The organism is Bacillus daqingensis, from assembly GCF_042654445.1.
In the GTDB taxonomy this organism is placed as follows: domain Bacteria; phylum Bacillota; class Bacilli; order Bacillales; family Salisediminibacteriaceae; genus Alkalicoccus; species Alkalicoccus luteus.
In genome coordinates this window covers 57,672-115,342 of record NZ_JBHSGK010000005.1, presented here as the reverse complement: position 1 = coordinate 115,342, position 57,671 = coordinate 57,672, and the positions used below count along the sequence as shown (strand labels likewise).

Below are 57,671 nucleotides of genomic sequence, written 5' to 3'. Positions count from 1 at the left end.
CGCTATTCTAAGTTTGCATGCCGGTCTTTCCAAGTCTGATGATCTTCATTTGCTGTTTTGGACGTCAAATAAATGATGAAGGCATCCAATATGATATGAAGACTCTGGTCAAATTGGTTTCCGAGAGGTTGAATCGTCTCCGGTTCCTCTTTTCTCCTGTATTTTGTAGCAGCCGGCACCCTTACTGTAACGTGACTAAGATTCGCTATTTCAGAATCAGCATTTGTTGTAAACGACACAATTTTAGCATTTGATTTTGACGTTGTTTTCGCCATTTCTGTTAAACTTTTCGTGGTGCCTGATCCTGAAAGGACGATCAATAAATCATTCTCGGTAATACTCGGTGTGATTGTTTCACCTGTTACGTAGACATGATAGCCAGCATGCATGAAACGCATAGCAATCATTTTGCCTACAAGCCCTGACCTCCCTTCTCCAGCTATAAATAACCTTTCTGCAGAAGATACGAATTCAACAAGCTCATCGAAATCATTGAGCTCCAAGGTTTTTTCAGTGACTGAAGTAATCTCAGAAAGAATTCTCTCCGTTATGTTATTCACTCTGCATCGCCTCCTTCACTGCCTTTGCAGCTTCAGCCGGGTTATTTGCACCGGTGATAGCACTGCCGACTATCAAAATGGAAGGTTCATAAACCTTTATATCTGCAATCGTATCCGCGTTCAATCCCCCGGCAACAGCTACTTTTATGGCTGGGAATGGTTTTATTTTGTCAAAATCCTTTTTACCAAGCTTCTGATTTTCCTGCTGGTCTTTACCGATATGCAGGGACACAAGCTTTACACCCAGTTCATGCAATTCCTGAATTCTGGATTCAGGCGTATTCAGCAAATCAAGCATTATTTCTCCATTTATTTCCTCAGCGGCTTCTAAAGCCTGACGAATGCTTGCATCGTCACTGAATGCCATTACCGTCGTGATATCTGCTCCCGCTTTAAGCGCCTGCTTCGTCTCATGTGCTGCAGCGTCACATGTCTTCATATCAGCTAATAGCTTTTTGTTCGGATAATTGGCCCGAATTTCTCGTACAATAGACATACCGTACTCTTTAATGACACCAGTTCCGACCTCAATTATATCGACCGAATCCTGCGTTTCTTCTAACACCTGTAAACACTTTTCCCTAGTCAGTCGATCCAGAGCCAGCTGCAGCTTCACTTTTTTGCCTCCTAACGTTCAACCTTTTGCTCTCCATTTATAACTCGTTCTACTTCAGATAGATATGGCAGACCTTCATTGTCACCAGATACAGCTACCACCATGCTTCCGATCTGATTTGCAAACCGAAGAGTTTCTTTTAATGAATAATTTCGAACCATGCCGTACATATACCCAGCATTAAATCCATCGCCGGCACCTACTGTATCTACGACACTGTCAGCTTTTACTGCGGGTAAATGAAGGAAAGAATGTATGTCGTCGAACCCGACCGCTCCTTCTTCACCAAGCTTTAATGCCCCTTTTTGAATGCCTAACGATTGGAATGATTGGATATGCTCTTTTGTTGACTGGTTACCAAATAGCAAATCCGCTTCTTCCTTTCCACTTAAAATGACATCAGCAGCGGACATCAGCTCAATTAAGGAACTTCTTGCTTCTTCTGCCTTCCAAAGTTTCAAACGAATATTCGGGTCCATTACTACAGTTACATTGTTCTCTTTCGCCAGCTTCATCGCTTTCAGCACCAGCTCAACATTTTTTTTGCGCAAGGAAGGAAAAACGCCGCTAACATAAAGAATTTTTGCTTGTGGAATGATTGATTGTGAAATAGATTCTTCGTTAATCGTTTCCGTTGGGGAGGGGAAACGATAATAATATGTGCTACCTGATCCATTTTCCCGAATCTCTTTGAAATTGACCGGCGTGTTGTACTCGTCTTCCATGACGACATTTGTTGTATCTACGCCTTCTCCTCGCATGAAGTTAAGAATGTATTGTCCGAATTCGTCATTGCCGACTCTGCTGATCCAGCCAGTTGATAATCCGAGCCTGGCTGCTCCCAGCATAACGTTTAACTCTGCTCCGCCAACCTTTCGCTCAAAGGTATGTGAGAATCTCATCGGCCCCTTCTGAACCGGATTCATCGTTATCATGGCATCTCCGATTGTCACTACATCACGCAAAATGGTCACCTCAATCATGATTGTGTTTCTTCATTAATAGTCCCTGGCAAGCGGGCGGCTGCCCGAACACTTAAATATTAAACAAGTTCGGCAGCCACATGAAATACTGTGGTACAAATGCAATAAGCAAAATAACCAGCAGAATAATTAAAATGTATGGAATCGTAGCGTAAAACGATTTACCAATTGGCAAATCAGCAATTTTACTAGCCAATAGCAGGCAGAGTCCATACGGTGGGGTTACTAAACCGACAGCCAGACATACCATGATCAGTACCCCAAAGTGAATAGGGTCTAATCCAAGTGTCATTGCTGAAGGCAGCACAATTGGAACGAAAAGAATGATAGATGGAACGGTATCCATAAACATTCCGACAAATAGAAATAGCAGGATAACTGCTACAATGAACATCCAGTCAAATGGCAGAGCGTTATCAAAGAAGCCGGCGATCACTGCCGGAACGTTATAGTAGCTGATAAGTCTGCCTAGTGAAGTGGCGGTAGCCAGCGCAAACAGCGTTAATGAACTCAGCTTAAGCGTGTCATAAATAATATCCGGCATATCTTTAAGACGGATTGTTTTATAAATAAAGAACGATAAAACAAAAGCGTAGATACAGGCGATCACAGCAGCTTCAGTCGGGGTAACGATACCACCTACAATTCCACCGAGAATGATCAATGGCGTCAAAAGCGGCGGCAGACTTTTCAGCCCCTGCATCGCAATTTCTTTCAGCTTTAACCGTTCATGTCTCGGGTATTGATGACGGTGCGAAATAACTCCAACCAGCGCCATCAGGGCTATTCCGATTGTCAGACCTGGGATTACTCCGCCCATAAACATTTGACCTACTGAAACCCCGGCAATGCTTCCGTAAATGACCATGGGTATGCTGGGGGGAATAATCATTCCCATGGTTGAGGAAGAAGCCGTCACGGCTACTGCGGTCCCCGGACTGTACTTTTCCTTTATCATACTCGGAATCAGTATTTTCCCGACCCCTGCTGTGTCCGCTGTAGAAGCTCCAGAGATTCCTCCAAAGAACATGGATACAACAATGTTCGCCTGAGCAAGACCGCCACGAATATGCCCAACAAGTGAAACAGCAAAGCGAATCAGCTTCTCAGAGATCTGTCCTTGATTCATAATATTTGCCGCTAAAATAAAAAGCGGAACGGCTAAAAGAATGAACGACTCTAACCCGGAAAACATTTGCTGCACGACAGCCTGTAACGGAATCGCATCCAATATGAAGAAACCGACATAGCTGACAATTCCAATGACAAACGCAATAGGAACACCGATTATCATCAGAAACAGAAATAGAAAAACTAGAAATAATCCAGTCATGCTGTTTCCTCCTTCGTGCTGGTCTTCAGCGTCCAGAAGTCTTCCCACCAGTTTTGAATGGCAAACAAGATCATTGCTGCACCCGATACTGGAATGGCCATCCATGTGTAGCCTTGCCTGATTTGAGGCAGGTTATTCAACGTCCATTCCCAGAACTGTATCGTTAATCCATATCCGTCATAGATCATGACAGCCCCAAAAATGATGATCAGCATATGGGTCAGAGACTGTACAAGAAACAAAGGCAGCCCCTTTATATTGTCAATTACCAATCCCACCGTGAAATGCCCCTTTTCCCGAACCATAATAGCTGCACCAAGAAAGACCATCCAAATAAACGCATAGGTGGCCAGTTCACCGGCCCAGAGTATACGCAGTCCCGGCACATACCTGGAGGCTACCTGCAGAATCACACAAACGATAAAAATCAGGAAAAACAGCGCTGCTGCTTTTAAAAATAAGGAGCCAATAAAGTCGATGGCTTTTTTCACTGCTACCCACCTCTATTCTTCAGAGCTGTAAAGAAAAAAGGGCTATAACAGCCCTTTATTCTTCTTCTCTCATCGCTTCAACTGTTTCAAATTCATCAACCATGTTTAATGATTCGGCAGCATCCTGACGCACATCTTCCGTCATTTCTACAAATGGGGTCTGATCCACTTCATTAATTTCGACGCCACTATCCTCAATCGCCTGTCGTGATTCGTCAGCAAGATCTCTGTCAGATTCTCTTGCCGCATTTGTCGCCTCTTCTGCGGCAGTATCAAATGCTGCCTGCTGCTCTTCAGATAAGCTGCTGTAAATTTCGTCTGACGTAAAGAAGAATCGTGTCGTATAGTCATGTTCAGTCAGCGAAATATAGTCTGTTACTTCGTGATGGCTCGCTTGATAAATATTGGTGAAATCATTCTCTGATGCGTCGACCACTCTGTTTTGAAGGGCCTGATACATTTCATCCCAAGCCACACTCGTCGGATTTGCTCCAAGTGCCTCCCACGTATTCGTTACCACAGGGGAATCCTGTGTGCGAATTTGCACGTTCTGCAGATCATCCGGTGTTTCAATCGGCTCAAAACCGTAGTAATTTCGAACTCCAGCTGACCAGTAGCCAAGTATCTTAAAGTTGGAGTTATCCTCCACTTGTGAAGCGACAGATTCTCCAACCTCTCCATCAACAACCGCTTCCCAGTGCTCGTTGCTTTCGAAAAGATAAGGCATCGCAAAGAAGTCAACTTGATTGGCAGCCTGGGCCATGAAGCCTGGTGATGCGACAACAAGGTCTACCGATCCTGTCTCCATATTTTGTACAAGCTCATCTTCATTTCCTCCAAGTGCTCCATCCGTGTGAATTTCAACCGTGATCGAACCTCCACTTTCTTCTTCAATGACCTCTTTAAACGTCTCGAATCCAACTGCGAATGGACTTTCTGCATCCAGCTGCGTCGCCGCAATCAGGTTGATGCTTTCTCCATCAGCACCTGCATTGGCTTCTGCATTTTCCTCAGCTTCTCCGTTATTCTCTGCAGGATTGCCTTCGTTTCCTTCGTTATTTCCATCGTTCCCGCATCCGACTAGCACAGCAGCTCCAGCAACAATACTCAATGGTGTCATCCAATATTTTTTCACGTTAATCTCTCCCTCTTTTTAGTGATGATTCACGAATATTAAGCTTGCCTTGAAACCCAAAGTAATAATCATCCAAGTGTTGCAGTCCATCATGATCAATTTGATCAATTAGCAGTTCAGCTGCTTTCGTTCCCATTTCAAACGCTGGCTGCTCGACCGTTGTAATACTCGGCTGAAAGAATTCAGCGTATTCTACTTCATCGAACGTCAGGATTGACAAATGCTCCGGCACTCCCTTGAAAGTCTTTTTTAAATAATCCAAAACGGGTACCAGTGATCGGTCGTTGCTTGATAAGATGGCGTCTGGAAAATGACCTGGTGAGAATATTTTCTTTAAAAAGCTTGTTGAATCGGAAAGTTTGTCCGTATAAATCAAATCCTGCTGGATCGTTAATCCGTGTCGTTTCATCGACGATAAAAATCCGTCATACCGTTCTGTTCGCGGGCTGATTGTTAAGGGGGAGCTGATATAGGCGATGCTTTCATTGCCTTGATTTTTAAGGTGTTCAATCGCCCAGTCCATTGCTTCTTCATTTCGTAAGGTCAGCGTCGGAATAGACAGCGCTTTCACTTTTCTGTCTAAAAAAACGACGGGATATTTTTCATCCAGCAATGATTTATACATCTCTTCGTTCGAAGCTGTGGGATAAATAATAAATCCATCTACCTGTTTTGCTTTCAGCATCTCGATATACTGTTTCTCTTTCTCAGAGTCGTCATCTGCGTTACAGAGAATAACGTGGTAGCCTTTAGCGTGACAAAAGTCTTCGATCGCTCGAGAAGTCTGGGTAGAAACACGGTGCAGAATGTTTGCCATAATAACACCAATCGTCGTCGTTTTCTTTTGTTTTAAGCTTCTTGCAATAGCATTTGGCTGATATTGAAGAGTCCGGATCGATTCCTCAATCCTTCGCTTCGTCTGTTCTCCCATATACGTATACCGGCCGTTCAAATACTGGGAGACGGTACTTTTAGAAACAGCAGCATGATCAGCCACATCCTGTAAGGTTACCTTTTTCATTTAAGACCCCCAAATTGGATAAATCGATTTAGTAAACCGGTTTATTAAATTCGATTATAGTTGAAAGCGGATACATTTTTCAACCCTTTTTTCAAATTAGTTGCGATATTCGCTAAATTTAGCAGCCAATTCTTTGACTTCATCGAACTTCCCTTTTGCTGCAGGCTTGTTAAGGGCACTCCCAATTCCAACTGCTGCAGCCCCCGCTTGAAACCAGTCATCCATGTTCTCGAGGTCTACCCCGCCGGTTGGCATGATCTGCAAGTGAGGAGCGGGATCACGAACTGCTTTAATAAATCCTGGTCCGAAATGATTCCCAGGGAATAACTTAATAATCGAAGCTCCATTTTTAGTGGCGTGAATCATTTCGTTAATCGTCATGCAGCCGGGGAAGTACGGAATTTCTTCAGCTATCGTTAAAGCTGCAATCTCCTCATCAAAATTAGGGCCTACGATATATTCTGCGCCAGCTTGGATCGCTCTCTCAGCTTCCTCTTTTGATAAGATGGAGCCTGCACCGACCATGATAGATGGATCGCTGTTTGCTTGCAGACTGCGAATAATGCTTGCCGCTCCAGGTGTCGTAAACGTTATTTCGAGCGAAGTTAGTCCGCCTGCTGCACATGCTTCCGCTGTCTTCAATCCTGTCTTTTCGTCTTCTGATCTGACCACCGCTGTCACCAGGGTCTGTAAAAAGCGGGCCGTTTCCTGTTCTCTTTTCGCCATGTGCTCATCACTCCTTTTTAAACTTTTCTCATTCTTACGTGTTTATATGCAGAAGTCAAGCTGATGAAAAAGAGTATGCCCGAATGACATACTCTTGATCGTGTGATTATTCGTATTTCAGGAAAACGATAATTCGGTGCAGATAGTACGATACGAAGAGCATTCGATCCAATAAATACAGGTGTGCCGGATACGTTTGAAAATTTGTTTCTCTGGCCGAATCCTGCAGCTCTTTCAGCATCAATTCAATTTCACGCATATAAGATTCAGACTCAAATTCCTCTTCATCGGAGCCGATCAAATGGTCATATACTCCATCTGGTGTTTCAATCAGTTCCGCATGTATAACACCTTCATTTTCCACTTTCTGAACGTTTTTTGTTGATAACTCAATTAATGCTTCTGAACAAAGCAACTCCTGACAATCGGCGATGGACTGATTTAGTTGTAAAATATCTGTTAAAAAGTCGGCTCCGTATGTAGTATCTGAGCTAAATGAAATAAGCACTTCTGAAATATCTGCGTGCAATTCCAGCGTTCGTTTCGTTTCTTCTCTCCATGCTGCTAGCAGCTGTTCTCTCGCCATTTGTTGTTCAGCGGACAAGCATCCTTCAAACGCATGGATACACGAAGTAAGCGCTCCACGAAACGCTTCCGCCTGGCTGGTTACCTGCTTTTGCAGTGATGCTTCTTTTAGTAGCTCACCGGGTTGAAAGGCGTGTTTAAACACTGCTGCAAAGATGTTCACCACTTCTTCATCGTTTGAATAATACGTATGAGCTAAGGGGCTGGTCTTACCGATTTCTGGATACTGCTCTTTTCTTTCAAAATAGACGATATGCTCTGTCACAATCAGGGTTTGAAACTTCAGTTTCCCTGTCTCAAGCTCCTGATACCGATGAAGTTGATCTATAAAAGCATTGTTATTCCTGTCAATATCTGAGGCTACATAAATGTGCACGGTCTTTTTACGACTCGCCTCAATAAGTAAGTTTTGAAAATGGTTTAACTGCATTACACAGGAAGCGTCTGATAAATAGCATTGCATCGTATCACAGTTTAATAATGCCTGTTTCAGCTGCTCTTCCGGATAGTTTACCGGTTCGCTAGCAATTGAAAAGGCAACCTGGCTTTCCTGAACCATCCGATCACTTCCTTCATCACACTAACGCAGGAAAAGCGTTAACACTTTGATAAAATCTGTCTGCTGCATAGTATCCAGCAGACAGAGGTTACGTAAATATGCTAAGCAAGTAGCTAATAGTTGAGCTACAGCTCATTTTTTACCCGTTCTGAAATTTATAATTCTGTATTCCATAAGTCTGTGCAGCCGACAGAAGTTGCTAATGCCCCTGCCTCCAGACAGTTCATGACTTCCTGCTTTGTTTCCAGAAGTCCTCCCGTAATAATTGGGATGTCATTCTGTTTTGCAATCCGATCAACCACCTTTGGAATAATGCCAGGCAGGATTTCAATTGCATCCGGCTTCGAATTATCAATCATCTGAAGCCCTTTTTGAAAAGCTGTCGTATCAAGAATAAACAGCCGCTGAATCGTAATGAGGTTCATGCTTTTCGCTATTTTCACAAGAAACGGCTTCGTTGTAATAATTCCTTCCGGCTTAATATTTTGAGCAATGAATTCCACTGCTTTTTTGTCACTTTTTAAGCCCTCAATCAAATCCAAATGGATGAATACAGACATCCCTCCATTTTGCAGTCTGCGAACGACATCTTTCATGCCGCAAATATCTCCGGTCAGCAGAAAAGCCATGTTGCATTTGCTTTGAATAGCGTGCTCAATTTGATCCGGTTTGCTGATAGCTGCAATGACTTGTGATTCAACCATGTCTACAATGTGGTCAGATTTTTCAGTTTTCAATTTCAAAACCAGCCTCTCTTGAATTAGTTACAATTATCAAGACTAGTTAGCTCTGATAGCGCTGTCAATACAGTATTTGGTTTATAGGTAGTTTTATCGTGAATCTCAGAGTAGTCAGATACTCCAGTCAAGACTAAAATACCGTGCATGTCGAACTGATTTGCCATGCGAATATCTGTGTCCAGTCTGTCACCAATAACAAAACAGTCATGATTTGGCAGTTTCAGGTGCTGTAAGATCTGTTTTGCTGTGATTTCAGACGGTTTGCCAATAATAGTTATATTATCCTGTGGTTTCATCATACTTTTTAAGGCAGCTGCCCAAGCTCCTGTATCAGGGATCAATCCTGTTCCGATTGGACAAGTTACATCAGGATTTACCGCATACATTTCAGCTCCTGCTAAATAAGCTTGCAGCAAACGTGTCAGTTTGTCGTGTGAAAATGAAGGGCCTCCTCCAAAAATGGCTGCCTCTGCTTGTTCCGGTGATTCAGCGAGGATAAGGCCGGCTTCTGTCAGTACTTCAAATAAAGCCGGCTCTCCTTCCACCCAAATTTTGCTTGAGACAGGCAAATGATTTTTTAGATAATTGCCTGCTATTAGAGGTGCTGTCAGAATATCTTTTTCTTCTACATCCAGCCCCATGCTTCTCAGCTTAACCACATAACTTGCTGTTGTTTTTGTTGCATTATTGGTCAGGTAACAGATATGGTGCCCCTGTTTTTTTAAGTTATTTAACGCCGCTACAGCTCCGGGAATCGGCGTGTCCTGCCAGTAGACGGTACCATCAAGATCTACAATCAATCCTTTTGCTGGCATACTTTAGTACAAAGAATTCTTCGTCATTTTATTTGCCAAACTTTGCAGGATAATAACAAGTGCAATAATCAGCATCGCCATTGCAGAAGCTGTATATACTTCACCACGGAGCAAATTCTGGAAAACCATTAAACTCATCGGCGCCCAGTCGGATGGAGCCATCAGAACGGTGATACTAGTTTCTTTAATTACGGTAACGAAGACGAGAATGGATCCTGCCGCAATCCCAGGAAGCATCAGCGGTCCGACTACTGTAATAATGGCCACCAGCTTTGAAGCTCCTAAATTGACGGCTGCTTCCTCAATATCTGATTTTATCGCCATCATCGTCCCCATTGTAGAGCGGATCATATAAGGCATGCGACGAATCGCATACGCTACAATCAGCAGAAATGCAGTACCTGTCAACTGAAGCGGGGCAGTGTTAAATGTTTGGATATACGCGATACCAAGAGCAATACCCGGCACAATCAGCGGAATCGAAGACATGAAATCCAGCTTTGATGTATTCTCGCGTACAACAAAATAAGAAACCAATGTAGCTACAATCACACTAATAATTAAAGCTCCGCCTGCGAGCAAGAGGCTGTTCATGATGTTATCGCCAGAGCGCGTAAACACCGTTGTGTAGTGATCCATTGTGAATCCTCTAGGAAGCAGACCAGTTCCCCACGTCGTTGCAAATGACTGAATCATGACGGAGAAGATAGCCAGCAGCGGCAATACAAGTACGATGCACGTATAAACGAACAGGGAACGGGTCACGACTTTGCTGTCGTTTAATTTTGTTCCTTTCGGTTTTCCTGACAATGTTCCGTAATCCATGTTCCGGGTAATGAAGCGCTGAAGCCAGAAAAAAATAGCTGCAACTGCTACCATCACAATGGTCAAAATGGAAGCGCCGGCCCAGTTAAAGAACCCGGATATTTCACGATAAGCTTCTACCACAATCAGGTTGAGTCCGTCCGGTGCTAAAATAATTGGCGTTCCGAAATCGGAGAAGCTGACTGTGAAAATAAGCAGCGCGGCAGAGATAATACCGGGAATCGCTAATGGGAACGTAATGAACACCATCGTGCTCCAGTTTTTAGCCCCCATGTTGTTTGATGCTTCTTCCAAGGAAATATCAGCAATTTTAAACGCTGCTACCATTGGCCACAAAGCAAAAGGGAAGAAAAAGAATACTTGAATCAGCACGATCGAGGTCATCGAATAGGCATTGATAAGCAGACCGTCGAACCCAAGTGATTGATACAGCGTATTGACCCATCCGGTTCGTCCAAACATGATAATAAACCCAGCTGCGGAAATAAAAGTTGGAACAATAAGCGGAATGGTGCATAAAGCAGCGAGCGTTTTTTTAAACGGCATAGTTGTTCTTGCAAATGCATACGCCAGCGGGATACACATGATAATGACTAGAATAGAAACCCCGATAGCTAAAGTAAGACTGTTTTGTAAGGCAGAAAAATAAGTACCCCCGCCTAATAAACTTGCGTAATGCTCCAACGAAGCATTGCTTAAACGTTCAATATTCGTTGCCATAATGTCCGGATTAACTAAAGATCCTAATAAGTTTACTGGTTGTCCAGTGAAACTAACTAGAAAAACTGAAATTAATGGAAGTACCAAAAACAAAAAGAAAAACAGATAGACAACCCACTTCATTATTTTTAGGCTGTCAATCGATAATAGCCAGTTTTTGAGCCTGGACTGCTTTGGTGATTGCTCTGCTCCTTTACTCATATCAGCAACACCCTTTCAGCAGGCAGGAAAACCTTAATGACATCCCCTTCTTTGAAGAGCGTAGTATTAGGCTGGAATTCCTCTTCTACCATCACTTCCATTCCTGCCAATTCAATATCATAGCGAATGGTTGGTCCAAGGTAGGTACTTATCTTAACAGTCGCTTCCAGTACATTGTGGTCTTCCGTTCTGCCGTTCTTTAATATTTCGATACCTTCAGGTCTAACCAGCACTTCTACATGGTCTTTATCTGTTTGCGTAGTGGATTCCAGCACCGTTTGATCGTTAATTTTGACGATCGAATCCCCATTCTCTTTTCGGTCTACTACTTTACCTTGATAAATATTGGACGAGCCAACGAAATCGGCTACAAACGGATCTTTTGGATTACTGTACAGTTCTGTCGGAGTCGCCATCTGCACAATTTCTCCATCCCGCATTACGGCTACATGGTCGGCCATGCTCATGGCTTCTTCCTGATCGTGTGTCACGAAAATCGTTGTGATCTTTAAGTCCTGCTGAATCTTTCGAATTGTTGTTCTCATCGTATTTCGGAGCTTCTTATCCAGGTTTGATAATGGCTCATCCATCAGCAGAACAGAGGGCTCCATTACGAGCGCTCTGGCTAAGGCAACCCGCTGCTGCTGTCCCCCAGACAGTTCATTAACCCCGCGATCTGCTAAATGATCCAGCTCCACGTATTTTAGGGCATCATGTACTTTTTCCTGAATCTCCTTGGACGGTTTACCCAGCTTTTTATGTATTAATCGAGCAAATGTCTTCGCTCGTTGACCAAATGAACCGTTGTATAAATCCCGTATAGTCAAGCTGTAGGCCACATTTTCAAATACATTGTAGTGGGGAAATAGAGCATAGCTCTGAAAAACCATGCCGCAGTTTCTGCGGTTGGCAGGTACATTATTCACTACTTTTTCCCCGATCAGCACTTCTCCGGATGTAGGGCTTTCAAATCCTGCTATGCAACGCATAGTCGTTGTTTTCCCACAGCCGGAAGGACCCAGGAGGGCATAAAATTCGCCCTCCTTGATATCGAGATCAACGCCTTTTAGTGCAGTTGCTTTATCATATTTCTTCACTAGATTTTTCACTTTGACAGATCCCATACGGATACCCTCCTAGAATTAATATTGTCGATTTACTGGTAACGCTCTCTCCATTCATTACGCACATCGTCATAGTTGTCTACGACCCAGTCTATATCCAGATCCATAGCGTTGTCCTGAAGTTCTTCCATCGTGAGCGGAGATTGAGATTCTACATTCGGATCAAGAGGGATGTGCTTCCAGTCTGCTTTGATTTCCTGTCCTCGTTCAGAAAGCATAAAATCGATGAACTTCTTTCCATTTTCAGGGTTAGGTCCATTTTCTACCAGTGATACCGGATTCACGAGAATCGGAGTGTCCTCTGGCACGTGAAACTCAACAGACTCGCCTCGCTCCTGCATCTGGTACGCCATGAAATCAAAGCCGATGCCAATTTGTGCTTCTCCTGTTCCAGCTGCCTGAGACGGTGCGCCGCCGGAGTCAGGCATCGCGTTCATCTGCTCATACAACTGATCAAAATATGCCCAGCCTTCTTCTTCGCCTTTTTCCATCAACTGGCTTAAAACAAGCAGCGTAGCCGTACCGGATGCTGCTGGATTTGGCATTTGCAATTCATCTGTCCAACGCTCGTCAAGCAGATCATCCCAAGTTTCCGGAAGCTCGTCTTCATCTACAAGCTCTGTATTATAAACTAGGCCGAGTACGAAAACCTCTACACCAGTCCACATCCAGTCTTCGTGACGCACTTTAATATCATTCTCATATGCATCCCAGTCTTCTACTGCTTCAGGAGTGTAAGGTTCAATAAATCCTTGCTCAATAGCTGACTCAAACGGTAAAATACCGCCGCCTCCATACCATACATCTGCCTGCGGGTTATCCATTTCAGCGATCATCTGATTTACAAGATTGTTTGTTCCCGCATAGCTGACGTTCACTTCTATTCCTGTTTCTTCTTCAAATGCTTGAGCCAGGTCCTCTGTCATTTCCGGAGTTTCTGGAGAATACACCGTTACGCTGCCGGCATCTCCATTCCCTTCTGCTCCATCACTGTTTCCACCACAAGCCGCCAAAACACTTACCGTTAATGCACCAACCACTACTGTAGCCTTTTTCATGCTAAATCCCTCCGTTTATGTATGCGGTTTCAAAAAGCACAAAAAAGAGACAACCCGTTTTCGCACAGACTTCTATCTTTTGATAGAAGCTGCACGAGAGGGTTGTCTCTTCATCTCTTCCCAATCACGCATCAGAATTTGTATAAAGTGAGTATAGAACAGAAAAATAAATAAAACAACCCAAATGTTAATAATTTATGAACATTGTTAATGAATGATGAATAATTATGCCATTTTGACTAGTTTAACAGCCTTTCATATATCAAAATGCTCTGTCTGTGCTATGATAAGTTTAATTCTTTTTTAGGAGACTTCTTCCATGGATGAACTGATTATTGAAACGGGACCGTTCCAGGAGCGTGCGGTGAACGGGATTGAATCGGAGCATTTGACGAACTACCCGATCGTCTATATTTTGCATAACAATCGCAAAAAGCCGGCTGCCTACATCGGGCAGACGGTGCAGGCGGCGCGAAGGCTGCGGCAGCATCTGGCAGACGACCGCCGCAGCAAGCTCGACCAGCAGATTTTAATCGGCCACCGCCGTCTGAATCAGTCGGCGACGTATAACATTGAGTCGAGGCTGATTAATTTATTTATCGCCGACAGCCGCTATGAGCTGCAAAATGTGAGCCAGACGGCGTCACGGCAAATGCATAATTATTACGACAAAGTGTATTACAACGACACGCTGTTCCGCGATATTTGGGAGCGGCTCCGCAACGAAGATATTGTCGAAGGAACGATTGATGCGCTTGAGAACAAAGACGTCTACAAGCTCTCCCCTTATAAAGAGCTGACGCCGGGGCAGCTGGATGTAAAGGAGCGCGTGCTGGACTTCTGCCGGAAGCACGCGCAGACGGACGGGCATCGCGTGTTTATCGTCGAAGGCGATGCCGGTACGGGAAAAAGTGTCTTGCTAAGCTCCTTGTTTAACACGATTCAAGATGCTGCAAATGAACCTTCCTCCCCTCTGCATCAAACGGAAAACCGGCTGCTCGTCAATCACGGGGAAATGCTGAAAACCTATAAAAGCATGACCGGGAGCCTGCCGAATTTGAAGAAAAAGCACTTCGACAAGCCGACGTCATTTATTAACAAGATGGACAAGCACCACACGAATGCTGACATTGTGCTCGTTGACGAGGCGCATCTGCTGCTGTCAAAGCCCGACGCCTACAACAATTTTCACTACGACAATCAGCTGCAGGAAATCATCAAACGGAGCCGCGTCACGATCGTCATTTTTGACCGGATGCAGGTGCTGAAGCTGAAAAGCTACTGGAACGACCGGCTGATGGAGGAAATTACGGGCACATACCGGGCAGAGCGAATGCGGCTGACCGATCAGATGCGCATGAACATTGACGCTCCCGCTAAAGCATGGATCGACGCCTTTGTCGCGAAAGAACTGAAGCCGATTCCCGATCGCGCTGATAGCTCCTTTCAGCTGCAGGTATTCGCCGAACCGGATGCGTTTCGCAAGGAGATCGAAGCGCACAATGAGGCATATGGCCTGGCGCGTATCGTCTCGACGTTTGACTACTTGCATAAAAAAGACGGAGCAGATTATCTCGTCGATGAAACCGGACTTAACATGCCGTGGAACCGCACGCAGGACGACGTAACGTGGGCCGAACAGCCGGAGACGATTTATGAAGTAGGCTCTATTTACACGGTGCAGGGCTTTGATTTGAACTACACGGGGGTCGTGCTCGGACCGTCGATCCGCTATGATAAAGAAAACGACCGCATCCGCATCGACACGAGCGCCTACCGGGATACCGGGGCCTTTCAGTCGAGAAACGACATGACGCAGGAGGAGATCGCGCAGGTGAAGGAGCAGATCATTTTGAACTCCCTAAACGTGCTCATGAAGCGAGGCATTCATGGTCTCTGCATCTATCCGACCGATCCATGTCTGCGCGAACGTATGCTGGAACTACAGGAGGAGCGACAATGAAGGATTGGCAGCAGTTAATCAATCAGATCAACGACTTCCGCGATGCCCGCGGCTGGAGACAGTACCACAACCCAAAGGACCTTGCCGTGTCCCTCTCGATTGAGGCAGCTGAGCTGCTGGAGGATTTTCAGTGGCTTTCAAGCGAGGACGCTGTAACAAAAAACATCGACAACATCCGCGATGAAATTGCCGACGTCATGATCTACGCCCTAATGATGTGCGACGAGCTCGAGCTCGACGTGCAGGAGATCATTCAGGACAAAATTCAGAAAAACGGCAAGAAGTATCCGGAACAGAGCTGACTGCGCCGGCTCCCCGACTCCGCCGAACGACCGCTTTTCTATTTGTCACCTGGTCTGTATCCATAACATACAGTCCGTCACATAAAACGACCGGCCTGCTTCATGCAGAACCGGTCGTTTTTATTATCCGCCAAACAAGTTAGCGAGTGAGCCAATCAGAATTCCGATGACACCGAAGTCGGAGTCGCCGAACGTGGTGTTTTCAATGCCCAGTCCGCCAAGAACCGGGAGCAGGAAGGCCGGGATGAAGCTGATAAGAATCCCGTTTGTGAATCCGCCTGCCGCGGCTCCGACGCGTCCGCCGACAGCGTTTCCGAAGACACCGGCTCCGGCACCTGTGAAGAAGTGCGGCACGAGTCCTGGAATGATGAGCGCCAGCGAGAAGATGCCGAGCATCGCCATGCCGATCAGTCCGCCGATGAAGCTGGAGATGAAGCCGATGATAACAGCTGTCGGCGCGTAGTTGAAAATGATTGGTACATCAAGGGCCGGTTTCGCACCGGGAACAAGCTTTTCAGCGATCCCTTTAAACGCTGGTACGATTTCTGTCAGGATCATGCGTACCCCGTACATGATGATGCTGAAGCCTGCTGCGAACGTGATCCCCTGCATCAGTCCGAACATGATATAGTTCTGGTCGCCTGCATACGTGCCGACAACCTCAGGACCGGCAATGAGAACAAGAATCAGGAACATGACAACCATCGTGAGTGCCGTTGAAATGAGGGAGTCCCGCAAAAAGGACCACTGCTCTGGAATTTTTATGTCCTCTGTCGTCTTCTTCTCGTTGCCGACTGCTTTTGCGACAAGCCCTGCAGAAACGTAGCCGATCGTGCCAAAGTGACCCATCGCGATTTCGTCGCCGCCGGTTACTTTACGCATAAACGGCTGCGCAAGTGCTGGCATCAGTACCATCACCCCGCCGAGAATCAGTGACCCGGTCGTCACAAGCGTAATCCCGCTCATGCCGGCTGTTCCGAGCACCGCGGATAACAGTGCCGCCATGAAAAACGTATGGTGACCAGTCAGGAAAATATACTTCAGCGGTGTAAATCGCGCGAACAAAATGTTAGCAAGGAAACCAAAGCCCATAATCAGCGCCGTTTCCGTTCCGAGCGTCTGCTGGGCAATCGCGACGATCGCCTCGTTGTTCGGAATAACCCCTTGAATATTAAACCGGTCCTGAATGATGCCGCCGAGCGAATCGAGCGAGCCGATTACGACGCCGGCACCAGCACCAAGAATCAGGAAGCCGATGATGCTTTTCGTTGTACCTGCGAATACCTTCGAGAAGTCTGCCTTCTGCAGAAGGAGCCCGGTCATGACGATCAGACCGACCAGCACTTCCGGCAGGCTCAAAATCTCATTCATCAAAAATTCAAAGAACCCCATCCTCGATCATGCCCCCTTAAAGCCTATTTGTTCAAAAACTCCTCAATCGCACTTTCTACTTCCTGCTCGCTTGCCATGTTGACAATCGCTTTTACAAACGCCTGGCCGCCCTGCAGCTGGGATGCAAATTCATTGTTCGTCAAAATCAAGTCCGCCGTAACGCTCTGCGCCGTTCCAAAATCTACTGCCTCCACGTCTGCTTTTACGTCCTTGTTTTTCAGCACCTTTTCTGCCGTCATTTTCAGCATCAAGCTTGATCCAAATCCCATTCCACATACACATAATACTTTCATGTTCGTCACCTCTTCGTTTAATTTTGGCTGCTTGTGAGCAGCTGTTTCACTTCGTCTTCGGAGCCTGCATGAAGCAGGTCCTTCATCAGATTGCTGTCATCGATCCATCCGGATATTTTCTGGAGCATGCTCAGGTGGGAGTCGGAATCGACTGCCGCGAGACAGATAAACACCCGCGCCGTTTTCACCGAGCCCTCGCTGTCTGCCGGAAATGGAACCGGCTCCTGAAACACCGTAAGCGAGATGCCTGCCCGGCTCACGCCGTTTTCCGGACGGGCATGCGGCAGTGCCACATTCGGCGCGATCAAAATATACGGTCCGAGCTCGTCGATGTTGGAGATCATTGCCTCGACGTAGGAGTCGGCGACGTAGTCATTCTGTACAAGCGGCTCTGCGCTTACGGCAATCGCCTCGCGCCAGTTGACCGCTTCCTTCTGCCATTGGATACAGCGCGTATCCACTTGAAAATCTGTCATCATTGTTCCACCTCATTGTTCATGTTTTATTTCGCCGTGCAGCAGCTGCTGCATGCTGTCGCTGTTGGTAAGCAGCTGATACAAATACTGCAGCTGCGGAAGGTGTGCATACTTGTCAGGTGTTGCCATAAACAGGACCGCGTGTGAATGCAATTTTTCCGATCGGTAAGGCGCCATTAGCTGCACGAGGCTGAAGCCAGGCCGGTTCACGTGATTAGAATGCGTGTGTACAAATAGGAGTCCCGGAACGATTTCGTACAAATACGCCTTGTCGATTACCGTTTTGCGAATGTCCTCAAGGAAAGCCGCTTCAACGACCTCGTCCTCTTTTAACAGAGCCACACCGGTTTCCAAAATCTCGTCCAGGTCGGTCGTGTTCATCACCGCCGTGCGCGACGCCGGAATGAGCGCCTGCACAGAAGGGGTCGTCTCCGTCAGCTTGGCCGCGCCTCTTTTCTCTTCAAGATCCTTCATAAAGTGTTCAACCTTCGTGATCTCGTCACGCGTCATGACGGGATTGATCGTCACGTACGGGTACGGAGAATCGGGCAGCGTCACCGTAGATACGATAAAGTCCGGCTTGTCCCAGCCGTTATCCTTATGCAGCATCGACACCGCTGCGGTGCGCTTGACGTCCAGCTGCGGAAAATGCTTCATGAGGGACGCGGTTAACAATCGTCCCGCTGCGATACCGCCCGGGCACATAACCCAGATTTGGTAACGCTCATTGTCAAAGGAAGCCTTCTCATAAATCGCCGCAAAGCTCATGGCAATAGGAATAATGTCATCAGCTGTTCGTTCCGGACCGGTTCCGAGCGCCTCCTGCACGTGGAAGACGATGAAGGGATACTGTTCTTCGACTTTCTTTTTCAGCGGGTGCAAATAGCGGATGCCGCACTCACCTGCGTAGTGAAACGCCTGCCATTCGCGGTAAATGTAGCGGATCTGTTCGTCGCTGTAACCGGTTAAACCCATACGCGTACTGGTTTCTTCAACGAACGCAAGAAACACTGGATCGTCGTTGTAGTCCGGCACGTCCTTCGGATACAGGTTTGAAGTCGCTTTCAAATAACAGCAGGCAAACGCCATATTCCGCTCTGTCGTATCCACACCGACCGTCTGACAAAACTCGTGCCACACCTCTTCAAACCAAGGTTCCGCTTTCGGCTGTTCCTCCTGCAGCATCTCGCCTGTCCGCATTCGCTGCAGCTGCAGCATCCATACCTTTAAAAAGGCGGTCGGACTGATCGTCTCCGGCAGTTCCTCTGTCAGCGCCACGGCTTTCTCCATTTCCTTCATTGAAATTTCCGACCAGTTCAGGTACGGCACCGGATTCATGCTGTTCCAAGCTGCTTCTAACCTGCTCATCACGCTTAGAAGCGCGAGCCGCTTTGCTTTTTCAGAGCCGAGAATGGCAAAGCCTTTGCGCCCTCGTTCCAGCGTTAATGAAAATATGTCTGTCAGCTGCTCGACCTTTTCCATTTCCTGCAGAACTGTTCCGCGGCTGACCTCCAGCTCTTCTGCCAGCTCCCTAAGCGACTGACTGCGCGGTTCAATTAGCAGCTCGTACGCGATTAACAGGTATCGTTCTTCTGCTGCGTCGGATCTTCCGTACAGGTTCATCGCTTCATCCAGCTCGCGCCGTTTATCGGCATCAAGTGCTCCGGCAAGCTCCCAGTAGCCTTGTCCCGATGCGTGCGTAAACGTCACGTCATAATCCTCCAGCCACCCGGCTACATGCTCTAAATCGTAGCGGACCGTCCGCTCGCCGACGTTGAACATCGCCTCGCAGTCCTTCAGCTTAAATTGCGTCTGGCCGTTGATGATCATCTGCACCAGCTGACGCCTTCTCGCATTCACGTTGCTCACCTCCCTGCTGTAATCAAAGTATACAAGGGCTTTCATAAAAAATGAATACGCTTACATTCCGAATAGGTTCAGAATTGTCTGCAAGATTCTGAACGGTGGAAACCCTTGTCATTAAAGGCTTCTTACTGGAATTCATTCAGCGCGAAAAAGCCCGGGATTTTCCCCGGGCAATGTTTCCGTTTCACGTGAAACGGGCGACAGCTTGTTCTATTTTAGCGAGTTCTTCCATTAAGGCTGACCGCCTTGGGTACTCGTTTCGAAGCTTGGCGATCAGCTCGATTCCTTGCGCCTTGCCATTTACTTTGGCACACTGCTTCACAAGCCGGCAGAGCGCCCGGTACTGCTTGCGGTTCGTTGCCATCCTAGCTCCGTGATCAACTAGCTGGCTGAACATTTCCCGCACTATGTCCGGATAAACCGGCTGCAGACGTGGACCGAGCTCCCGAATCTTCCACAAATCCTTTTCACAGGCAGCAAGCAGCACCTCCGGCTTGTCCTCTTCCATACCGATATGAATCGCGAGCGGATCACTGGCAGAAAGCTCGTTTAACAGCTGCTTCACTGCAGTATCCCACTCGCTATCCTCGTGCAGTTCCTTCCACTGCTGATACGTCTTTTCAATCTCAAGCATCATGTTTCGTGCCAGGAGCATGTTCCGAAGTGCTTCTTTTTCTTTCTCTCGGTTGCCGGTAAGACTGTAAAGCCGGCGCTCCGTTTCCAGCAGGGACTGTTGAATGTGCACGAGCTTTTTATGACGTTTTCCCGTTTCGATCATCGCCTCGGCATTGTCCCACTCTTCCCGATCCAGGTAGTAGGCAGCGAGCTCCAGCACGAAGTCCGGATGCTCATTGATCCGCTCCTGACGGAAGGCATTTCCTGCCTCTTTTCCCTCCGCTTCATCAAGGATACAGGCGCGTAGCAGCTCCAGCTGTTCCACCTCGTAATCCGGATAAGACGTTTGCCTCGCCGCCTCTGCCGCGTCATCCAGCGCCTTTTCTACTTTCTCGTGCCGTTTTTTCTCGCCACGCATCACAGGCAGGGAAACTCGGAGCAGCTCGATGCGGAAATCGCTCCAGCCGTTGTAGCGTTTCAAGCGTGCCTCTTTCAGTATTAGCGTTAAGAGCGTGCCTGCCGTGCTGTCGTCTGCCTCCTCGGCACAGCGCGTCAACTGATTCATCGTCAGACTGGCTGCAGTCGATACTTCTCCATTGGAGTCGTCCATAAACTGCAGGGAATCAACCGCACGGCCGAGCACCTTCAGATTCAGCTTCACCGCCCGCTCGTATTCCCCTTGATCGGCAAGGGCCTTTGCATGCTCCAACACTTGGTAAATACCGGAAAATGCCTCATGAGAGCGAGAAGCAGTGATAAAGCCATAGGAGCCCTTGGCACTGGTAAAGTACTTCGTAATCAGCTCCCCCGCAAGCTTCACCTCATCTTTTCCGTCACCCAGCCGCAGTTCCACGTCCTTTTCAAGCTCCGGATATGCATGCATCCACATTCGCACGAGATCCAGCAGTTCTTCTTTTTTCAGCTTTCCCACCAGCTCCGCAGCCTTCTTGTCCGCCATCGCCTCGTCCCCCTCGTTTTCATGTGTATATGTGTATCATACAGGAAAGTCTCTCCCATAACACTTTCCAATTATTGTCTCCTCCTTCCTCTCATGCTAAGCTAAAAACAGTGGATAGTCAGACAGGAGGAACCACGATGACCGAACAACTAACAACTCAAATGAAACGTGAAATCCAACAGAAACTGATCGGCAAAGACGAGACAGTCGAATTGCTTTGGATCAGCTTGCTCGCTGAGGGGCATGTGCTGCTCGATGACCTTCCCGGCACAGGAAAATCAGAGCTTGCCAGTGCGTTTGCAGCCGCGATCGGTGCAACGAGCGGACGAATTCAAGGTACGTCTGATGTCACACCTGCTGACATCACCGGCTTCGACTATTTCAATAAACAGACAGGCGCCTTTACGTTTCGTCCAGGGCCCGTTTTTCACCACGTGCTGCTGGCGGACGAAATTAACCGAGCCTCCCCCCGCGCACAGGCAGGTCTGCTTGAAGCGATGGCGGAGAAGCAAGTGACAGTTGAAGGCACCACACATGCGCTGACCGATCCTTTTTTTGTAATCGCGACACAAAACCCTGTCGATGTTCAGCAAGGAACCTTTAAGCTCCCGCAGGCACAGCTTGACCGCTTTATGATGAAGCTTCCGATGAAGACGCTCCGATTTGACGAGAAGCGTGCCATGCTGGAGCAGCACCGGGGCCCCGTGCGACCTGTCACAGCGGTGACTTCTATGGAGGAGATTCGTACGCTTCGTGATAAGGTTCGTCACGTGGAGGTGCATGAGGACGTTGAAACATATTTGCTTCAGCTGATTGAAGCAACGGGCACAGTGGAAGAAACATTGTTCGAGGCAAGTCCGCGTGCAGCCGTCGCCCTGCTCCGGGCCGCACAGGCACGGGCGCTTATTCAGGACCGCCGCTATGTGAAACCCGAGGACATCGTCATGCTTGCAGAACCAGTGCTTGCTCATCGTCTTATACTCAACAGCCGGGCCGTGCTGACGACAGATCCGAAAGATGTGGTGCAGCATGCGCTCGATTCCCTTTCCGTTCCGGCAGACTGATCAAGGCTTGGCTGCAGTAACCTTCCGCTACACAGCAGCAGGAAAAACGGCAGCCGCGCTCGGGATCCTCTTTTTATTAGCCAGTCTGCTGCGGCTCGATCTGCTGCTAAGCGGCTCCGGCTTGTTTTTACTTATGCTTCCGGCCGCTTCCCGCCTTACGCTGCAGGCAGCGATTCAACAAAGCCGGCTGACCGCTGTTCAAACAAAGAGTGCGCTGTTCCCCGGCGAGTCGGCTGCTGTGGTAGTGACAGTGGAGAACAGGAGCCGCTATCCGCTTTTGATGACTGCGCTTTATTCCAGTTTGTCTGCACACGACTGTGCAAAGATAACGGTGCCGGACGAAGCACGAACAGCAGCACCTGCCACTGTATCCTCCTGGCGCTTTGTGGTAACGGGTTCCAGGCGCGGACAGGCACGAATGACGTCGATGGAGATGGACGTACGGGACTGGCTCTCTTTCTCGGTCTGCAAGGTGGAAGAGCCTCTCTCCCCTTCGATCCAGTTAACCGTGTTTCCGCTCCCCGCACCAGTTCAGACCTTGGCAGCAGCTGCGGACAACCACGCACCACATGCGGGACAGGTAGAAGAGGAGAAGCTGTACGTCCGTCCGTATCAGCCTGGTGATAAAGGACGGCGGATTTCCTGGCGCGACTTCGCGGCCAAAGACGAATTAGTCAGCTGGAAGAGCAGTGCTCCTGGTGAAACAGAGATTTGTCTGGTCGTTGCACTGCATATGGAAGGAGAGGAACGAAAGTGGACGCCTCATGCAGAGAGCCTTTTGGAGCGTGCTGCTGGCCTGGCTGAGTCTTTTACAAAGCGGAACGTCACGTTTGAAGCCTATATCAATGATGCGTCCGCCGGCAGAGACTGGCTGCACCTGCCAGCAGCACAGGGGACCGGTCAGCTGTCTGCTTTTTTAGAGCTGCTGGCCACGCTGCACAAAGGACTGCCGCTGTCGCCGGTGTCCGTCATACTAGAACAGCTCCCGCCCGATAAAGTCATGGTTTATATTGGAGAAAAGCCCGCCGGACCGCTCTCTCCTCAGACCATTGTTTACTCCGCGGCTGGAGGTGACCGCTGATGCGCTTTGTCTACGGAGCTTTATTATTTGCCTGGAGTGCCACGGCTGCTTTCTCCCTGTCTCCGCCAGTCGCAGCCGGTCTGATTATCCTGCTCGCTGGAACGATTCTTCCGCTCATAAAGCAGAACACTCCACCCTTCGGAAAACAGGCGGTCTTGCTCCTGCTTGGCTGGACATTCGTACTCTACCTGGTCGCTGGGTGGCTCTCGTTTGCAATCAGCGGGCTGTTCCTTCTGCTCGCTCTTATCGCAATAAAAGCTCCTCTGCATGCAGCTGTCGTCAGCATGGCTGCTTCACTCGTCGCAGCTGCCGGTCTGATTGCTCTCTTTGCTTCCATCCCACTTCTTGCTCAGCCTGTCGGCTATGTAGCAGAGCGGGCTGCCGCGCCGTTTGCGGCTCTTGTCGATGTGTTACCTGAGCGTGTACAGGAGCAGCTGCCTGACGATCAGCAGAATACGGCACCGGACGAATCAGAAGCGGAACCTCTGCCTCAGGAAGGCGGCTCTGTCATCGGGTTTACGGCATTTGTCATTGGTCTGCTCACCGCTTTAGGTTTGCTGCTTCTGTTTGTAAAGCGACGGTGGATACGAGAATCAAGCTCAGCACCCGCTGCCGAACCGGAAAGACGTGAACCGGCTGTTCCAGCGCCGGTACAAGCACCTCTGTCTGCCAACACGTACAGACGTCAATATCGAAAGCTGGAGGCAGCACTCGCGGAAAATGGATGGGAGCGTCCCGCCTCTGAACCTCCCCTGCTCTGGGCGAAACAGCTGCCAAGTCATCTGCATGCCATGCAGGAAGCAGCGTTAATGTATGAAAAAGTACGTTACAGCAGCGCCACTCTTACGAAAAAAGAAGCCGCTTTGTTCCGGAAGGCTGTTACAGAGGTTAAACAGGCCATGCAGGACGAAACTCGTTTCACGTGAAACACTCCTAAAAAAAGCCCCGATCATTTTTGAGCGAATGATCGGGGCTTTACGTTTCTTTCGGCAGGCTGAGTCGGAATACAGCGCCCCCTGCTGCTTTGTTTTCGGCAGTTATCGTGCCGCCGTGGGCTCGGGCAAGTGCAGCAGCGATGGAGAGACCAATGCCGAGACCGTCCTTTTCGCGGCTGCGCGAGGCGTCGCCGCGGTAAAACCGGTCAAAGACGCGATGCTCCTCCTCCGGGGACAGACCTGGACCTTCGTCGGCTACTTGTATCACGACGCGGCCTGCTTCGTCTGTTGCTTCAAGCACGACGGTTCCTGATACCGGAGTAAACTTCCAGGCGTTGTGCAGCAGGTTGGTCACGATCTGCCTCAGCTTATCCGGGTCGGCCTGCACGGCATCAGCGTCACAGACTGTTTGCAGCGCAATTCCCTTTTCCTGAAACATTGCCTCCATGTCGGCCTCCAGTGACCGGATAAAGACAGGAAGGTCAACGCGCTTTTGCTGCAGCGGCTTGTCTTCCCGCTCCGATTCGTACAGCTGTTCCATTTCTCCGACGAGACGTACGAGACGCATCAGTTCGTCGTGGCTGCGCTCGAGCCGCTCCTCCGTCGGCTCTAGCACGCAGTCCTGAAATGCTTCAAGCTGACTTCGCAGCGCCCCGAGCGGGGTCCGCAGTTCGTGTGCCAGGTCTCCGGTAAAACGGCGGCGGCGCTCCTCCTCCTCCTCGAGCGAGCGGGCGAGTGCTGCGACACCGGCCGCCAGATCATCCAGCTCCTGAACGCCGTACGTCCTGTTTGGAATCTGCCGCTCTTTATGCTGCAGCGCGAGGACATCCTCCCCTACGCTTCGCAGTCCGCGCGTCATCCGGCGCGAAGCGACGTGGCTGAAAAATGCAGCGGCACCGATCAGCACGAGCAGAACGATCAGCATCGACAGCACCATGTCCTCCAGAAACTGCTGCTCCGCTCCGCCGAGCCCCGACGGATACGTCACTTCAAGCACGCCGATCAGAGCACCGTCTGCTTCCAGGCGGTAGGCCCTCTCTTCCCCATCGCCCTGGGTCATCATCTGCTGATGCATCATGCCCGTCTGCACCGGATTTCCTGCTTCATCATAAAGTCTTGCACTCATCCCCTCTTCCATCATGAGGGAATGAAACAGCATCGGCGGGATGTTCTCAAGCGATCCCCGCTCGCCGTATTCTGATTCGATCTGAGCTGCCGCCTCCTCAACGAGCTGCTCCTGCCGGTCGCTGACGTAGTCGCCAAAGTTTCGCTCCACTGCCCAAAGCAGCACCGCTCCCATGAACAGAATGCCGGAAACGGCGATCAGCATAGCAAAGAAAAAGGTTTGTTTTTGCACGGTATTAAACATCGCGCTCACCTTTAAAGCGATAGCCCATGCCGAATACCGTTTCAATAAACTGCGGCTGCTTCGGGTCAGATTCGATTTTTTTACGCAGATTTTTTATATGCACGTCAATGCTCCGCTCATAGCCGTCAAAAAACAGATCTTCCTGCACGCGCTCCAGCAGCTCTGCCCGTTCAAACACCCAGCCCGGATGTGCCGCCATCGCGGTGAGGAGCCGGTACTCGATCGGGGTCAAGTGGACCTCGCTGCCTTCTACGCTGACCGTCCGCTCCCGCAGGTGGATGACGAGCGCTTTACCGGCAAAGGACCAGACCTCACTTGTATCCCGTTTACCGACTCGTCTCATGATTGCCTGCATGCGTACGATCACCTCACGCGGGCTGAACGGCTTCACGACATAATCGTCCGCGCCGAGCACCATGCCCTGCACGCGCTCCTCTTCTGCTGACTTTGCGCTCAAGATCAGCACCGGTGTGTCAAAGTCTTTGCGCACGGCGGTGAGGATTGCTTCTCCGGACAGATCCGGAAGCATCAAGTCCAAAATAAGAAAATCCGGGTGGAGGCTTCGAAACAGGTCGAGACCCTTCTGCCCGTTGGCGGCACACGTTACCTCATGCCCTTCCCGCTTCAGATACGCTTCCATCACCTCGGCCATCGTCGGATCATCCTCAATCACAAGCACGTGCATGCCGCTCCCCTCCCCCGCTGAGTTGTTAGCAAAAGTATAGCATGCAAATGAAAAAAGCGGCCGCATCTTCATACGATCTACATAACTCTTTTCTATACTGGAGACAGAAGGAAGGGAGCCCCTTCCTGAAATTAAAAAAGGAGGCGGTCAGCATGCGAAACTGGATCATTGCTATCGTCGTGATTGTTGTGATTGGTCTGCTTGCAGCTGGTGCAACCGCTGCACAGCCAAACGGAACGTTCGGCATGCCGTGGATGACGGGCGGACACGGGCAAATGATGAATGACGACATGATGGAGGACGCAGAGCCTGGTGAGATGATGCAGGGCGGCGGGATGATGAACGGTCGCGGCCACATGATGGATGAGGAGTACGGACGCATGATGGGAGAGCGTTTCGGACCGATGATGTACGGAGATGACTGGGAAACCCACATGGAGGACGCAGATTGGGAGGCCTTTCACGAGGACATGTATGAGCGCATGGAAGCCTGCCACGAGGCAAACGGAGGGCCGCAGTAAGCGGCTCTTTTTTGTGGAAAAACACGGCTGAACGTTACGAATTTGTTCAATATTTCACAATCATATTTTACCAATTGCGTGCTATAGTAAAGGTGTAAAAGCTGTCGTGTTTTCTACCTAAAAAAGGAGTGATCACCAATGAAAGCAGTTACGGTTAATCCAGCAAGCAGAGCCAATGTGGAAGTCACGGAAAAGGAACTTCGTCCGCTAGAGTCCGGGGAAGCACTAGTCGAAATCGAGTATTGCGGCGTCTGCCATACGGATGTGCACGTAGCTGCCGGTGATTTCGGCGACGTAGCCGGACGCACGCTCGGCCACGAGGGCATCGGGATCGTCACGGAAATCGCAGATGACGTGACGAGCCTTTCAGTCGGTGACCGGGTCAGCATCGCCTGGCTGTATAAAGCGTGCGGACGCTGTGAATACTGTACGACCGGCCGCGAAACGTTCTGCCGCAGCGTGCAGAACGCCGGCTTCAGCGTCGACGGCGGCATGGCGGAAAAATGCATCGTGACCGCAAACTATGCCGTGAAGGTGCCGGACGGACTCGATCCGGCGCAGGCAAGCAGCATCACGTGTGCAGGCATCACGACGTACAAGGCAATCAAAGTCGCAGACGCCAAGCCGGGCGAATGGATCGCGATTTACGGCTGCGGTGGCCTTGGTAACCTGGCGATTCAGTACGCGAAGCACGTGTTTAACGCAAACGTCGTTGCGGTAGACATCAACGACGACAAGCTGGCGCTTGCTAAAGAAAGCGGCGCAGATATAACCATTAACCCTGCAGCAGAAGACGCCGCGGCGATCATGCAGGAGCAGTGCGGCGGTGCCCATGCCGCTGTCGTAACCGCCGTTTCTAAAGCAGCCTTCAACTCCGCTGTAGATGCCGTACGCGCCTGCGGCAAAGTCGTTGCTGTCGGTCTGCCGACGGAAACGATGGACCTCAGCATCCCACGGCTCGTGCTGGACGGCATCGAGGTCATCGGTTCCCTCGTCGGCACCCGCAAAGATCTCGAAGAAGCTTTCCAGTTCGGCGCTGAAGGCAAAGTCGTTCCCGTCGTCAAAACCCGACCGCTCGACGACGTACAAAACATCTTCGAAGAGATGGAGCAAGGTAAAATCCAAGGCCGGATGGTCATCGACTTTAAGATGTAAAGAAGAGAAGACAGCTTCCAGAGCGGGAGCTGTCTTTTTATTGTCTGTTTTTCAGTCTTCCTTCAGATCTCCAGCTCGTAACGATTCTCCCTTCCCCTTTTAAAACGAAGAACGCCTCTTCAAGAAAGAGGCGTCCGCTGTTAGATATTCTCCTGCTTCAATGTTTCAATGATGTTATCTTTTTTAATCTTTGAAATTGAATAGAGCATGGCGGCTCCGACGATGGCAAATACGGCCAGTCCGACGTACAGCAGACTCATCCACGGCAGTGTGAAGCCGTAGTCAAAGGTATTGGTCACAGACAGATGAATCAGGTACATGATGCCAATGCTGATCGGAACCCCGTAAAGCAGTGCCTTGATGCCGTAAAAGATGCTCTCGTAGTTAATCATTTTCCTAAAAGACTTCGGCGTCATCCCAATCGACTTCAGCATCGCGAACTCACGCTTTCGAAGAGAGATACTTGTCGAAATCGTATTGAAAATGTTCGCGATGGAGATAAGCGTGATCAGCGTAATAAAGCCATACGTGAACACGGACATCAGCATAACCAGCTGACCTTGCTCATTGCGTGACTGCTCCACGTTGTAAATATACGTGTGGGTGTTGCTGATCGCCTCGATATCCTCCTGCGTCTGTGCGGGATCGCTGCTGTCGAGGTACATGTAGCTGTTCGAGAAAAACTCGTGCTCCACGCCCGCCTCCAGCTGATCATACACGTCCTCTGACACGATCAATGTCAGCTGTCCGAGACCGCCGCCTGAAGAAACACCCGTCGGAAGCGTATCCGTCATCGCCTCTACTGTAACGGCACGGATCGGGTCCTGATCACCTGTCTCCACATTTTCGTGAAACAGCCCGATTTGACTACCGGTTGTCGTTTGGATAGGAGCTGCTTCCACCCTCTTATCTGACAGACCAGAACCAACTTCAACGATGTGAACAGCTTTGTCTATTAATACAGCAGGTGCATCACTATTATCAGTCAATTGGCCAGGTTCAACGCCAATTTCTTCTGCATAAGTACGCATGGCTCCGTCATTAAGTCCATATACATTCACCTGATATTGATAGCGACCTTCCTGCAATAATTCCGGCGTCTCTTCCACTCGTTCTTGCAGGAAGGTTGAGATATTTTCTTCCTCAATCCATGCCGTAAAAAACGCTTCCCTCACCACCGAGGCGCTCGTGACCTCGTCCAGTGACGCGACGGCGCCCGTAAAATCTTCTCCTTGATTCTCTCCATCGAGCATCACCTGGATGTCGTAATTGATATCCTCCTGCGACATCTCCAAAGACTTCGTGATTGACTCGGTAAAAAAGGACACAGACAAGAAGAGGATAATGCTCACCACTAAAGAAAAGACCGTTACCTGGTACTTGCGCTTGTTTCGCTTCATGTTTTTCAAGCCGATTTCCGCTTCAAAGCCAAACAGCTTGCGGACGAGCGGTGAATTGCGCACAGCCTTTTCGGTCAGCTTCATATCGGACGTCTGGCGGATCGCATCGATTGCGGATATTTTAGACGCTTTCCGTGCCGGCATGTAGGTCGAAATGAAAATCGTTAAGCCTGCAATGAGCACTACCGTGACAATCATCCACGGCGTTACCGTCACGAGCAGCGGCACCGATACGTTCAACGCTTCATTCAGTATCCGGTTCACAAAAGCGAACGTGAGACCTAGACCGGCAAGTCCAGCACCGATGCCAATCGGAATGCTGATCAGCCCAATAACGGCACCTTCGAAAAAGACCGAGTTCCGCTTTTGCTTTTTCGTCGCCCCGACGCTTGCGAGCATCCCCAGGTGTCGCGAACGTTCGGATACGGAAATCGCAAACGCATTGTAAATAAGCGCGATGGAACCAAAAATGATAACCGCCATGATAATAGCCGCGAGCGAGTAGAGCGTCGTCTGAAGATTGTCGTTGTTCGACACGCCCATAAACCGGAGCAGCTCATTGTTGAAGCTGATCATACCGCGTTCAATGCCTGCGGCATCTGCGACGTCATTGGCGTGCCCAAACAGCGACCGGTCGACGCGGTCAAGCACTACGAGCCCGTTTACGTCTGACTCCTCCGACATATACGATTCATCGGTGTAGGTGAGCATCGTATAGCCGGGCGCCCAAGACGGCTCCCACGTCGGGCGCTCGATCACGCCGACGATCGTATACGCTTCCTCCGACACGTCACGCAGCTCTTCCTGCCGCTCCTCTTCCTCCACCAGCAGGGCATCCTGCTGCTGAAGCGGCCGCTCCGGCTCCTGCTCATTAGCCAACATGACGCGCGTGCCGACGTCGAGGACAATCTCCTCGCCGATTGCATACGTCTCATCGTCCGCTGCAACAATCTCTTCTGATACAACGATTTCATCCGGAGACTCCGGAAGCCGTCCGTCCTGAAGCGTAACCGGAATGTTCTCGAATCCGCTGTCATTCAGCTCCCGTATAAACACATACGGCTTGTAGCTGTTGAGGCTCTCGTTAAACTCGGCGTAGCCCCGGTCGCCAGACAAAATTAAATCGGCAGTTGCCTCATCTTCACGGATCTCCGCTGCTTCTGCACTGCTGATATCGTGATACTGCACGTGCCACTCGCCGTGGTCGGCAATTTGCTGCCGCTCCAGTAAATCCATAAATGAAATAACGAGCGTCGCGACCGCGGTGATCATCGCAACGGAAATAATCGTCCCGAGAATCGTTACAAGCGTCCGCCGCTTGTTCTGCTTTAAATGCCGGATCGTCAGCTTATTGATAATGTTCATAGCCGGATAACCTCGTCTTTGGCGATGACGCCGTCCTCGATTGCGATCACCCGGTCTGCCTGCAGCGCAATCTGCTCATCGTGCGTGATGACCACGAGCGTCTGGTTGAACGTGCGGTTAAACATTTTCAACAGGTCCATGATCTCTCCGCTGTTTTTACTGTCTAAGTTACCAGTCGGTTCATCCGCTAATATCACCGTCGGATTGCTGATGAGCGCGCGTCCGATCGATACCCGCTGCTGCTGGCCGCCGGAAAGCTGGTTTGGCAGGTGCGAGAGCCGGTCTTCAAGTCCAAGCGTCTGAATGATGTTCTGCAGGTGCGTCTGATCCACCTCATGATCGTCCAGCAACACCGGCAGCGTCATGTTTTCCTCTACCGTTAAAATCGGGATCAGGTTGTAAAACTGATAGATCAGCCCGATCTGCCGCCGGCGGAAAATAGCGAGCTGCGACTCGTTTAAGCCGTAAATATCCGTTTCGTCGACAAATACCTTGCCGGACGTCGGGCGGTCGACGCCGCCGAGCAGGTGCAGCAGCGTTGATTTACCGGAGCCGGAGGGCCCGATGATCGCCGTGAATTCCCCTTTCTTCATGCTGAAGGAAATGCCGTCGAGCGCCTTCACCGCCGTATCACCTTTGCCGTACACCTTCGATAGCTGTTCCACTCGTAAAATATCCATGTGATGACCTCCACTTGATTCGTGATAGTCTCAGCATAAAAGCCGCACGTGACTATCAAGTGACTCCAACGTGACAAAATCGTCACATACCGGTTCGGCGTTACACGACGCGTTTATAAAAGGCGATCCGAAAGATCGTTCCCTCACCTGGCTCGCTGCGGACATCGATGCTTCCCTGCTGGCTCGTGATGATTTTGTGCGCGAGTGCAAGTCCGATCCCGACGCTGTCCTCACTCGCCTGCCGTCCTTTGTAAAAGCGCTGAAAAATGTACGGCAGATCCTCTTTCGGAATGCCGGAGCCGGTATCCTGAATGACAATCTCCGAATAGAGCGGGTTTTCGGCCGCCTTGATGGTGATAACGCCTCCTGACGGCGTGTGTTCTACGCAGTTTTTCAGGATGTTAATCAGCGCCTCCGACGTCCAGTTCAAGTCTCCTGAAAAGCTTGCCGACTCCTCTCCGCTCACGTTGAGCTCCTGCTCTTTGATCTCCATGGGAATGGCAAGCGGCTCAAGTGATGTAGCGATGAGCTCCTGCAGGCTTACGGGCTCCTGCTTAAACTGAATTGATCCGGCGTCGATTTTAGAGAGCTTTAACAGGGAGGACACGAGCCATTCAATCCGCTCGAGCTGAACGGAGATATTTCTCGTGAATTCGCGCCGCTTCTCTTCTGTCAGATTCGGTCCACTGAGCAGATCCGCCATAATGACCATCGACGTGACCGGCGTTTTCAGCTGGTGGGAGATATCTGAAATGGCATCCATCAACGCCGTTTTATCCTGCTTCAGCCCCGAGCGCTCCTCTGCAAGCATCGACGTTACTTTGTAGATTTCATTTTTTAAAATGCTTAATTCACCTTCCTCGTTGTCCCGCACATCAAGCGATATGTCGCCGGCGCTGATTCTCCGCACGTAGCCCGAGAGTGTCTCCAGCTTCTGATAGCGCCAGTATGTAAAGACGAGCACGGCACTGATCAGCAGCAGCGCGAGTGCGAGCACGATGAACGGTGCCGCCCCGGCAGGCAGCAGAAAAGCAAAGACGACAGCAAGCAGGCTGATCGAGCCCATGACGAGCAGCAGCAAGCGAACTTCCCGGTTTCGTATCATCCGCCGCCCACCTTATAGCCGAGCCCGCGTACCGTTTGAATAAGCATTGGCTTGTGCGGATCGTCCTCCAGCTTGTCCCGGAGCCGCTTGATATAGACAGTGAGCGTATTGTCGTTGACAAAGTCCCCCGCGACGTCCCAAATCCGCTCCAGCAGCTGCGCGCGCGTCAGCACCTGGCCGACGTGATTCGCAAAAATGAGCAGCAGCCGGTACTCGAGCGCCGTGATGACGACCTCCTCGCCGTGCTTATACACCTTGCCTTCGAGCGTGTGAATCGTTACGTGCTGCAGCTGCATCACCTGCTGGGCCTGCGGCTGCTTCTGGTAACGCCGCAGCACCATGCGAATGCGGGAAATAAGCTCCCGCACCCGAAACGGCTTCGTCACATAGTCGTCCGCGCCCATATCCAGCCCCATGACCACGTTCACCTCATCGTCTACCGCCGTCAGGAAAATCACCGGTACATCCGCCGCTTCCTTTACGAGCGTACACAGCTCATAGCCGCTCCCATCCGGAAGCGACAAATCAAACAAGCACAAATCAATCGTCTCAAGCTCCTCGCGAATCACCCGCTTCGCCGACGCCGCATCCACACAGAGCACCGTCTCAAACTGATCCTGCTGCAGCGAATACTCCAGCCCCGACGCAATCGTCCGATCATCCTCCACCAGCAAAATGCGCACAACCTCACCCCATCTTCCGTTAACGTAAACACACATACTATACAATTGCAGGAAAGAAAAGTAAATGCGTGCAAAGACGTGAAAAGGGGATGCCCGGTCAATTATATAATTGACCGGGCATCCCCTTTTATTAGTTTCAATGATGAGCAACATATTTGATTCGAACAGTTAACTAAGTCAGGCCGTATCCCGAAAAAGAAAGCTCTCGAAAATTTTCTTTTGCTCTCTATCATCTTTACTAAGATCCAGAAACGTCTCTAATTGGACTTGAACCCACCATTGTGGAGCGTAATTTGGCTTTAATGCTTTGATACGAAGGTCAATTTCTTTTCCTTGTTTCAATAGTGAATAAATAGCTTGAGCGTAAATACCTGGTACAAAGCCCAATAAAAGTCCTTGAGAGGTAAAGATATTCACTGCATATTTATCTACTGGATTATCCTCCGCGATTTCCACGGCTAAGGTTTCACCAATAGTAAGGTTTTCAAAAAGCGTTTTAGGCAGATCCTGATGACGCATTCCGTTAATATAAAATCGACTGTTTATCTTATTGTCCTCTAAACGGAGTGGCTCTTCAAACGTATAAGGATCACCAGCTAAAGCTCCACGTGTTTCTCTTAATATATCCATTCGATCGGCATAACTGGAAAGCTGAAGTTCGTTTAGTATATGTTGAAAACCTACCCTGGATTTATCCGGAATACGACGATCAAAAGCTGGAAACAGATCGGGAGATTCATACTTCTTTTTCAACTCTGGGAAGGCAGGATGAAGTTGATAGCCTTCCTTCTGAGCTTCTTTTACTGTCCTAGGGGAATCACTAAAATGAGTATACTGGAACGAGTAGTTTTCTCCATTATAGGTCAACGTGCCAACATGATAATATAAGTTGTTCACTGAGTTTTTCCACACTACTAGCAATGATTTAACCTTTTTCACTTAAACCCCCTCCTTTCTGTAGATCTCTTCCATTTTCGCCTTGCGAAATTCGATTAGCTTGTGTAAAAATTGTTTTCTTTCTGGAGTAATTAAAGGAAACCCTTCTAAAAAGCGTCGATACTCTTCCATATCAAATTGGGACAATCGCTCAAAAAAAGTATTAGCTTCTTTTTTATAATGCGCACAAATATAAACTAAAACTTGCTTCGCTTTTATACGGGGCGTTTCTTTATTATCCATTCCCATTTTAACCTGGGTCTTTTTAAAAAATGTATTCATTCTCACTTCATCAGCTATTAATGACTCTACTTCTACTTCTGAGAGCTGCCACCCTAAGGAAGCTCCATTATCATATAGCGGAGCAAATACTCTTCTTCCTTCAATATGAAGGATCTGCCAGTTGTGGCCGTGCCGATCCTGATTCCCGATCAAAATATCAAATAGATTCATCCAAATAAATTCTTCTTTTAACACATTGCTTAATGAGAACAATTCAAACAGCTCAAAAAATTGTTTCATCAATGTCTCATTTTTTCAGTAGTATTCTGTAAATGAGTATACTTATCTCCCAATTCTCTGTGAAACAAAGAGGCTGCCGTTTCGCCCATCTCCGCATTTAATTGAGATCTGAAATTTCTCATTAAACATGCTCTTCTTCCATCTCGATAAGCTACCTCTGCCTCAACTGAACGTATCCCTAAAAGAGAGGCAACCTTCGCTGCAATTACTACATTTACGTCTTACCAATTTGTTCTATCTCCATCAAAATCTCGCGGGAATTTAATGACATAATCTTCATGGTCTGGTGAAAGGAGATCTAACTTTTCCAACGTACTATTCTCTCCATACCCTGTAACTAACCAAGTGCTAACATCTCTCATTTATTTATCTCCATTCAACGAAATGCGATCTTACGTAGATTTATTACTCACAGCATATCACAGGTTTTTTTGTATTTTGGAGTATAACTTTACCTTGAGAAAGCCGATTTACTTATGATACGGTTCACCGTGGTGTATCCAAATGAGGTTTCCACTTTTTAGGGACTTTTAGTTTTCTTCTCCTACATAAGAAGTTAAAAGACCATTACCACTAAAGTAGATTTGTCTATTTAAATCTTCGGTTAACAACTTTAATGCCTCAAAAAACTTTTCCTTATTATTATCAAAAAGTTGTAAGACATCCCAATTTTCTTGAACTGCTCCTTCTGATAAGAACTTTTCTAGATATCTTCTATCATGTCTATAACCAAAACATCCACTAAAATAGTTATCATTTCCTAAATATCTGTGTTTTGTTGCCCTTAGAAACTCAAAGATATCATAAAGAGAAATGATTTCATCCCTATCTAAACATAGCTGATTTTCTATAAAAAGCCTTTCCATAAATGGTTGCATAAAAGTAACTTCAAATGGTAAGTGATACCTTTGTCCACTTTCTAGAGCTCGCACAGCATCATGTAAACCTCTCCTTGGTGACATATACCAAGTGAAATCATAAGTGCTATATATCCTATCTCTCACTTGTGGTTTAACAAGTACATTATTAAGTAATCTAAAATCTCTATTTTTCACTAAAGCAATACCAACACTATAGAAAACAGCTTGAACAGGTATTTCTTTTAATTTGAGTAACGTAGTTCTACCATTATGTTCAGATAAATTTGTTAGTCTCTCTAATGTTTCGATGATAAGTTGTTCATACTGTGACCCTTTATAGTAGGTTATTATTGACATTAAAACTGAGATAGGTGTTATAACTTCCTCTATTTCTTTGACCCACTGTTTTACTATTTCATCGTCTACGTTTTGATTAGCGTCCATATTTTTTACTATATTAATAACTTTTTTTGTTTCTTCTGTTATCAAGTCTGTTAATTCAATATCTTTATTATTAGAGAGATACTTCTTTAATCGATTTACCTTTACAAGTAAGTTTTCTGGATTAGTTTGCTTGACTTTAGCAATGTTCTCAACGTTTTCTTTTAAATTCTTAAAAAAGTGGTCCGCTCCTTCTTGGTCAACAATAACATTGGCATCTCTAAAACTAACTAATTCTTTTGCCTTCTCATTAATTTCATTCGAAAAAGAATGCCAGTACCAGGAATACCTTCTACCTTTGACACTCCTTATAGTATCTCTTAATGCCGTATCCCACTCCGCTGACCACCCTGATACTATTAAACCGTACCCATCAAATATCCTATTAAGAATAGCTGATAAAGGCTCTGAATAATTTTCTAATTCATCTGTAATATTCTTAAACCTAGTATCTCTGTAATCACCATGAATTTTTAATACTGTACAATCAGCGTGTGCAAGAGGCTTCATACCTTCAATATCTGATTCATGATAAACCGTTTGATACTGTACGTTTAATTCATCCAATGCTTGCTCGAGTAATCGGTCAAAGTTCGTTGTAACAACAACTTTTATGTAACCTTGTTTAACTAGTTCTGCTATTGACCGATGTGCTTCTGTTGGTAGCTTTCTATTTTCTTCTAAATCAACTTCAGTAGGTTCAAAGAATTCTTTTAAAAGTCCATTACGTTCTGAAGAGGTCTTTGCTATCATGCCTATTACCTCATCATACAAAGGAACTTTACCAAATTTCTCTTCATACCACTTAATTTCATCTTGTTGTTCCGTACCATCTAATAGCATGATTCTTCTGCATAACTCTTTTAGAACACCCCATCCTGTAGGTATGTGTAAACGCTAAACTAGAGAGAGCAATTTATTACAATTAAGGGAGAGCAACATTTCACAAATAAGATTGACCAATTTCCATACAAATATGACACTTTCAATAGGCTGCCCTAGTTTATTGAAGGTGAGGAGATTGGAGTGAGCAGATTCATGAAATATGCAGAAGTTCGTAAGCTGCAAGATCTAGGTTTTTCTATTAATGCCATTGCTAAGAAACTGAAGATGTCGAGAAATACGGTGAAGGAGTACATAGGCATGGAGCCGGAGGAGTTCGAAGATTTCCTTGTTTCTTTGCGTACACGTTCCAAAAAGTTGGATCCCTTCCGGGATGAGATTCTCAAGTGGCTGCAGGAACATCCAGATCTAACCGGAGCTCAAGTCTATGACTGGCTGGAAGAACGAATGCAGTTCAACGAGACGGCAGAGAATACGGTACGAAATTACGTCAAGGAGTTACGGGAGATATACCACATTCCAAAAACGGTGAGGCAGCGGGAGTATGCATCAATTCCAGAAAGCTTCCCGGGCCAGCAGGCCCAGGTGGATTTTGGCCAAACGGTCGTCGAAACAAAGGCAGACGGAAGGAAACACCTCTACTTTATTGCCTTCATCTTGTCCCATTCCCGATACAAATATGTTGAGTGGCTGGATCGGCCTTTCCGAACATCGGACGTTGTGAGATGTCATGAAAATGCCTTTGTTTATTACGAGGGGATGCCCGTGGAGATGGTGTACGACCAAGATGCTTTACTTGCCGTAAGTGAGAATGCGGGAGATCTCATATTGACCGCAGCGTTCACCAAGTATCAAGCAGCTCGAGGCTTTCAGATATACTTGTGCCGAAAAAACGACCCGGAATCAAAAGGGAAAGTGGAGCAGGTCGTGAAGTTTGTGAAACACAACTTCAGCAAACATCGACTATTCGAGACATTGGATAACTGGAATGACGCCTGTCTGGCTTGGTTAGATCGCACCGGTAATCACAAGGTTCACCACAACATAAAAAAGAGACCTTCCGAAGTGCACGCCCTGGAAAAGCAACACTTGCGGAACGTCTCAACAAGTTACTTGTTTGAGGAAGCCCTCCCTATCACTATAACAAGAAACATTCAGAAGGACAATGTCGTTCGCTACCTGCAGAATCGTTACAGCGTTCCGTCAGGAACGTACCAAGAAACATCAGCGAATAAAGCCTATCTTCAAGTAACAGACGACCAGACGCTCGTAATACGACTGAAACCTACGGGACCGATCTTGGCTCAGCACGCACTCTCACTGGAAAAAGGCTTGGTCATTTCCGATCCACTACACCGGGAGAAGAAAGAATCAACACGGAGCCTCTTGGTTCACCAGCTGACCGAAGCTTTTTCAGATAAAACGGGCATCCAATGGTTTATCGAAGCCCTTTCGGAAAAGTATCCACGGCATTTGGTTGATCAGCTGAAAGTGATTCAAAAAGCTATCCGACACCATCCAACAAGTGCCGATGGCGCGTTGAAAGAGGTGCAGAAGCTGCAATTAATCAGCGGTAATGATTTTCGTGATATTGTTTACTCCCTAGAACTGCAAAGCCAAAAACCTCTTGCTTCTGACATGCCATTGAATCAAAAGTACATCGATCTGGCAGCACCCGAACGCTCCAGTGCGACCTATCTAAGCGTCTTGAGTGGAGGTCGAAAATCATGAGCCATCCTTTTGATTCCTTACAACAACAATGCCGAACCTTACGGTTGGCAGAGACGGCAAAAGAGTTACCCACCCTTCTACGTAAGGCAGAAGCAAAAGGGTGGACCTATCACGAGTTCACGCATGAACTTCTTTCCTATGAATTGCAATGCCGGGAACAGAAGGCGGTCGAGCGCTTGATGAAATGGGCGGATTTCCCGGAAGTGAAGACGCTGGACGGCTATGTGAATATTGCATTACTATAAAGCCAGAAGTGCGGAGTTTCGAGCCATTAATTGCGGGAAAGAAAACCACCTATTGCGGATAATGAAGCCATCTGTCAGGAGATCGGTATAACGTTACCTGATAGATGGCTTCTTTTGCCTGGCGACGTTCTTTCTTCCTTCTTTAAACGATCATTTTTGTGCTAATCCTCCAGCTAACCCATGTCGTTCCCGCATCGACACGGTCCCATCTACTAAAATATGATACGAATCGTGAATGATTCGATCCAAGATCGCATCCGCAATTTGAGCATCTCCGAGTTTGGCATGCCACCCTTCCGGGGCATATTGGGAACAGAAAATAGTAGAAGCTTTCTTTAAGCGGGATTCCACTATTTCAAGTACATGAAGAACATGATCTTCATGAAGTGTGGTCAATAGCCACTCATCAATAATGAGTAAATCTACTTTTCGATATTTTTGAATAAGCTTGCGAAAGCTGCCATCTGCTAAAAACTTGGCGGCGGCTAGTTCATCCAATAATTCTGGTAGACGAATGTATTTCACCTTATGAAACTGGCGACAGGCTTGAACACCCAATGCATTTGCGAGCCATGTTTTCCCGTTCCCGGATGCCCCCATCAAAATAATATTGTGATGGTGATGCAGATAGCGACCTGTTCCAAGCTCCAACAGGAGCTCTTTGTTTAATTGGCGATCCGGATGGTATTCAATGTCTTCCATCGCTGCACTTGGATCCTGAAAAGTTGCCTGCTTCATCAACCGTTCTAATTTAGCCGATCGGCGTCGATCGTATTCATAATCAACGAGTAGTTGAAAACGATCGTCAAAGTCCAACTGATGATAATCGGAATTCCCTCGCTGTTCGTCGTACAAGGATGCCATACCAGTCAATTTCATTTCTGCTAGTTTGCGTGCAGTTTCGGCTCTCATTTTCCACGATCCTTTCCAAAATAGGCTGCCCCACGTACAAATCCATGTTCATTTACTTTCGTTGATGACCGTCGTGAAGGCGTTGCGTTACGCTGCTTTCGCTTTCGATCCAATAACGTTTTAAATACCGTCACCGTAGGTCGTGTCGATATCTGTTCTAACAGAGCAGCGACTTCTTCTTGCACGACTATCGATTCTTTTGAGGCTTCCTGGCGCAAGGCGCTAAGCATCGTCAATGCTTTTTTCTCTGGATGTTGGTCTAAGATACACGTTACAAGCTTGGTCATATGAGGGCCAATCGTCTCCGACCATTGTCGATGCAGATCCGGATGATGGTCGACATATAAGCGATGATGGTCCGGCATATGGTCGGATAACGTCGCGTACTGTCCAATGTCACCGATTAACCGTTTATGGGATGCAATGCGTACATCATTCAAGTAAAATTCAAGGAGGTCCGGAGTTAGTCGAACATCGATCTGTTCACGGACATATTCATATGGCACAGAATAGTACATGCGATCCACTTGCACGTGATAATTCGCCTGTACTTTGGCCGTTCGCCAGTCTGTCCGCTTATATGGTGTCATGGGAAGGGGGCGAAGGTGAGGCTTCTCCTCTTCTTCAAAGACTCCTTTTCGAGAACCTGGACGCTTTTGAAACAAAGCCGAATTTAATTCCTCGACTTTTTCCTGTAAATGCTCGTTGAGGTCGTGTAAATGAAAGAACGGATGGGCACGCAAAGCAGCGATCGCTTGACGAGAGATAAATCCAACGGCGGCTTCGACGCTTGCTTTATCTTTTGGCTTTCGAACACGGCTCGGTACGATGGCCGTGCGGTAATGATCGGCCCATTCCCGGTAGGCTTCCTGTAACACAGGTTCTCCCCGAAGGGGTTTGGTCACGCCGGTTTTCAAGTTATCGGGTACAACCGTTTCGGTGACTCCCTGAAAAAAAGCACAGGCATGCACATGCGCTTTTAGCCAGTTTGGAGATGTCATATCCAGAAATCCTTCGGCATAGCTGTATTGACTGTAGGGCAATGTGGCGATAAAGACATAAACGGGTAGTTGTTCTCCTGTCACACGATCAGTGATCGCAAGCGTCGTACCTGCCCAATCGACCTCCATAATTTCCGCTGGCTTTCGTCGAATAGGCATCGTCGTTTTATACTTTTTCGCATATTGGCCGTATTTTTCGGCAAAGGTACGGTACGCATAAGGGATTTTCTGTCCGTTGCGCGCTAGTTGCGCATACTCCTGATGGAGTAGCGTTAAGGTGACATGTTTCTTCTGAAGCTCTCGATGCACCTTTTCCCAATCCACCGGATGATATCCCTTTTCAACCGCCTGTTTTTCAGGAAATAAAAAAGCACTCAGCCAGGCATCGGTCATGGTCGCATCCAATCCCTCGACACCTCGTTCCTGAGCGCGGCGAATCACTAAAGACACGGTATTCCGTGCGTGTCCCGTACTTGCACTGATGGTGCGCTGGCTTACACCTTCAGAAGCCAGTTCTAAAATCCTCCGACATCGAATCACAAAAAAACCTCCCTGTATCATAAATCGTCATATCCACAGATATGCTTCTTTATTATACCGAGTAGGTTTTCGATTCGAATGGTTCTATTCCCCGCAATTCTTGGCTTTTTCCTCCGCATATCGTGGTCTCTTTTTCCGCACTAGTGGCTTTATTCATCTGCAATATTCAGCTATGATCTTAAGGAACAAAATGCTTTAGGAGAAAAGGAATTTCATGTGTTGAAAGAATTGCATTGGGTCGAAGACGATTTCACGTTAATTTTAATGGGGCCAACAGGTGCAGGTAAAACGCACCTGTCCGTCGCATTAGGCGTTCATGCTGTGCAACAAGGCTTCCAAGTTTCGTTTGTGTCCATGGCGCACCTTATGTATATCTTGAAAACGAGAGAGCATATCAAAAAATCCAACACCCGCTATAAGCGAATCATTGGATCGGATCTGATCATTATTGATGACGTCATGTACATGTGTAACTGCTAATCTAAAGTAGACAGTTTCTGCTTGATAAGTTTGAACACTTTTCACCAAAAAAGGTAGTCGTTCCGGTACACTCATGAAGCAAGCATTGAGATGTCACGGAGGGATTTGGAAAGTGGGAAAAGTAGAAATGTATATGGAAGTCCATCAGTTAAAAAAACAAGGTTTTGGCATATCGGCTATTGCCAAGAAGTGCGACCTGTCTCGAACAACTGTTTATCGGTATTTGGAAAAAGATTTTTCAGAGGTAGTAGAGTGGGTGGAAGAACTACAAACGAGGCAGCGTAAGCTCGATCCGTACCGTACCCATATGTTGGACTGGCTACAGGAGCATCCGGACCTTTCGGCCTCGCAGATTTCGGATTGGTTAGCAGAACGCTTCCAGGTGAAAAGTATTGGCGACAGTACGGTGAGAAGCTATGTAAAAGAACTGCGGGAACACTATCATTTGCCAAAAACCATCACCAAACGCGTATACGAAGCCATTCCAGAATTACCTCCTGGTAAACAACTGCAGGTAGATTTTGGAGAAATCACGGTGAAAACAACCGAGAAGCGGCAGAAAAAAGTGTACGTCATCGCCTTTGTCTTGTCACACTCCCGCATGAAATATGCCGAGTGGCTCGATCGTTGATTACGGCCATGAATTTTTACCATGTCTGCCATCTTATTTACCACACCGTGCCAGTTCCTTTACCACTACTTGCCATACTTTTTTACCAAGGCAACCTGATAAGCCCTACAGACTAGGAGCTATAAGTCTGCAAGGCTTTCTTTTTGTGCCGTAGGAACGGAGTTCCTATCTCTGACCTAAACCATGACGCTCGCGCATGGAGACATCACCATCGATCATTATTTGGTAGGAGTCATGGATAATTCTGTCTAGAATTGCTTCCGCGATCGTTTCGTTTCCCAGCTTCAAATGCCATCCACTCGGATCGATTTGAGAACAGTAAATCGTCGAAACTGTTTTATGACGGGATTCAGAGATTTCGAGTAAAATAGCTGCCTCATCAGTTGAAAGATCCGTCAATAACCACTCATCCAAGATGAGTAAATCTACCTTCGTGTATTTTTTGATAAGCTTCCGGTAACTGCCATCAGCTGCCAGTTTCGCTAGCGTTAGTTCGTCCAGCAGTTCGGGTAACCGGATGTATTTTACCTTGAAAGACTGCCGGCAAGCTGATATTCCGAAGGCCGTCGCCAGGTAGGTTTTTCCGGATCCTGTCGGACCCTTTAAGATGATGTTATGGCCATCCAAGAGATAGGTACCACTCGCCAGCTTCAGTATTTGCTCTTTGTTCAAGCGACGATCGGCATGATACTCGATGTCTTCAATACAGGCGGTGGCATCTAAAAAGGAAGCTGCTTTCATCAATCTTTGGAGTTTGTTACTTTTCCGGCGTGAATACTCTAAATCGACAAGCAACGAAAAGCGCTCATCAAAATCCATCTGTTGAAAATCTCGCTTGGCGATCTGTTCCTCATAGGCCTGCGCCATGCCATCCAATTTCATTTCATTCAACTTGGTCATCGTCTGCTCATTCATTCTTGTCTGTCCCTCCGTAATAGGCTGCTCCGCGAGTGAAGCCATAATTATTGGTAGTCCTTTCCGTCTTTCTTTTCAGCTCCTGTTCGGCATCGCTTTTCTTATTAGTTGCCAACAGTGTCTGTATGCTTTTGACCGAAGGTCTTGCAGTCATGGAAATAATCATCTTACAGGCCCGTTCAATTTCATACTTGGAGTAACGTCGCTCTGTTTTCTTCAACGAAAAAATCGACTGTAAGGCTAACTTTTCAGGCTGAGTATTCGCCAATAGGTACTGAACTACTTTCACCGTATTCTCACCAATGCTTTCGGCCCAATCCTTCGCATTTTCTGATGTCTGCTCGACATAGAGCTTGTGGTTGTCAGGCATGTGATCATGCGTTGTAGCTAATTGCCCAAACTTGCCATATAATCGTTTATGAGAAGCGATACGCATATGGTTAAAGTAAATCTCGACGAGATTTTCGGTGAGTCGCACGTCGACTTGTCGATTGATATACTCGTAGGGAACGGAATAAAACATACTCTCAACAGAGATATGATAATCCGGCCGCACTTTAGCCGACTTCCATTCAGACATTTTGTAGGATGCCGTGGGCAGAGGGGAAAGCGCAAATTTCTCCTCTTCTTCAAATGCCGAGAGCCGGCTCCCTTGCTTTCGTGTGAAAGATCGTCGGTTGAACTCATCCAACTTTTTTCTGACCTCTTCATTTAACTCCCCGATACTGAAACATTGTGTGTTTCGAAGCGCTGCGATGATCCAAGTCGAAATAACACCTACCGAACCCTCGACACTTGGCTTATCTTTTGGAGCGCCTACCCTTGCGGGTATGACGACGGTTTGGTAATGATCAGCCATCTCCCAGTATGTAGGATTTAAGACAAGTTCTCGGATCGTGTGTTTCGTGACGCTGGCTTTCAAATTGTCTGGAATAACGATCTGCGTACTTCCGCCGAAATAAGCATAGGCATGATTATGAGCAGTAATCCAAGAAGACAAATTCATGGATAACGTGGCTTCCGCATAGGACAATTGGCTACATGGCAACGTCGCCACAAAGATATATGCCTTCACTTTCTGCCCGGTGTCTCGGTCAATAATGAAAGCAGTGGAGCCTGCCCAATCTACTTCCATGATTTCTCCAGGTTTTCGGCAGATCCTTAATGTAGCCTTATGCTTATTCGCATAGCTACTGTAATGGCGGACAAAACTACGATAGGAATACGGGATTTTTTTGTTCATGCGGCATTCCGTCTCATATTCGTGGTGGAGTAGCGATAAGGTCACATTCGGCTTGGCGAGTTCCTCGTGAATATGATCAAAGTTTAGTGGCTGTCTGCCAGAAGCTTCTAGCGATTTCTCGGGGAATAAGAATTCCTCAATCCATTTGTCGGTCATCTCTTCCTCCAACGGCCCCTTCAGACCTTTCTTCTCCGCCCGTTCGATGATCTCAGTTACTTTCTGCCGGGAATTTCCCGTACTTGAAGCAATACTTCTGAGACTGAAACCTTCCTCCTTTAACCTCAAAATCCTGGCATATTGAAGCATAAAAAAATACCTCCTATAAGAAATGTCACACCCGTAGGTGTGCCCATCAATTATATAAGGTATCTTATCGAGTGGTGCATAACGTGTCATTCAATGGTACATTATTTGGCACTCTGTGGTAAAAAAGATGGCAAGAGTGGCCCATTTTAGTGGCTGTAATCAATCGTCCGTTTACGACTCAGGAAGTGCTCCGGACTCATGAAAATGCCTTTGCTTTCTATGGCGGAATGCCTGAAGAGATCGTCTATGATCAAGACAAATTGATGACCGTTAGTGAGAACAGTGGAGATTTGATTCTGACCGAAGCCTTTCAGGCTTACAAAGAGCAGCGTCGGTTTCGCATCTACCTGTGCCGCAAGGCAGACCCGGAATCGAAAGGGAAAGTAGAGAACGTGGTGAAATTTCTGAAACACAACTTTGCCAAGCACCGCCTTTTTCATCAATTGTCAGACTGGAATGACCAGTGCTTTCGATGGTTGGATCGAAAAGGGAATTACCAAGTCCACCACACCATAAAAAAGAGACCTTCCGAAGTGTTTGCCCTGGAAAAGCCACACTTACAAAAGATCTCCCGTCTCCTCTGTTTTGAGGAGCAACATGAATCCAGTATAACAAGAACGGTGCATAAGGACAATATTATCAAGTATCGATCAAATCGCTATTCCGTCCCACTGGGGACGTATCAGCCGGGAGGCACGAATGTCGTGTTTATAACGATCGAACAAGACCAGCTTCAGATCCGCCAAGAACTAAATGGAGAACTTCTCGCTATACATACGATCACAGATGGTAAAGGCGAGCTGATTAAAAATCCTCATCACGCTCGTGACCGGTCCCTTGGTATCCCAGCTTACAAGCAGACCATTCGGCAGAACTTTTCGAAAGAAGAAGACATTTCGCTTTTCTTGATGGAATTGTCAACGCGGTATCCGAGGTATATACGCGATCAGCTGCACGTTCTGTGGGAGAGCATCCAGCGTTACGAAGAAGTAGCGGAGGAAGCACTGAGGCGTTGTATGCAGGAGAACTTATGGAGTGCCAATGCGTTTCGGGATATGGCACATCACCTTTCCCGTCAAAACGGCTGTTCACCGCTTCCAAGTAAAGAAAAGCAGGAGCTTCTTCCGTTGGAAGAAGCTTCAGCACAGGCTCGTCAGGAAAAAGCAGCCGTTCGGGAACTCGACGAGTATCTGCATATTTTAGGGAGGCGTGTCTAACATGGGGACGTCCGTGGAACAATTACAATCACAGCTTCAACACCTGCGTCTGGTGGAAACGTCGAGCGAACTCCCCCAATTACTTCGGCAGGCGGAAGCGTCCTCTTGGACCTACCAGGAACTGCTTCATGCGCTCTTGACCTATGAGGAATCCCGAAGGGAAGCGAAAATGATCGATAAGCATTTGAAGTGGGCAAAGTTCCCTTATCAAGCCAGTCTCTCAGCCTTTGACCTCACCGACCAACCTTCCTTAAGCGACCGGCAGCTTCGGCAGATGCAGGAGCTTACGTGGCTGGATCAATTATACAACCTGATTTTTCTTGGGCCTCCCGGTGTTGGGAAAACCCACCTGGCTATCGGGCTTGGACTTGAAGCGATTCAACAGGGGCACCGCGTATCGTTTGTATCGATGGGAGAACTGGTTCCCATGCTCAAGACGGAAGAGTATGTAAAAAAAGCCCAGGTACAAATGAAGCGGATTCGTCAAGCCGATCTGGTGATTATCGACGACATCATGTATATGGCGATGAATGAGCAGGAGGCCAACCTCTTTTTTCATTTAATCAACCATTTATATGAACGAAGTTCAATCATCCTCACCTCCAATAAAGGACCAGAAGCGTGGGGGGAATTGCTTGGAGACCAGGGGATTACCACAGCCATTCTAGACCGGCTGCTTCACCGATCGGAAGTCATTCATTTACACGGGGACAGTCATCGAATGAAACATCGAGAAACATTGTTTTAAGCAAAAAGTGTTCATTCTTATCGAGCAATAGTTGTTCATTTCTACTTGACGGTTACAACATGACGTATGAAGCGCACGAAGCCCATTTGTTTTTCCAATTCATCTACGATCTATACGATAAAGCTGCCTTTATCTTAACGTCAAACAAAGGGCCGAATGAATGGGGGAAGTTCCTCGGCGATCCCACGTTGACGACAGCTATTTTAGATCGCCTGCTCCATCGGAGCGAAATCATCACCTTTGGCGACGAAACAGACAGCATCCGCATGAAATACCGAAAAACGATTTTTTCCGAAAGGGGTGGTCTGTCTTAATTGGGGAATCTTGATCTATCTTATTTGTGAAAAAGTGCTCTCTTCTACTTGACGGTTACAACTCTCTAACTAATTTCACTGATACAATGTTGACCCTCTTTGCAGATAACTTTTTCATTTATCATCTCTCCTTTAATTAATTAAAATAAAAGAGGATACAAATATACTTAATTAAGCATATTTGCATCCTCTTTAAAGTCTCACCTATAATATATATTTATAACTTCGAGTCAATACAGTTTTTTCTAGTACTAAGAGCTGCATTTCATTGAGGTAACAATGAAAGTTGTTCTTCGAATTCTACTTCATATAATTCCTGCAATAACTCATCAATAACAGTTTGATTTTCTTCATTGAGTATTACTTCAACTTGTTCATCCGTGAAAGGAGGCAAACTAAACTCTTTAAGGTAATTTTTTGCAAAAGACATATAACCATTTGCATACGGCTTACTTGTATTAACTACGTAGTACCAGAAAACTTTAGAGTAAAGAACTTTCTTTAGTAAAGCAAGTTCTTCAGTGTTATCTGAAAACAGTGCATACCCACAGTAAAATAAAATATCTTCTTCTAAACTTAAAATTGCCACGGGCTTGTCTGTCATATAAGGTAGTAGCAACTTCTTACCTGTATTATTAAGCCCCTGTGTTCTACCAAGAGCATACCATGCAGGATATTTATATATCGCTTTTCCTTTATCTCTTTCAAGTAATTTATCCTTGTAATGAAGAAAATACTGATAGGTACTTGTGTATTCTTCCTTTAAAACTTCTTCCTCAATTACTATGAACTTTCCATCTGAACCTAGCTTATATGGAAAAATTAAATATTCCATTTTAGAAGTCAAGTCATCTTGTGACTTTAGGATATTCGGTTTAACAATTCTCCTACAAAGTTCTTTTTCAACCTTAAATTTCTGTCCATCTTTACTGTGAAAGTACATATATTTATCATCAAATTCATTAGCTGTAACTATATAGATATCATTAGCTAATGTAGCAACTCCATTTTTCAGCCCATAATCGCCCAGCTTTTTAGAAAATCTTCTCATTTTATTAATTTTGTTAAGTGTGGTTAAATCCCCCAGGCTCCATCCTTTGCTATTGTCCAAGGTTGAAAAAGGAATAGCATTTAAACCATTCACATCATAATCAGATAAATTATCTAGTGATGAATATAAAATTTTATCTTCCAGGATACTTTTATTAATTATATTAATACATGTATAACTAGTCACACCTTTAAACATCTGAGCATCTTTAAAATTGATGGTTTCAATTTTATACTTTTTGTCCGATAAGTAACCTCTAAGATTTCTACCATTTACACTTGTCAAGAACGTGCTAACAGAAATGTAACCTAGAGTCCCTTTCTCATTTAAAATTTCTAATCCTAATTGAAAAAAGGCAATATAAAGGTCTGGATTTCCTACTTTTGAGACTTCCCATCTATCTAAAGAATTTTTAATCTCGGGACTTATATTCTTTGCTCGTATATAGGGGGGATTTCCAACTATTAAATCAAATCCTTGATTTTGGTCATTGAAAATTTCCTTAAAGGTTTCTGCATAATCCAAACTTAAGGAATCACCAACAATAAGGTTAAAGTTAACTTTTTCATCTAAAACTTCTCCATCTTCTAACGCTGTTAAATGTAATAACAATTTAGATTTTTCGATATTATGAGAGTAAATATCTACCCCATATATCATTTTTTCAATGATATATTGATACGGAATATTGTATTTGTTATTTAGATATTGAGCTACTGTTATAAGAAATGAGGATGAACCACAAGCGGGGTCACATATTCTTAATCCGTTAATTTGATTTTTGTTTACATTCATTATTTTATTTACTATAAATGACTTAATTTCTTCAGGAGTAAAGACCATCCCATTAGCTTTTCTTTCGTCCTTAGGAATTAATAACTCAAAAGTATTTACAAGCATATCTAAATTAAAATCTGCAATCCTATTTTTCTCAAAATACAAATCAACCCTTTTTTTGAATTCATTGTATTCTTCTTCTGTAACGAGAAAACAGTAAGACTTTAAAGTCTCACTGTTTTCTAAGTTCTCAATCATATTAAAGTCTATATAGTATCTTAAAATAAGCTTTTCAATAATTGGAACTTCTTGACTAAAACCATTAATATGCTTAACAAATTTTCTAATGTCCATTTCTATATCAATCCTTAGTCTTTAATTGTCATATAAGCATTATAGCTTTCCTCTATAGTAAGTTTTTCAAATTCACTTAATTCATATAGTTCATAAACATATGAATTAAGATTATCGATATTCTTTTGCAGTACCTTTTGAATTGCTCTTTTCTTTCCATCCATATAAGTTTCTCGTAAATCTATCTGCAATTTATTAATGTCAATTGCAAATTTCTCTAGTTTTTTTCTTACTTTACTATCCTTCTTTATTTTATCATATGGAATCGGAACCGGGAGAACAAATTGTTTGTTCATCTTTCTGTAACCATTTGCCTGTGGGTTTGAGTAAAAAATGGCAATAACACTAAACAATTTTGAATTCAGCAACGAAGTAAGAGCTAAATGAAATTCCTTATCTTCCTCAGCAAATTTTAATCCCCACATATTAGCATTATCAGGATAAACAGGCACATCCGTATAGGCAGCAATAATTTCTTTCGCCGTCATCGGGAACAATATTTTCCTTCCGGTAAAAAGGTGCAAGTTTGTTGTTCTTGAAAAGAGATGCCAGTTATCGCCTTCATAAACCTCTTTGTTTTTTTCTCTGACATAGGACTCCTGGGTTGATAAATACTCGGCACCCATTGGATATTTCGTATTTAACTCTTGGAAATCAATAGGTTCTGTATCTTCTAACGTATAAGGTACAATTGCGTAATAAGTAGGCGTTATAGATTTAAACTTATAGAAGTTCTTGTTCGCAATTATTGGTCGACAAGCTTCTAATTCTACTTTAACTTCCTTAATCGCCCCTTTATCTTTTCTGCGATTTACGCCTGATACAGTTCCTTCTTTTTCATCTATTTTTGCTTCATTAATATAATAGACGTCATTTCTTAAAACTTGGATACCTCCATGTATGTCACATATTCCCTGCTGCTTTAATGCTTCTAGAGATGTAAATTTATTGGATAAGGATGCGATTAAGTTTTGTAAATCATCGTTATCAGTAAAATTCCAAGTACTTTGACTTAAAACACTAATGTCCTTTTTAAGAAAATCACTATTTCTAATGTCTTTTAACCTATGCTTTAATAATAAGGCATCTTCAACGATTCTTAAATAACCAAAATCTTCCTTTTCAGCTTTTAGCTTATTTATTATCATCATAGCAATATAAGTAGTTCTGTCTTTAAAAATATCAATTGCTTCGAACTCAACGATACTTTCGATAGCTGTGTTTTTTGACAAGTATTTTCTGGTTTTTTCACCATAATGAGTTTTAAAGAATCTTCTCTGGCATAGGAATCCTAACTTTCCTTTATGATTTAAAAGGTTTAAGCACTTCTCTATAAAATAGATAGACATATCAGCTTTCTCATCATCTAGGTCATAAGTAATTTTAAAGTACTCTCTACAGTAAGGTAAACCATCTATATATCTTTTAGTCTCCACATAAGGTGGGTTACCAACTACAAAATCAAACCCCTTTAATTCACCTTTTGCTTCCCCATATACATCCACAATTTCATCTTTAATATCAAAAGGAACTATCTTTCCTAAAACTTCAATATCCTCTTCAATTTCCTCGAATTTTTCCAGAATATCAAAGCCTACCAAGGTGTTGCCATGATAAATATTTTGACCAATATTTTTTAGAAGCAACTCCTTATTAAGTCCAAACTCATTATTGTAATTAGGCAATGAAAAATTTTCGATTAACTTTAGTGCTAAAGACATTTTTGCAACTTGTACAGCGGGGTAATCCATATCAATTGCATAGATGCAGTTATTAATTAATGACCTTCGCAATTCAACTGTTGGGAAAACATTTCCTTCTAAAGTGATGAATAGATTTTCTTGCTTAGAATTAATTGAACCTTGATTATAAAGCTCTATTGCTTTCTTTTCTAAATTCTCTAGAATTCCAAGTAAGAAAGTTCCACTCCCGCATGCAGGTTCCAATATCTTCAATTTAAATAATTCATCTAAATTCTTGATATCCTTTAACCCTTCAAATGTTTGGTTAAGAAGGTAGTCAACCATATATTTCGGACTACTAATAGCGCCTTGTTGCTTTACATAAAACTCTTTATCTTTTTCAATAACTTCGTTACCCTCTAACGCAAGCTCTACGCTTAGGAATCTTTCATACATTTCTGCAATTAACTCTACGGGAATTACATCAAACTTGTAAGGTGATGGTTCGTACATATTTTGAATAAATTTCTTAAATGTTTCATTCTCAAAATTCAACATTTCCAATTCTTCTACGTCACTAAATATTGGACCATCATAATCTGTTTCATAATCTTTTATTGCTTTTTGGATAAAATTACTCCAGAAATCTTTTTCTAAAAAACTCAATAGTAGCCCCTCTTCTTCAAGAGACCTTCCTTCACAAATCCTAATAAAAAGTATTTTATTTGTGATACTTTGTACTGTTGAGTTTAATTTATCTGTACTACCTTTCATAAATTCCTGGTTATTTTTATATAAATCCCTAGCTAAAGTAAGTCTAAAATCTGATAATAATTGAGCGAAAGACTGGTCTAAATCTTTCTTGTCAACTTTTCTTAGTGAAAGTTTTTCACTAAGAACAATAGATTGTGTACCATTTAGTACGTTATGTCTTGCTAACAAATCAAAAATAACATCGAAATTTTCGAGATACTCATCAAACTTAAAATATAACCTTTCAGCATCTACAAAATCATCTGGTCGTGGTTCTTTTGAGCATCCGTAAAAAACTAATTCTTCAATGTTAGTTACTAGTGAACATTCCATTCCAGCAGACCACCCATAAGACCTAGCCTGAAACGCAATCTCCCGACTCTCTTTTAAGTTATCTTGAAGGTCTTTAGCATCCAAAAAATTGACCCTAACTCTTCCGTTTTTTAAGGTATAATCCGGTTTAGAATGTGTAGAGCCAATTTGTTTTAGTCTTTCTCTTTCTTCTCTGGAAACCATTTTTTCTTGTTGTACCTGATTGATATCTTGGCAGTTCCAATCAAAAATAGATAAAAATCTATCAATCCATGTTCTCATAGTTTGCTCTGAAGCGCCTTTTAATGAATCTTTATGAGTTTCATATTCTTCAATAAATACCCTTAGTAATTCTTTTGCTTCTAACTTCATAAAAAATCCCCCTATGACACAATCTCTTGTAGGTTAATTGTACCATAGAGGAAATATATAGAAGTTAAATTTATAATAATTCTTAGTGAAAAAAACCTCATTTACTTATGATACGGTTCCCCCTTCATTATCCGAAACGCGCGATACACTTGCTCGATGAGGATCAGTTTCATGAGCTGGTGCGGGAAGGTCATTTTTGAGAAGCTGATGCTGGCGTCTGCTCGCTTAAGTACGCTTTCGCTTAGGCCGTTGGAGCCGCCGATGACGAAGGCGATTTGGCTTTTGCCGTGGATGGAGAGTTTTTCGAGTTCATTGGCGAAGGCTTCCGATGTGCGCTGCTTGCCGCCAAGATCGAGCGCGTACACGTAGTGCCCCGGCTTGATCTTCTGCAAAATCCGCTCCCCTTCCTTTTCCTTCACCTGCTCGATTTCCTTCTCACTCATCGTCTCCGGTGCCTGCTCGTCGCTCACTTCCACAAGCTGCAGCTTGCAGTAGGCGCTGAGCCGCTTTTCAAATTCCGCTATTCCCTGCTTCAAGTATTTCTCCTTCAGCTTGCCGACGCTGATAATCGTGATCTGCATGACCGTCCCTCTTTCCCGTTTGTTTTCTCCAGCTTATCATATTGATAGTTTTTTGTTTCACGTGAAACAGCACGTTTCCCGGCGATCTACTTGTAGACAGATCTACATGCAGACGCGTCTGCTTACATGAAAAAATGTTCCTTTTTCTTCCGGATTTGCGCACCCTTCTGCATCGAGTTTCCGTCTATACTCCTGTATAGTACGTAGTAGAGATCGCTTTAAGGGGGGCATTTAGCATGAAAAAAGCTGCAGCACTTGGTGTGGTCGTGTTGCTTGCGGCCTGCTCGGAGGAGCCGGAAAACCCGCAGGAAACGACGCTCACACCTTACATAAACGCCTGGTCGTCCGGTGACTTCGAGGCGATGGAAGCAGAAATTGATGCGGATTCGATAGCCGATATTGACTGGGAATTTGCGGAGCGCTATGAAACGGTATACGGGGACGCCGGTATTGAAGTAGAAACCGGCAGCGTCACAACGCCGGAGTATACGGAAGAAGAGCCGCCGGACTACGGTGAAATCGACAGCATCACCTACGAAGTCGAAACGGTGTTTACGACAGAAGCCGGCGATATTTCTGTTACAACAGACGTGCTCGTGGAGCAGGTGGAAGTAGCTGAGGAGGAAACCGAGTGGCAAGTCATCTGGGAGCCGGCGCACTTCTTTTACGGGATGCAGCAGCCGAACGACCGGCTTGCGATCAGCCGCGAGGAACCGATCCGCGGCGAGATTTTGGACAGAAACGGCGAAGCGCTTGCGGTCAACGGTGAGATTTATGAAGCGGGCATCGTGCCGGAAGCAGCAGAGGACGTTGAGGAGAGCGCTGAAGCCTTTGCGGACGTACTTGGCATTGACGCCGACGATGCGCTCGCCCGGGCGGAGATGTATCCGGATAACCCGGACTGGTTCGCACCGATTCAGACGATCGCGCTCACCGACGACCGTGTTGACGAGCTGACGGACATTCCCGGAGTGCTCTTAAACCGTGAAGATGGCCGGGTATACCCGTACGGTGCAGAAACCGGGCATCTGGTCGGCCACATCGGCCCGATCACCGGAGAAGAGCTGGAAGAGACGACCGGCTACCAGTCGGAGTCGTATATCGGGAAAAACGGCGTCGAGCTTCTGCTTGAAGAAGAGCTGCGCGGACAAAGCGGTTTCCGGCTTGCGGTGACCGATGAGGACGGCGACGTGCGTGACGTGATTCAGGAGGAAGCGCCCGTAGACGGTGAAGACGTGACGCTCACGATTGACGCGGAGCTGCAGGCGGACGTCTATGAGATTTTAGATGAAGACTCCGGTGCGGCGGTTGTGCTCGATCCGCAAAACGGCGACACGCTCGCACTTGTGAGCACTCCGGCCTTTGACGCCAACCTGCGCTACCTGCAGCTTCCGGACCCGCGCGCCGATGGGCTGGAAACGACCGATGTCTTGTTTGAGCGTCGTTTCCAAAACGCGTATTCGCCAGGGTCGATCTGGAAGCCGTTTACGGCCGCGATCGGGCTGGAGGAAGAAACGCTCGATCCGTCAGCGACGCGAACGATCGAAGGCGAGCAGTGGCAGGCGGACGACAGCTGGGGCGGCTATTCGATTACGCGCGTGAACGACAGCGAAACCGAGGTGGATCTCACGACCGCCATGCAGCTGTCCGACAACATTTATTTTGCTCAGGAGGCGCTTGAAATTGGGGCGGATGCAATGGAAAGCTGGGGGGAAACGTTCGGGATGGACGGCGGCTTCAGCTATGACTTTCCGGTACATGACGCTCAGCTGGCAAATGAGGGACTCGATACCGAGATTCTGCTGGCGGACTCCGGCTACGGCCAGGGGGAAGTTGAAATATCGCCAGTGCATATCACGGCTCTTTATACCGCATTCGTCAATGACGGTACGATGATCGAGCCGGTGCTGTTCGGCGACGGCGGCGAAACCGAGCTGTTCAGTCCGGAAACCGCCGCGGTCGTGCATGACTCGCTCGAGGCGGTGACGCAGGAGGAAGAGGGCACGGCCTATCGCAGCGGCTGGGCGCGTGACGTTGCCGGAAAAACCGGTACCGCGGAGCTGAAGAGCGATCAAACTGTCGAGGACGGCGAGCAGATCGGCTGGTTTACGAGCTACGACGATGAATATGTAGCCACCTTTATGATCCAAAACGCCGAGGACGTCGGCGGCAGCAGCTACGCAGTTGATCTTGCGGAATCGTTCTGGGAAACGATCGAATGATAGTCGTGAACGAATAGGCTTTTCCGCTCCGGTTGTTGCAGTTGCTTACTTGATTACGTACAGGATGGACAGATGTTTTTCGGAAAGGTCGGATACGGCATGAAGAAGGGAATCATAGCAGCGCTCGTCCTCTGTCTCGCTGCCGTCAGCTTTTACGCGATTACGGTGGAATCGACAGACGCGGAGCTTGAAAAGGTCGAGGCGGAAACGGTGCGCTATTTGGAAGAGGAAATGGGCTACGAAGCCAGGGACTACACGGTGATCCACACGAAATACGACTACGTGCTGGAAGAGCGCAAGGCGCACGTAACGAAGGTCTCCTTTTACAATGAGCCGCGCGAATGGTACCGCTACGGCCTGGATGAATCAGGCACGATCACCCAGCTGGACACATCCGGCGGAGAGCTTCACTTAGAGTCATAAGGAAACAGCCGGAGGGCATCCCCCCGGCTGTTTATTCGTTCGGTGCGATATGCTTGATAACGTTCGCAGGATTACCGACGACAACGGTGTTCGCCGGCACGTCCTTTGTGACGACAGCACCGGAGGCGATCACGGCATTATCCCCGATCGTAACACCCGGATTGACGATCGCTCCGCCGCCGAACCAGACGTTGTTTCCGATCGTCACCGGTCTGCCAAACTCGCGGCCGGAATTGCGCAGCACGGGATCAAGCGGATGCGTCGCCGTGTAAATATGCACGCTCGGCGCCATCATGCAGTTGTCACCGATACGCACCTCGCACACGTCAAGAATGGTACAGTCGAAGTTCGCGAAAAAGTTCTCGCCGACGTGGGTGTTATAGCCGTAGTCAAAGCGGATGTTCGGCTCCATGACAACTGTGCTTCCGGTCGAGCCGAGCATCTCTTTTAGCATCGCCGTCCGCTTTTCCGTTTCATAAATCGTTGTCGCGTTGTAGTCCTGTACACGCTCGCGAATGGTTTCGCGGTCCCGCACGAGCTCCGGATCCTCCGGGCGGTACATCTCCCCTGCCAGCATTAATTCCTTTTCTGATTGCATAGGCGGTCTCCTTTTTCTTCAAGCTGCCTTCAGTATAGCAAAGACAGTGGCCTGCAGGCATTTCCCAATTATGTTACAATTGCCATACTAATGGAAACATAAACGGAGTGATGCATCATGAACGTGGATCGACAGGTGCTGTTTTTACTCACAGTCGTCCTGTTCGGCATTCTATTCAGTCTCGGACCGTTCGGACTGTCCGTCGGTTTCTTCGTCACACTCAGTATCATCGCGGCTTTTCTTTTAGGAATTTTAGGCGTTTACGTATTCGGTGGGAACATGCGCCTGCACACAAACCTTCCCTTTATCGCCTATGTGCTCGCACTTGCTTCTGCTTTTATATTCATGTCAGATGGATTTAGAAGCGGGAGCAGCACTGGCTTTCCGTTTCCCTGGATCACGGTGCAGCCGATTGGCAAACGCATCTCGTTAGACGTCCTTGTGCTCGCGCTTAACGCGCTCGTCTTTTATGTGTTGCTGCGGCTTGGACGAGGGATGTACCGCAATGTTAAGCAGTCTCCCGGGCAAAAACGGCAGGCAGAGACGTAATGACAAGGCTTCCGGCACGGACCGGAAGCCTTTTTCTGTTTGGTGGTTTCTCATAAACACCGTCTACTTCCTCATAAAAAGCAAAAACCTCCTCGTAAATGACTATTTCCTCCTCATAAGGCAGGTTTCTCTGCTCATAAACGCTCTCTCCTCTGCGATTAGTCCCCTTCACTTACGAATAGCGCTTCAACAGTTGATGCTTTCGGCAGCGGCCGAAAGCGGTCCTATCCTGCCCGGTGCTGTTCCCGGTTTCTCATAAACACCGTCTACTTCCTCATAAAAAGCAAAAACCTCCTTATAAACGACGTTTCCCTGCTCATAAAGCGGGGTTCCCTGCTCATAAACGCCCTCCCCTCTGCGATTAGTCCCCTTCACTTACGCATAGTGCTTCAACAGTTGATGCTTTCGGCAGCGGCCGAAAGCGGTCCTATCCTGCTCCGATCCGTTCCCGGTTTCTCATAAACACCGTGCACTTCCTCATAACGAGCAAAAACCTCCTCGTAAACGATGTTTCCCTCCTCATAAAGCGGCTTTCCCTGCTCATAAACGCCCTCCCCTCTGCGATTAGTCCCCATCACTTGCGAATAAGGCTCTCGAAGCAAAAAAAACTGCCCGCAAAGGCAGTTTTTCGTCTTATCCTGCTTTTCGTACAGCTTGCTCGGCTTGCTCGTAAAAGCGCTGGAAGTAGTCGTTTGTTTCGGCGACGATGACC

52 protein-coding genes and 3 pseudogenes (1 of these 55 only partly in view) are annotated in these 57,671 nt (G+C 46.7%); 17 read left to right on the top strand and 38 right to left on the bottom strand.

Translation table 11 applies throughout. The features are described from left to right. Positions 1–2: 2 nt before the first annotated feature. From hxlB to ACFO4L_RS06850, 14 genes are all read right to left on the bottom strand, one after another. Positions 3–560 (bottom strand): 6-phospho-3-hexuloisomerase, encoded by a 558-nt coding sequence (hxlB, locus tag ACFO4L_RS06915; RefSeq protein WP_377908964.1) that lies wholly within the window; start codon positions 558–560, stop codon positions 3–5. Next, complete coding sequence (gene hxlA, locus ACFO4L_RS06910) at positions 553–1,176, bottom strand: 3-hexulose-6-phosphate synthase (protein ID WP_377908963.1); 624 nt, start codon at positions 1,174–1,176, stop codon at positions 553–555. The genes hxlB and hxlA overlap by 8 nt, the downstream gene beginning before the upstream one ends. Before the next feature lie 11 nt (positions 1,177–1,187). Next, positions 1,188–2,159, bottom strand: coding sequence for a sugar kinase (locus ACFO4L_RS06905; protein WP_377908962.1), 972 nt, complete (start codon positions 2,157–2,159; stop codon positions 1,188–1,190). 52 nt (positions 2,160–2,211) lie between these two features. After that, entirely contained in the window at positions 2,212–3,492 is a 1,281-nt protein-coding gene (locus ACFO4L_RS06900) for a TRAP transporter large permease (protein ID WP_377908961.1), read from the bottom strand. After that, on the bottom strand, positions 3,489–3,983 hold the full coding sequence (locus ACFO4L_RS06895; protein WP_377908960.1) for a TRAP transporter small permease: 495 nt from the start codon (positions 3,981–3,983) through the stop codon (positions 3,489–3,491). Before ACFO4L_RS06895 ends, ACFO4L_RS06900 begins: the two co-directional genes overlap by 4 nt. Positions 3,984–4,038: 55 nt before the next feature. Beyond that, positions 4,039–5,118: a TRAP transporter substrate-binding protein gene (locus ACFO4L_RS06890; protein ID WP_377908959.1), complete on the bottom strand. Its 1,080-nt coding sequence runs from the start codon at positions 5,116–5,118 to the stop codon at positions 4,039–4,041. A 1-nt stretch (position 5,119) separates the two neighbouring features. Then, entirely contained in the window at positions 5,120–6,139 is a 1,020-nt protein-coding gene (locus ACFO4L_RS06885; protein ID WP_377908958.1) for a LacI family DNA-binding transcriptional regulator, read from the bottom strand. Positions 6,140–6,235: 96 nt separating this feature from the next. Further along, positions 6,236–6,865, bottom strand: coding sequence for a bifunctional 4-hydroxy-2-oxoglutarate aldolase/2-dehydro-3-deoxy-phosphogluconate aldolase (gene eda, locus ACFO4L_RS06880; RefSeq protein ID WP_377908957.1), 630 nt, complete (start codon positions 6,863–6,865; stop codon positions 6,236–6,238). A gap of 106 nt (positions 6,866–6,971) precedes the next feature. Next, positions 6,972–8,009, bottom strand: a complete 1,038-nt coding sequence (locus ACFO4L_RS06875; RefSeq protein WP_377908956.1) for a hypothetical protein — start codon at positions 8,007–8,009, stop codon at positions 6,972–6,974. Positions 8,010–8,164: 155 nt separating this feature from the next. Then, positions 8,165–8,752: a glycerol-3-phosphate responsive antiterminator gene (locus ACFO4L_RS06870; RefSeq protein WP_377908955.1), complete on the bottom strand. Its 588-nt coding sequence runs from the start codon at positions 8,750–8,752 to the stop codon at positions 8,165–8,167. 17 nt (positions 8,753–8,769) lie between these two features. Continuing rightward, entirely contained in the window at positions 8,770–9,564 is a 795-nt protein-coding gene (locus tag ACFO4L_RS06865) for an HAD-IIA family hydrolase (RefSeq protein ID WP_377908954.1), read from the bottom strand. Positions 9,565–9,567: 3 nt separating this feature from the next. Continuing rightward, positions 9,568–11,310 (bottom strand): ABC transporter permease, encoded by a 1,743-nt coding sequence (locus ACFO4L_RS06860; protein WP_377908953.1) that lies wholly within the window; start codon positions 11,308–11,310, stop codon positions 9,568–9,570. Next, complete coding sequence (locus tag ACFO4L_RS06855; RefSeq protein WP_377908952.1) at positions 11,307–12,434, bottom strand: ABC transporter ATP-binding protein; 1,128 nt, start codon at positions 12,432–12,434, stop codon at positions 11,307–11,309. Before ACFO4L_RS06855 ends, ACFO4L_RS06860 begins: the two co-directional genes overlap by 4 nt. 32 nt (positions 12,435–12,466) lie before the next feature. Next, positions 12,467–13,492 carry an ABC transporter substrate-binding protein gene (locus tag ACFO4L_RS06850; protein WP_377908951.1) on the bottom strand — a complete coding sequence of 342 codons (1,026 nt, stop codon included), beginning with the start codon at positions 13,490–13,492 and terminating at the stop codon, positions 12,467–12,469. A 319-nt stretch (positions 13,493–13,811) separates the two neighbouring features. Between ACFO4L_RS06850 and ACFO4L_RS06845 the strand changes: the two genes are divergently transcribed. Both ACFO4L_RS06845 and ACFO4L_RS06840 read left to right on the top strand, forming a co-directional pair. Beyond that, positions 13,812–15,455, top strand: coding sequence for a DUF2075 domain-containing protein (locus ACFO4L_RS06845; protein WP_377908950.1), 1,644 nt, complete (start codon positions 13,812–13,814; stop codon positions 15,453–15,455). After that, positions 15,452–15,757 (top strand): nucleotide pyrophosphohydrolase, encoded by a 306-nt coding sequence (locus tag ACFO4L_RS06840; RefSeq protein ID WP_377908949.1) that lies wholly within the window; start codon positions 15,452–15,454, stop codon positions 15,755–15,757. The genes ACFO4L_RS06845 and ACFO4L_RS06840 overlap by 4 nt, the downstream gene beginning before the upstream one ends. 123 nt (positions 15,758–15,880) lie before the next feature. On the opposite strand, the gene ACFO4L_RS06835 is transcribed toward ACFO4L_RS06840, so the two are convergent. From ACFO4L_RS06835 to ACFO4L_RS06815, 5 genes are all read right to left on the bottom strand, one after another. Beyond that, on the bottom strand, positions 15,881–17,149 hold the full coding sequence (locus ACFO4L_RS06835; protein ID WP_377908948.1) for a PTS ascorbate transporter subunit IIC: 1,269 nt from the start codon (positions 17,147–17,149) through the stop codon (positions 15,881–15,883). A gap of 23 nt (positions 17,150–17,172) precedes the next feature. Next, complete coding sequence (locus ACFO4L_RS06830; protein WP_377908947.1) at positions 17,173–17,442, bottom strand: PTS sugar transporter subunit IIB; 270 nt, start codon at positions 17,440–17,442, stop codon at positions 17,173–17,175. Positions 17,443–17,459: 17 nt separating this feature from the next. Continuing rightward, the gene (locus ACFO4L_RS06825) at positions 17,460–17,918 is read right to left on the bottom strand and encodes a PTS sugar transporter subunit IIA (RefSeq protein WP_377908946.1); all 459 of its coding nucleotides are present in this window, start codon (positions 17,916–17,918) and stop codon (positions 17,460–17,462) included. Positions 17,919–17,930: 12 nt separating this feature from the next. Continuing rightward, positions 17,931–19,778: a BglG family transcription antiterminator gene (locus tag ACFO4L_RS06820; RefSeq protein ID WP_377908945.1), complete on the bottom strand. Its 1,848-nt coding sequence runs from the start codon at positions 19,776–19,778 to the stop codon at positions 17,931–17,933. A gap of 190 nt (positions 19,779–19,968) precedes the next feature. Continuing rightward, on the bottom strand, positions 19,969–21,357 hold the full coding sequence (locus ACFO4L_RS06815; RefSeq protein WP_377908944.1) for a hypothetical protein: 1,389 nt from the start codon (positions 21,355–21,357) through the stop codon (positions 19,969–19,971). A gap of 137 nt (positions 21,358–21,494) precedes the next feature. Here ACFO4L_RS06815 and ACFO4L_RS06810 point away from each other — a divergent pair, with 137 nt between their 5' ends. Genes ACFO4L_RS06810 through ACFO4L_RS06800 form a run of 3 tightly spaced genes read left to right on the top strand, consistent with a single transcriptional unit; the run spans position 21,495 to position 24,428 of the window. Then, positions 21,495–22,421 carry an AAA family ATPase gene (locus ACFO4L_RS06810; protein WP_377908943.1) on the top strand — a complete coding sequence of 309 codons (927 nt, stop codon included), beginning with the start codon at positions 21,495–21,497 and terminating at the stop codon, positions 22,419–22,421. Then, positions 22,387–23,502: a DUF58 domain-containing protein gene (locus tag ACFO4L_RS06805; RefSeq protein WP_377908942.1), complete on the top strand. Its 1,116-nt coding sequence runs from the start codon at positions 22,387–22,389 to the stop codon at positions 23,500–23,502. Before ACFO4L_RS06810 ends, ACFO4L_RS06805 begins: the two co-directional genes overlap by 35 nt. Then, positions 23,502–24,428 (top strand): DUF4129 domain-containing protein, encoded by a 927-nt coding sequence (locus ACFO4L_RS06800; protein ID WP_377908941.1) that lies wholly within the window; start codon positions 23,502–23,504, stop codon positions 24,426–24,428. Before ACFO4L_RS06805 ends, ACFO4L_RS06800 begins: the two co-directional genes overlap by 1 nt. 49 nt (positions 24,429–24,477) lie before the next feature. Here the strand turns inward: ACFO4L_RS06800 and ACFO4L_RS06795 are convergent, their stop codons facing one another. Both ACFO4L_RS06795 and ACFO4L_RS06790 read right to left on the bottom strand, forming a co-directional pair. Beyond that, entirely contained in the window at positions 24,478–25,806 is a 1,329-nt protein-coding gene (locus ACFO4L_RS06795; protein ID WP_377908940.1) for a sensor histidine kinase, read from the bottom strand. Then, complete coding sequence (locus ACFO4L_RS06790) at positions 25,799–26,491, bottom strand: response regulator transcription factor (protein WP_377908939.1); 693 nt, start codon at positions 26,489–26,491, stop codon at positions 25,799–25,801. The genes ACFO4L_RS06795 and ACFO4L_RS06790 overlap by 8 nt, the downstream gene beginning before the upstream one ends. A gap of 152 nt (positions 26,492–26,643) precedes the next feature. Here ACFO4L_RS06790 and ACFO4L_RS06785 point away from each other — a divergent pair, with 152 nt between their 5' ends. Together ACFO4L_RS06785 and adhP are read left to right on the top strand one after the other, a co-directional pair. Continuing rightward, positions 26,644–27,012: a hypothetical protein gene (locus ACFO4L_RS06785; RefSeq protein ID WP_168007005.1), complete on the top strand. Its 369-nt coding sequence runs from the start codon at positions 26,644–26,646 to the stop codon at positions 27,010–27,012. Between the two features lie 138 nt (positions 27,013–27,150). After that, positions 27,151–28,167 carry an alcohol dehydrogenase AdhP gene (gene adhP / locus ACFO4L_RS06780; RefSeq protein WP_377908938.1) on the top strand — a complete coding sequence of 339 codons (1,017 nt, stop codon included), beginning with the start codon at positions 27,151–27,153 and terminating at the stop codon, positions 28,165–28,167. Positions 28,168–28,307: 140 nt separating this feature from the next. Here the strand turns inward: adhP and ACFO4L_RS06775 are convergent, their stop codons facing one another. The 7 genes from ACFO4L_RS06775 to ACFO4L_RS06745 form a co-directional block, all read right to left on the bottom strand. Further along, positions 28,308–30,932, bottom strand: coding sequence for an ABC transporter permease (locus tag ACFO4L_RS06775; protein ID WP_377908937.1), 2,625 nt, complete (start codon positions 30,930–30,932; stop codon positions 28,308–28,310). Then, positions 30,929–31,612, bottom strand: coding sequence for an ABC transporter ATP-binding protein (locus ACFO4L_RS06770; RefSeq protein ID WP_377908936.1), 684 nt, complete (start codon positions 31,610–31,612; stop codon positions 30,929–30,931). The genes ACFO4L_RS06775 and ACFO4L_RS06770 overlap by 4 nt, the downstream gene beginning before the upstream one ends. A 100-nt stretch (positions 31,613–31,712) precedes the next feature. Beyond that, a complete protein-coding gene (locus ACFO4L_RS06765; protein WP_377908935.1) occupies positions 31,713–32,717 on the bottom strand; it encodes a sensor histidine kinase in 1,005 nt (334 codons plus the stop codon). Next, entirely contained in the window at positions 32,714–33,400 is a 687-nt protein-coding gene (locus ACFO4L_RS06760) for a response regulator transcription factor (RefSeq protein ID WP_377908934.1), read from the bottom strand. The genes ACFO4L_RS06765 and ACFO4L_RS06760 overlap by 4 nt, the downstream gene beginning before the upstream one ends. Positions 33,401–33,577: 177 nt before the next feature. Then, positions 33,578–34,339, bottom strand: a complete 762-nt coding sequence (locus ACFO4L_RS06755) for an HIRAN domain-containing protein (protein WP_377908933.1) — start codon at positions 34,337–34,339, stop codon at positions 33,578–33,580. Beyond that, on the bottom strand, positions 34,340–34,858 hold the full coding sequence (locus ACFO4L_RS06750; protein WP_377908932.1) for a HipA domain-containing protein: 519 nt from the start codon (positions 34,856–34,858) through the stop codon (positions 34,340–34,342). Positions 34,859–35,388: 530 nt separating this feature from the next. Further along, positions 35,389–37,002: an SIR2 family protein gene (locus tag ACFO4L_RS06745; protein ID WP_377908931.1), complete on the bottom strand. Its 1,614-nt coding sequence runs from the start codon at positions 37,000–37,002 to the stop codon at positions 35,389–35,391. 195 nt (positions 37,003–37,197) lie between these two features. Between ACFO4L_RS06745 and istA (ACFO4L_RS06740) the strand changes: the two genes are divergently transcribed. After that, positions 37,198–38,733, top strand: a complete 1,536-nt coding sequence (gene istA / locus ACFO4L_RS06740; protein ID WP_377908930.1) for an IS21 family transposase — start codon at positions 37,198–37,200, stop codon at positions 38,731–38,733. Beyond that, positions 38,730–38,957, top strand: a pseudogene (locus tag ACFO4L_RS06735) (ATP-binding protein); the annotation flags it as partial. The gene istA (ACFO4L_RS06740) and the pseudogene ACFO4L_RS06735, both read left to right, overlap by 4 nt. Positions 38,958–39,128: 171 nt before the next feature. Here ACFO4L_RS06735 and istB (ACFO4L_RS06730) read toward each other — a convergent pair. Together istB (ACFO4L_RS06730) and istA (ACFO4L_RS06725) are read right to left on the bottom strand one after the other, a co-directional pair. Beyond that, entirely contained in the window at positions 39,129–39,890 is a 762-nt protein-coding gene (istB, locus tag ACFO4L_RS06730; protein ID WP_377908928.1) for an IS21-like element helper ATPase IstB, read from the bottom strand. Continuing rightward, a complete protein-coding gene (gene istA, locus ACFO4L_RS06725) occupies positions 39,887–41,431 on the bottom strand; it encodes an IS21 family transposase (protein WP_377908927.1) in 1,545 nt (514 codons plus the stop codon). Before istA (ACFO4L_RS06725) ends, istB (ACFO4L_RS06730) begins: the two co-directional genes overlap by 4 nt. A gap of 168 nt (positions 41,432–41,599) precedes the next feature. Here istA (ACFO4L_RS06725) and ACFO4L_RS06720 point away from each other — a divergent pair. Both ACFO4L_RS06720 and ACFO4L_RS06715 read left to right on the top strand, forming a co-directional pair. Next, positions 41,600–41,899 (top strand): annotated as a pseudogene (locus ACFO4L_RS06720) (ATP-binding protein); the annotation flags it as partial. Positions 41,900–42,023: 124 nt separating this feature from the next. After that, positions 42,024–42,542 carry a helix-turn-helix domain-containing protein gene (locus ACFO4L_RS06715; RefSeq protein ID WP_377908926.1) on the top strand — a complete coding sequence of 173 codons (519 nt, stop codon included), beginning with the start codon at positions 42,024–42,026 and terminating at the stop codon, positions 42,540–42,542. A gap of 165 nt (positions 42,543–42,707) precedes the next feature. On the opposite strand, the gene istB (ACFO4L_RS06710) is transcribed toward ACFO4L_RS06715, so the two are convergent. Together istB (ACFO4L_RS06710) and istA (ACFO4L_RS06705) are read right to left on the bottom strand one after the other, a co-directional pair. Then, entirely contained in the window at positions 42,708–43,457 is a 750-nt protein-coding gene (istB, locus tag ACFO4L_RS06710) for an IS21-like element helper ATPase IstB (protein ID WP_377908925.1), read from the bottom strand. Next, positions 43,450–45,006, bottom strand: coding sequence for an IS21 family transposase (gene istA, locus ACFO4L_RS06705; protein WP_377908924.1), 1,557 nt, complete (start codon positions 45,004–45,006; stop codon positions 43,450–43,452). The genes istB (ACFO4L_RS06710) and istA (ACFO4L_RS06705) overlap by 8 nt, the downstream gene beginning before the upstream one ends. A gap of 149 nt (positions 45,007–45,155) precedes the next feature. Here istA (ACFO4L_RS06705) and ACFO4L_RS06700 point away from each other — a divergent pair, with 149 nt between their 5' ends. The 3 genes and pseudogenes from ACFO4L_RS06700 to ACFO4L_RS06690 all read left to right on the top strand — a co-directional run. Next, positions 45,156–46,223 (top strand): IS21 family transposase, encoded by a 1,068-nt coding sequence (locus ACFO4L_RS06700; protein ID WP_377908923.1) that lies wholly within the window; start codon positions 45,156–45,158, stop codon positions 46,221–46,223. A gap of 1 nt (position 46,224) precedes the next feature. Next, positions 46,225–46,971 (top strand): IS21-like element helper ATPase IstB, encoded by a 747-nt coding sequence (gene istB, locus ACFO4L_RS06695; RefSeq protein ID WP_377908922.1) that lies wholly within the window; start codon positions 46,225–46,227, stop codon positions 46,969–46,971. 59 nt (positions 46,972–47,030) lie between these two features. Continuing rightward, positions 47,031–47,285: pseudogene (locus ACFO4L_RS06690) on the top strand (ATP-binding protein); the annotation flags it as partial. Between the two features lie 265 nt (positions 47,286–47,550). Here the strand turns inward: ACFO4L_RS06690 and ACFO4L_RS06685 are convergent. The 3 genes from ACFO4L_RS06685 to rlmH form a co-directional block, all read right to left on the bottom strand. After that, positions 47,551–49,467 carry an HsdM family class I SAM-dependent methyltransferase gene (locus ACFO4L_RS06685; protein ID WP_377908921.1) on the bottom strand — a complete coding sequence of 639 codons (1,917 nt, stop codon included), beginning with the start codon at positions 49,465–49,467 and terminating at the stop codon, positions 47,551–47,553. 14 nt (positions 49,468–49,481) lie between these two features. Beyond that, positions 49,482–52,586, bottom strand: coding sequence for an Eco57I restriction-modification methylase domain-containing protein (locus tag ACFO4L_RS06680; RefSeq protein WP_377908920.1), 3,105 nt, complete (start codon positions 52,584–52,586; stop codon positions 49,482–49,484). Positions 52,587–52,687: 101 nt separating this feature from the next. After that, the gene (rlmH, locus tag ACFO4L_RS06675; RefSeq protein ID WP_377908919.1) at positions 52,688–53,167 is read right to left on the bottom strand and encodes a 23S rRNA (pseudouridine(1915)-N(3))-methyltransferase RlmH; all 480 of its coding nucleotides are present in this window, start codon (positions 53,165–53,167) and stop codon (positions 52,688–52,690) included. 236 nt (positions 53,168–53,403) lie between these two features. Here rlmH and ACFO4L_RS06670 point away from each other — a divergent pair, with 236 nt between their 5' ends. Beyond that, complete coding sequence (locus ACFO4L_RS06670) at positions 53,404–55,389, top strand: penicillin-binding transpeptidase domain-containing protein (protein WP_377908918.1); 1,986 nt, start codon at positions 53,404–53,406, stop codon at positions 55,387–55,389. Positions 55,390–55,461: 72 nt separating this feature from the next. Further along, positions 55,462–55,812, top strand: a complete 351-nt coding sequence (locus tag ACFO4L_RS06665; RefSeq protein WP_377908917.1) for a hypothetical protein — start codon at positions 55,462–55,464, stop codon at positions 55,810–55,812. Positions 55,813–55,843: 31 nt separating this feature from the next. On the opposite strand, the gene ACFO4L_RS06660 is transcribed toward ACFO4L_RS06665, so the two are convergent. Further along, positions 55,844–56,410, bottom strand: coding sequence for a sugar O-acetyltransferase (locus ACFO4L_RS06660; protein ID WP_377908916.1), 567 nt, complete (start codon positions 56,408–56,410; stop codon positions 55,844–55,846). A gap of 117 nt (positions 56,411–56,527) precedes the next feature. Between ACFO4L_RS06660 and ACFO4L_RS06655 the strand changes: the two genes are divergently transcribed. Then, complete coding sequence (locus ACFO4L_RS06655; RefSeq protein WP_377908915.1) at positions 56,528–56,959, top strand: hypothetical protein; 432 nt, start codon at positions 56,528–56,530, stop codon at positions 56,957–56,959. 186 nt (positions 56,960–57,145) lie between these two features. Here ACFO4L_RS06655 and ACFO4L_RS06650 read toward each other — a convergent pair whose 3' ends face one another. Next, complete coding sequence (locus ACFO4L_RS06650) at positions 57,146–57,334, bottom strand: hypothetical protein (protein WP_377908914.1); 189 nt, start codon at positions 57,332–57,334, stop codon at positions 57,146–57,148. Between the two features lie 258 nt (positions 57,335–57,592). Next, a protein-coding gene (locus ACFO4L_RS06645) for an alanine/glycine:cation symporter family protein (protein ID WP_377909157.1) crosses the window boundary here: on the bottom strand, positions 57,593–57,671 show its end. It continues 1,328 nt past the right edge of the window; the window shows 79 of its 1,407 coding nt (coding positions 1,329–1,407); its start codon lies beyond the right edge, outside the window; the stop codon is at positions 57,593–57,595.

Excerpts from the sequence above, each read along its gene's own strand:
- ACFO4L_RS06905 (WP_377908962.1), bottom strand. The coding sequence starts at position 2,159 with ATGATTGAGGTGACCATTTTGCGTGATGTAGTGACAATCGGAGATGCC.
- ACFO4L_RS06900 (WP_377908961.1), bottom strand. The coding sequence starts at position 3,492 with ATGACTGGATTATTTCTAGTTTTTCTATTTCTGTTTCTGATGATAATC.
- ACFO4L_RS06885 (WP_377908958.1), bottom strand. The coding sequence starts at position 6,139 with ATGAAAAAGGTAACCTTACAGGATGTGGCTGATCATGCTGCTGTTTCT.
- eda (WP_377908957.1), bottom strand. The coding sequence starts at position 6,865 with ATGGCGAAAAGAGAACAGGAAACGGCCCGCTTTTTACAGACCCTGGTG.
- ACFO4L_RS06875 (WP_377908956.1), bottom strand. The coding sequence starts at position 8,009 with ATGGTTCAGGAAAGCCAGGTTGCCTTTTCAATTGCTAGCGAACCGGTA.
- ACFO4L_RS06865 (WP_377908954.1), bottom strand. The coding sequence starts at position 9,564 with ATGCCAGCAAAAGGATTGATTGTAGATCTTGATGGTACCGTCTACTGG.
- ACFO4L_RS06860 (WP_377908953.1), bottom strand. The coding sequence starts at position 11,310 with ATGAGTAAAGGAGCAGAGCAATCACCAAAGCAGTCCAGGCTCAAAAAC.
- ACFO4L_RS06855 (WP_377908952.1), bottom strand. The coding sequence starts at position 12,434 with ATGGGATCTGTCAAAGTGAAAAATCTAGTGAAGAAATATGATAAAGCA.
- ACFO4L_RS06850 (WP_377908951.1), bottom strand. The coding sequence starts at position 13,492 with ATGAAAAAGGCTACAGTAGTGGTTGGTGCATTAACGGTAAGTGTTTTG.
- ACFO4L_RS06845 (WP_377908950.1), top strand. The coding sequence starts at position 13,812 with ATGGATGAACTGATTATTGAAACGGGACCGTTCCAGGAGCGTGCGGTG.
- ACFO4L_RS06840 (WP_377908949.1), top strand. The coding sequence starts at position 15,452 with ATGAAGGATTGGCAGCAGTTAATCAATCAGATCAACGACTTCCGCGAT.
- ACFO4L_RS06835 (WP_377908948.1), bottom strand. The coding sequence starts at position 17,149 with ATGGGGTTCTTTGAATTTTTGATGAATGAGATTTTGAGCCTGCCGGAA.
- ACFO4L_RS06830 (WP_377908947.1), bottom strand. The coding sequence starts at position 17,442 with ATGAAAGTATTATGTGTATGTGGAATGGGATTTGGATCAAGCTTGATG.
- ACFO4L_RS06825 (WP_377908946.1), bottom strand. The coding sequence starts at position 17,918 with ATGACAGATTTTCAAGTGGATACGCGCTGTATCCAATGGCAGAAGGAA.
- ACFO4L_RS06815 (WP_377908944.1), bottom strand. The coding sequence starts at position 21,357 with ATGGCGGACAAGAAGGCTGCGGAGCTGGTGGGAAAGCTGAAAAAAGAA.
- ACFO4L_RS06810 (WP_377908943.1), top strand. The coding sequence starts at position 21,495 with ATGACCGAACAACTAACAACTCAAATGAAACGTGAAATCCAACAGAAA.
- ACFO4L_RS06805 (WP_377908942.1), top strand. The coding sequence starts at position 22,387 with ATGCGCTCGATTCCCTTTCCGTTCCGGCAGACTGATCAAGGCTTGGCT.
- ACFO4L_RS06800 (WP_377908941.1), top strand. The coding sequence starts at position 23,502 with ATGCGCTTTGTCTACGGAGCTTTATTATTTGCCTGGAGTGCCACGGCT.
- ACFO4L_RS06795 (WP_377908940.1), bottom strand. The coding sequence starts at position 25,806 with ATGTTTAATACCGTGCAAAAACAAACCTTTTTCTTTGCTATGCTGATC.
- ACFO4L_RS06790 (WP_377908939.1), bottom strand. The coding sequence starts at position 26,491 with ATGCACGTGCTTGTGATTGAGGATGATCCGACGATGGCCGAGGTGATG.
- ACFO4L_RS06785 (WP_168007005.1), top strand. The coding sequence starts at position 26,644 with ATGCGAAACTGGATCATTGCTATCGTCGTGATTGTTGTGATTGGTCTG.
- adhP (WP_377908938.1), top strand. The coding sequence starts at position 27,151 with ATGAAAGCAGTTACGGTTAATCCAGCAAGCAGAGCCAATGTGGAAGTC.
- ACFO4L_RS06775 (WP_377908937.1), bottom strand. The coding sequence starts at position 30,932 with ATGAACATTATCAATAAGCTGACGATCCGGCATTTAAAGCAGAACAAG.
- ACFO4L_RS06770 (WP_377908936.1), bottom strand. The coding sequence starts at position 31,612 with ATGGATATTTTACGAGTGGAACAGCTATCGAAGGTGTACGGCAAAGGT.
- ACFO4L_RS06765 (WP_377908935.1), bottom strand. The coding sequence starts at position 32,717 with ATGATACGAAACCGGGAAGTTCGCTTGCTGCTGCTCGTCATGGGCTCG.
- ACFO4L_RS06750 (WP_377908932.1), bottom strand. The coding sequence starts at position 34,858 with ATGAAACAATTTTTTGAGCTGTTTGAATTGTTCTCATTAAGCAATGTG.
- ACFO4L_RS06745 (WP_377908931.1), bottom strand. The coding sequence starts at position 37,002 with ATGCTATTAGATGGTACGGAACAACAAGATGAAATTAAGTGGTATGAA.
- istA (WP_377908930.1), top strand. The coding sequence starts at position 37,198 with ATGAAATATGCAGAAGTTCGTAAGCTGCAAGATCTAGGTTTTTCTATT.
- istB (WP_377908928.1), bottom strand. The coding sequence starts at position 39,890 with ATGAGAGCCGAAACTGCACGCAAACTAGCAGAAATGAAATTGACTGGT.
- istB (WP_377908925.1), bottom strand. The coding sequence starts at position 43,457 with ATGAATGAGCAGACGATGACCAAGTTGAATGAAATGAAATTGGATGGC.
- istA (WP_377908924.1), bottom strand. The coding sequence starts at position 45,006 with ATGCTTCAATATGCCAGGATTTTGAGGTTAAAGGAGGAAGGTTTCAGT.
- istB (WP_377908922.1), top strand. The coding sequence starts at position 46,225 with ATGGGGACGTCCGTGGAACAATTACAATCACAGCTTCAACACCTGCGT.
- ACFO4L_RS06685 (WP_377908921.1), bottom strand. The coding sequence starts at position 49,467 with ATGGACATTAGAAAATTTGTTAAGCATATTAATGGTTTTAGTCAAGAA.
- ACFO4L_RS06680 (WP_377908920.1), bottom strand. The coding sequence starts at position 52,586 with ATGAAGTTAGAAGCAAAAGAATTACTAAGGGTATTTATTGAAGAATAT.
- rlmH (WP_377908919.1), bottom strand. The coding sequence starts at position 53,167 with ATGCAGATCACGATTATCAGCGTCGGCAAGCTGAAGGAGAAATACTTG.
- ACFO4L_RS06670 (WP_377908918.1), top strand. The coding sequence starts at position 53,404 with ATGAAAAAAGCTGCAGCACTTGGTGTGGTCGTGTTGCTTGCGGCCTGC.
- ACFO4L_RS06665 (WP_377908917.1), top strand. The coding sequence starts at position 55,462 with ATGTTTTTCGGAAAGGTCGGATACGGCATGAAGAAGGGAATCATAGCA.
- ACFO4L_RS06660 (WP_377908916.1), bottom strand. The coding sequence starts at position 56,410 with ATGCAATCAGAAAAGGAATTAATGCTGGCAGGGGAGATGTACCGCCCG.
- ACFO4L_RS06655 (WP_377908915.1), top strand. The coding sequence starts at position 56,528 with ATGAACGTGGATCGACAGGTGCTGTTTTTACTCACAGTCGTCCTGTTC.